Consider the following 56,924-nt stretch of genomic DNA (forward strand, 5'->3'; position numbering starts at 1 on the left):
CTGGCTCCGTATACCACACGCGGGAATACGCACAAGATCGCAGGGCTTGCGGAGCTTTCCCCCCATGTACGTGGGGAGGGCCGGCAGGGCGGGACCCGGGAGGTGTCCGGCCCCTAGACCGGGCGGCGGAGCACCGTCATGCTGCGGTCCACCAAGGTCAGGCGGTCGCCGGCCTGTACCTTCTGGTCGCCGTCCGGCGGGACACCGTTCGCGCGGGCGGTGTCCACCACGGCCTGCCACTGCCGGCCGTGGTTGACCGGCACCACGAAGTCCAGCGGTTCGGGTGAGGCGTTGAACATCAGCAGGAACGAGTCGTCGCCGATCCGCTCCCCGCGCACCCCGGGCTCGGAGATCGCGTTGCCGTTCAGGAACACCGTCAGCGCGGAGGCGGGCGCCGTGTCCCAGTCCCGCTGGGTCATCTCCTTGCCCTCGGGGGTGAACCAGGCGATGTCCGACAGGTCGTCGTGCGTGCCCTCCACGGGCCGGCCGTGGAAGAAGCGGCGCCTGCGGAAGACCGGATGGTCCTTGCGCAGCCACACCATCGCGCGCACGAACTCCATCAACTCGTGCTCGGGCGAGCCCTCCTCCGCGTCCGGGTCCGGCCATTTCACCCAGGCCAGCTCGTTGTCCTGGCAGTAGGCGTTGTTGTTGCCGCGCTGGGTGCGCGCGAACTCGTCGCCGTGGCTGATCATCGGCACGCCCTGGGAGAGCATCAGCGTGGCGAAGAAGTTCCGCATCTGCCGCTGCCGCAGCTGCAGCACACCGGGGTCCTCCGTCTCGCCCTCCGCCCCGCAGTTCCAGGACCGGTTGTGGCTCTCGCCGTCGCGGTTGTCCTCGCCGTTGGCCTGGTTGTGCTTGTCGTTGTACGAGACGAGGTCGTGCAGGGTGAAGCCGTCGTGGCAGGTGACGAAGTTGATCGAGGCGAGCGGACGGCGGCCGTCGTCCTGGTAGAGGTCGGAGGAGCCGGTCAGCCGGGACGCGAACTCGGCGAGCGCCCGCTGCTCGCCGCGCCACAGGTCCCGTACGGTGTCGCGGTACTTGCCGTTCCACTCGGTCCACAGCGGCGGGAAGTTGCCCACCTGGTAGCCGCCCTCGCCGACGTCCCAGGGCTCGGCGATCAGCTTCACCTGGGAGACCACCGGGTCCTGCTGCACCAGGTCGAAGAACGACGACAGCCGGTCCACCTCGTGGAACTGGCGGGCCAGCGTGGCCGCGAGGTCGAAGCGGAAGCCGTCGACGTGCATGTCCGTGACCCAGTACCGCAGCGAGTCCATGATCAGCTGCAGGACGTGCGGGGACCGCATGAGCAGGGAGTTCCCGGTGCCCGTGGTGTCCATGTAGTACCGCGGGTCGTCGGTGAGGCGGTAGTACTGCGGGTTGTCGATGCCCTTGAAGGACAGCGTCGGGCCGAGGTGGTTGCCCTCGGCGGTGTGGTTGTAGACGACGTCGAGGATGACCTCGATGCCGGCCTCGTGCAGGGCCCGCACCGCCGACTTGAACTCCAGGACCTGCTGCCCGCGGTCGCCCCAGGAGGCGTACGCGTTGTGCGGGGCGAAGAAGCCGATCGTGTTGTAGCCCCAGTAGTTGTTCAGGCCCATGTCGACCAGCCGGTGGTCGTTCACGAACTGGTGCACCGGCATCAGCTCCAGCGTGGTCACGCCGAGCTCCACCAGATGCTCGATGATCACCGGGTGCGCGAGCGCCGCGTAGGTGCCGCGCAGCTCCTCGGGCAGGCCCGGGTGCTGCATCGTGAGGCCCTTCACATGGGCCTCGTAGATCACCGTCTCGTGGTACCCGCGGCGCGGCCGCCGGTCGTCGCCCCAGTCGAAGTACGGGTTGACCACGACCGACGTCTGCGTGTGCGGGGCCGAGTCCAGGTCGTTGCGCTCGTCCGGGGCGTCGAAGTGGTAGCCGTAGACCTCCTCGCCCCAGCGGATGGAGCCGCTGATCGCGCGCGCGTACGGGTCGAGCAGCAGCTTCGCCGAATTGCAGCGCAGCCCGCGCTCGGGGGCGTACGGCCCGTGCACGCGGAAGCCGTACCGCTGTCCCGGCATGATGCCGGGCACGTACGCGTGCCGTACGAACGCGTCGCTCTCGCGCAGTTCCACCGCCGTCTCCGAGCCGTCGTCGTGCAGCAGACACAGCTCTACTCGGTCCGCGGCCTCCGTGAAGACCGCGAAATTGGTGCCGGCGCCGTCGTACGTGGCACCGAGCGGATACGCCTCGCCAGGCCAGACCTGCATGGATCGACTCTTTCAGGTGGAGCTCGCCGCCGGGGGCGCCTTCGCGTCGAGTGTCCCCGAAAGTGATGGAACCACCTATGACTTACGTCCCTCTTACCGCTCGACCAGGCATACGCGGTATGCCGAACCAGTGGGGCAAACAGGTACTCCCGTGACCAAGGGGGAGTAGGGGGAAGATGTGCGCAACATAGTGCACCGCCATCTGGGAAAGGTGGTGGCCGGTGCGGCCGTCGCGGTGGCAGGGACCGCCGTGATGGTCGGGATCACCCTGCCGGGGACGGCGGGGGCCGACGAGTCGGGAGGGAGCGGGGCGGGGACGGCGAGCGCCCGGCAGGCGGGGCAGGACGGGGCGGTCCAGCCCGGTGTCGTCCAGCAGGCGCCCGCCCAGGGCGACCGGGGCAGGGGCAGCGATCCGCTGACCGACGACGAGATCAAGCGGGCCGAGCAGATCGCCGCCAACCGCCAGCTGCTCAACTCCGCCCAGAACGTCGAGGGCGACCGGGGGCCGCAGCGCCTCACCGTCGACCTCGTCGACCCGGAGGACGACGGGACGGACGGCGCGAACGCACCGCGCCGGGCCGACGTGACGTTCTACGACTACAAGAACGACACCCTCGTCACGAAGACGGTCGACCTGGACACCGGGAAGGTCGAGCAGACGGGCACGCAGCACGGCGTCCAGCCGCCGCTCGCCCGGGCCGAGAACGCCGAGGCGGCCAGGCTGCTGATCGCCGACCCGCTCGGCGCCGGCCTGAAGGCCGACTACAAGGACGCGACCGGCAAGGAACTCACCTCGCCGGACCAGCTGCTGCTCAACGGCGCCGTCTACCGGGCCACCCCGGGTGCCCAGCCCGCCGTGCTCGACAAGTGCGGCGAGCACCGGTGCGTGCGGCTGTTTCCGAAGGTCGTCAACGGCCCGTGGATCGACGCCAGGTCGCTGATCGTCGACCTCAGTGCCGGCAAGGTCGCCCAGCTCGACCGCCACTGACGTCCGTCCAGACATCCAACTTGCTCCTCCTGTAAGGGAGTCACCTCTTCATGCACGTCAACAGAATGAGCCGTGCACGCGCCCGCACGGCCGTCGGTCTGTCCGTGGCCGCGCTCGCCGCCGGGGCGATGACCGGCGCGGGACCCGCCTCGGCCCAGCCGAGGGCCGCCGCCCCGGCCGCCGGCTGCAGCGCCGCCTACAAGATCGAGCAGAAGCTCTCCAGCGGCACGACCTGGACCATGTGCTGGCGCTACGACAGCAAGGCCGGACTCGTCCTCGACGACGTCTCCTACCAGCCCAAGGGCGAGACCAAGCCGATCAAGGTGCTCAACAGCGCCCGGCTCGCGCAGATCGACGTCCCCTACGACGACGGCAGCGTCGAGTACGACGACCTCACCGGCTTCGGCTTCGCCCAGGGCCTGGTGAACCTGGCGCCCGGCGAGTGCCCCGGCGGCACCATCAAGTCAGTCAAGGTGCCGGACTCCTGGGACCCGCAGCACCCGAACGTCAACGGCCTGTGCACCACGACCCGTTCGCGCGGCCACGCCTACCGCATGCAGGGCGACAGCGCGAACAAGGTCTACCAGCAGCAGGGCAAGGACCTGCTCGTCTACACGGTCAACCAGGTCGGCTGGTACGAGTACATGACCGAGTGGCGCTTCCAGGACGACGGCACGATCAACATGAACGTCGGCGCCACCGGCAGCCTCTCCTACGAGGACTACGACGCCGGCGACGGCCGCGGCTGGCCCATCGGCAAGGGCGCCACCGCCTCGGCCACCAGCCACACCCACAACGTCTTCTGGCGGCTGGACTTCGGCCTCGACGGCTCCTCCAAGACCAAGGTCGAGCAGTACGACTCGAAGGGCAGCGCGCCCGCCCGCGGCCAGGAGGCCCCGAGCGCCAAGACCACCCGCACCAAGATCACCAAGGAACTCGCCGGCGACTACAAGACCTACCGCTGGTGGCGGATGGTCAGCGCGACCGGCAAGAACAAGGACGGGCACGCGCGCTCGTACGAGATCGTCCCCGGCCCGACCACGAAGTACCCGGGCCGCAGCTTCACCAAGCACGACCTGTACTTCACCGAGTACAACAAGTGCGAGCAGTTCGCCAGCAACAACACCGGCAACTGCGCCGCCGGGGCGGGCAAGTCCGTGGACAAGTGGGTGAACGGCCAGACGCTCACGCACCCGATCGTCTGGATGAACGTGGGCTTCCACCACATCGCCCGGGACGAGGACCAGCAGCCCATGCCGGTCCACTGGCAGGGTTTCTCGATCTCCCCGCGGGACGTCACGGCTATGAATCCGCTCACTCCCGACGCCCTCGCGTCGCAGAACGGCCACTGGGAGCCGCGTAGTTGAGAAACGACCCTGTCCATCCGGCTGCATCGCCTACCGGTCCCGGAGTACCCTTCCTTGATCGTTGGGACGGGGAGAGCTCGGGGGAGCGGAAGGCGGTGCGCGGGTGGGCTCGGGAGGGCTGGAGCTGCCCCCTGGTGACGAGGGTCACGAGGGGAACTCCACAGACGTCCCGCCCGGCACGGTGTCACTGGCCAGGCCCATGGCGACGAACTCCATCGGGCCGGAGCTGGACTGGGACGCCGACGCCTGGCGCGAGGTGCGTACGCGCGCCCAGCGAGCGGGACGGGCCTACATCTGGCTGAATCTCGTCGAGCAGCGGCTGCGCGCGGTCGTGGCCGCTGTTCTGCGGCCCATCTACGAACCCGTCCACGGCGACGAGTGGGTGGTCGCCGCGGCCGGCCCGGCGGGCCAGGAGTGGGTGCAGCGCGCGGTCGCCGTGCGCGAAGTCAGCCGCCGCAAGGGCTACTTGCTCGACCCGGCCGACGACAACGTCCTCAGCTTCCTGACGCTGCCGCAGCTGCGCGAGCTGATGGTGCAGCACTGGCCGTGCTTCGAGCCGTACGTCGACGACCGCCGCGAGGTCGAACTCGCCCTGGACGAGCTCGAGGTCACCCGCAACGTCGTCTCCCGCAACCGGGCCCTGTCCCAGGCCGTGCTGGGCCAGGCCGAGCGGGCCTCCGCGAAGCTCCTGGACATCCTGGGCGCGGCCGGGGACGTGCCCTCGGCCCGCCGGCTGCCGGTGGACGCGGTCGAGGACCTGGTCGGCGACCGGTACGCGGACGTGGTCGCCGTGCACCCCGACCGGGTGCGGCTGCTGCGCCAGTTCCCGGCCGAGGACATCTTCGGCGGCGCCCGCCGCCTCGACGCCGTCGGCATCGGCCTCAACCTGCTCGTGCAGAACTTCTCCGGGCGCCGGCTCGTGCGCCTGGCCGAGGCGGGCTGCCGGGTCCGGCTGCTGTTCCTCAACCCGGCCTCCAGCGCCGTGAAGCGGCGCGAGCGCGAACTGGGCATGAAGCGGGGCGAGTTGAGCCGCGCGGTCGAGATGAACATCCTGCACATGCGCCGGGTCAGGTCCCGGCTGCGCGACCCGGGCGCGTTCGAGATCCAGGTCTACGACGAGACGCCGCGCTTCACCGCCTATCTGGTCGACGGGGACGGCTCGGACGGCGTCGCCGTCGTGCAGTCCTATCTGCGGCGCTCGCGCGGCATGGAGGCGCCGGTGCTGGTGCTGCGCAACGGCAGCCGCGTGGTCAAGTCCGGCGATCTGGACAAGGGGGTCGACAGTGGACTCTTCCCCATCTACCGCGAGGAGTTCGAGGCGACTTGGGCGGATTCGCGCCCGGTGTCCTGAAGCGCCCCCGGCGGCCCGCGCGACCGGACGGTAAGCGGAATGCGGTCCTCGGATTGTCAGTGGCTCATGGGAAGGTGGAGACCACTGGGGGAAAGCACCACCAAGAAGGGGGGCCGCCCATGGGCTGGCACCAGGAGCTGCTGATCGGCTTCGACCTGGAGACGACCGGGACCGATCCGCGCGAGGCGCGCATCGTCACGGGGGCCGTGATCGAGGTCAGGGGAGGGCAGCCCCTCGGGCGCCGGGAGTGGCTGGCGGATCCGGGCGTCGTCATTCCGGCGGACGCGGTGGCGGTGCACGGGATCAGCAACGAACGCGCGGCGTCCGAGGGCCGCCCGGCCGACGAGGTGGCGGACGCCATCGCGGACGTCCTCGTGGGGTACTGGCAGTCGGGCGTCCCGGTCGTGGCCTACAACGCCGCCTTCGACCTGAGCCTGCTCTCCGCCGAACTGCGGCGGTACGGACTGCCGTCGCTGCGCGACCGCCTCGGCGGCATCGACCCCGCACCGGTCGTCGACCCGTACTGCATCGACCGCCGGGTGGACCGCTACCGCCGCGGCAAGCGCAACCTCGAAGCGGTCTGCAGGGAGTACGGGGTCCCGCTGGACGCCGCGCACGACGCCGCCGCCGACGCCCTCGCCGCGGCCGGACTGACCTGCGCGATAGCCGGCCGGCACGCCAAGATCGCGGCCCTCGGCCCGGCGGAACTGCACCGCCGCCAGATCGAGTGGTACGCCGAGTGGGCGGCCGACTTCCAGGACTTCCTGCGCCGCAAGGGCGACGCGACGGCGGTGGTCGACGGCACATGGCCGCTGCGGGAGCTGACGGACGAGCCGGTGGTGTGAGGGGTTCCTCCCCCGCACCCGAGGTGACCGCACGGGGCGAGGCCCCATCATGCCGGGGCCGGCGGCCGGGTCCCTACGCCGGGGCCGGGCCCGCCACGCGTTCCACCCCGGGGCGGGCCACCCGCTCGTAGTCGGCGCCCGCGAGCGACAGGGAGCGGTCGAGCCGGGCCGCGTTGAAGTACAGCCGCGGCTGCGCGACGACGTCCGGGTCGGCCACCAGCTCGAGTTCGGGATCGAAGCTGAACGGCAGCACCGTGCCGGGGACCGCCCGCGCGAGCCGCTCGGCCGTCTCCGCGTCGCTGAAGCCGACGTAGCGGGCCGCGAACAGCGTCTTCACCGCGTCCAGGTCCACCCGGCGGTCCCCGGGGACGACCGCGAGGACGTGCCGGGTCGTGTGGCGGTCGACCTTGACCCGGAGCACGATGCACTTCGCGGCCTCGGAGACCGGGTGCCCGCGCAGCGCGCTGACGGCCTCGGTGGTGCCCTCGGGCTCGTGGTGGATGAGCTTGTAGTCGACGGAGGAGGAGTCGAGCAGGGAGATCAGACGGTCGTAGGTGTCGTGGTCCGGCATCGGACGTCCCCTTCGTGGGCGTGGACTTCGGTCTCGCGTGCGGCCGCGGCGCGGTGGGCGCGCTCCACGGACTGGCCCCAGTAGGTGCCGGCGACCATCATGGCGGCGCCGAGCGCGGTGAGTGCGGTGAGGTGCTCACCGCCGAGGGCGACGCCCACCGCGACGGCCCACACGGGTTCGGTGCCCAGCAGCAGGCCGGCCCGGCTGGCGGAGGTGCGCTGCACGGCCCAGGTCTGCGCGAGGAACGCGAACACGCTGCAGAACAGGGCGAGATACACCAGCTGCGTCCAGGTCGCCGTGCCGGCCCGGGCGAGCGCCGGCAGCTCGTGCGCGGCTGCCGGCAGGAACAGCACGGTCCCGACGATGGTCTGCACGGCCGTCAGGTGCAGCGGGCGGATGTCCCGGCCGCCGCCGGTGAGCCGCCCGACCAGCGCGAGATGCGCGGCGCGGACCACCGCGGCGCCGAGCATCAGCAGATCGCCGAGGCTCGGGGCGTGGAAGCCGTTGCCGGCCATCAGCAGCCCGACGGCCAGGACGCACACGCCGGCGGCGGCGAAGAACAGCGGAGGCGGCCCGCCGTGCGCGCGGTCGAGGAGCGGGGTGAGCACGATGGTGAGGCTGATGATCAGTCCCGCGTTGGCGGCGCTGGTGTGGGCGACGCCGTACGTCTCCACGATCAGGACCGCCGCCTGCGTCAGCCCGAGCGGGACGCCCGCGCGCAGCTCGTCACGGCTCCACCGGCGCGGTCCGCGGCGGGCGGCCACGACGGTGAGACAGGCGAGCGCGGACAGCGCGTAGCGCACGAGGAGCACCAGCAGGACGGGGAGCGCGGCGGTGGCCGTCCGGGCGGAGAGATAGCTCGAACCCCAGACGACGGCGACAAGGAGGAGTACCGCATCGGTACGGCGGACGTCGGACACCGCCCCACCGTGCACCGCGGACGTCCGTGAAGCCCAGTACCAATTTCTAAAACGATCTTTTAGCAGCGCTACATCGAGTCCCTACACTGAGGACATGGACGAACGGCAGCTGCGGATTCTCCGGGAGCTCGGCGAGCTGGGCAGCGTCACCGCGGTCGCCGAGGCGCTGCTCGTGACCCCGTCGGCGATCTCCCAGCAGCTGCGGCTGCTCCAGCGGTCCATCCCGGTGCCGCTCACCGAGCGCCAGGGACGCCGTCTGGTGCTCACCGACGCCGGGCAGACGCTCGCGGGCTCGGCGATCGAGGTGGAGAGCGCGCTGGAGCGGGCCCGGCGCAGCGTGGGGGAGTTCCTGGACCGGCCGGACGGCGAGGTGTCGGTGGCGGCGTTCCACAGCGCGGCCGCGGCGTTCTTCCCCTTGCTGCTGCGCGCGCTCGCCGGGCCGGGCGCACCGGTGCCCCGGCTCGCGGACGAGGACGTGCCGCAGGAGGACTTCCCGCGCCTGACCCGGGAGTACGACCTCGTCCTCGCGCACCGTCTCGAACACGCCCCGCCGTGGCCGGACACGGTCACCGCGACGACGCTGCTGCGCGAGCCCCTGGACGTGGCCATGCCGGCCGGTCACCCGCTCGCCGCCAAGCGCCGCGTGACCCCGCGCGACGTGGCCGACGAGCCGTGGATCACCGTGCACGACGGCTTCCCGGTGATGGCGACGATCGAGGCCATCTCCGCCGCGGCGGGCAAGCGCCTCCATCTGGCGCACCGCATCAACGAGTTCGCGGTCGTGGCCGAGGCCGTGGCGGCGGGCGGCGGCCTCGCCCTGATGCCCCGCTGGACGATGCGCCCGCACCCCGCCCTGGTCCTCAGACCCCTCGGCGGCGTCCGCGCACGGCGCCACATCGACGCCCTGCACCGCCCGGAACGCACGGCCCGCACAGCGATCCGCACAGTCCTCAAGGAACTGCACGAGGCGGCCCGAACCATCCAGGCCGGGTGACCGCAGCCCCGCCAGGGGCGCGGGCAACGGCGCGACCAGCCACCACCAACCCGCACCCGCCAACGAAACGGCCAACGCGTCCCGGGACAGCCCGCATCAGAACGACATCCACCGCACCGTCTCGTCCCCGTCCCGCAACGACGCCACCCGTCGCTCGAACTCGGCCAGCGCCTTCGGATTGCTCGGCGCATGCTGCGCCACCCACGCACAACTGGCCGTCTCCCGGGCCCCCCGCAGCACGGAACACCCCTCCCACTCCCGCACGTCCCAGCCGTACGCGGACACGAACCCGTCGTAGGCCGCCGCAGGCAACCCGTAGCGGTCCCTCGACAGCGCCATGACCACCAGATCGTGCTCCCGCAGATCGGACGAGAACGTCTCCAGATCGACCAGCACCGGCCCGTCCGGCCCCACGTACACGTTCCGGGGCAGGGCGTCCCCGTGAATCGGCCCGGGCGTCAGCCGAGGCGTCAACGCGGCAGCGGCCGCGGCGAACCCGTCGCGCCGCGCGCGCAGATACGCCGCGTCCTGCGCAGCGATCGCGTCCCCCGCGAGCCGCAGCCAGCGCTCCACCCCGCCCAGCAGCTCTCGCGGCGGCAGCGCGAAGGAGGGCGAGGGCAACGCGTGCACCACCCGCAGGAGTTCGGCCAGATCCCGCGGTTCGGCGTCCCGCACGGGATCCGGCAGCCGGTGCCACACCGTCACGGGGTGCCCCTCGACCAGCCGCGGCTTCGGCTCGGCCGCCCGCACCGCCGGCACGCCCGCCTCGGCGAGCCACAGCGCGATGTCCAGCTCGCGGCGCGCCCGCTCCAGCAGCTCCGCGTCACGGCCCACCTTGACCACCAGGTCACCGGCGGCGAACACGGCGTTCTCGCCCAGGGCGAGCAGCCGCGCGTCCCGCGCCGGGCCCGGCAGCACCCCCGCGGAGGCCAGTACGTCCCGCGCCCGTGCCTCGTCCATCGTCCGCCTCCGTGTCGTCGTACCCCTGCGTCGTACCCCTGCCGCGAACAGCGTCGGAATCACGCCATACGTCGATCAGTCTCGCATCCGTACAGGTCGCACCGGGTGCGCGGGCCGTTTGCGGGGCACATTGCCCTCACGGCCATGACCGGGCGCGGCCCCGCCGCACCACCCGGCCGCGTCCCGTAAAGAGGTTCCGCACAAAGATCCCGCACAAAGGTCCCGCACAGAGGTCCCGGACAGAGGTCCCCTACAGAGATCCCGGACAGAGAGGGAGATGCCGTGGCGGCAGTGGCCCAGGCGGTGAGACCGGTGCGGCGCGCCACGGATCGCGGCGCCTGGTTCCTCGTCCTCCCCGCGCTGATCCCCATCCTCGTACTGAGCGTCGGACCGCTCCTGTACGGCGTCCTGCTGGCCTTCACCGACGCCCAGTCGGGCCGCACCCAGGCCACCCGGTGGATCAGCGGCCTCAACTTCCAGGACCTGCTGCACGACACCCTGTTCTGGGAGTCGTTCCGCATCGGGCTGGTGTGGGCGGTCGGCGTGACCGTGCCGCAGTTCCTGCTGGCGCTGGGTCTCGCGCTGCTGCTCAACGAGGACCTGCGGCTGAGATGGCTGGCCCGCGCCCTGGCGATCATCCCGTGGGCGATGCCCGAGGTGGTCGTAGGAGTCATGTGGCGACTGGTCTACAACCCGGACGCGGGCGTCCTCAACGAGACCCTGCACGACCTCGGCCTCGGCGGGGGCCACGACTGGCTCGCCGGGCTCGCGACCGCGCTGCCCGCGGTGATCGTGGTCGGCGTCTGGGCCGGCATGCCGCAGACCACGGTCGCGCTGCTCGCCGGTCTGCAGAACACCCCGCGCGAGCTGCACGAGGCGGCCGCCGTCGACGGAGCGGGCGCCTGGCGCCGCTTCCGCACGGTCACCTGGCCCGCCCTGCGCCCGGTCGCCCTCGCCATCACCGCCCTCAACCTCATCTGGAACTTCAACTCCTTCGCCCTGGTCTACGTGCTCACCAGCGGCGGCCCCGGCGGCCGCACCCGGCTGCCCATGCTCTTCGCCTACGAAGAGGCCTTCCGCTACGGCCAGTTCGGGTACGCGGCGGCGATGGGATGCGTGATGGTGGCCGTCGTCGCGGTGCTGCTCGCCCTCTTCCTCGTCGGCCGGCTGAGCGGAGGTGACGACGCATGAGGACCGGGACCCGCACCCGGGCCGGCCAGTACGCGGCGCTGCTCGCATACCTCGTCTTCCTCGCCTTCCCCCTGCTGTGGCTGCTGTCCACCGCCTTCAAGTCGCCCCGGGAGCTGGGCAGTCTGCATCCCACCTGGATCCCGCGGAACCCCACGCTCGACAACTTCCGGCAGGCCTTCGACGAGCAGCCCCTGTTGCACGCCGCGCTCAACTCCCTGCTCGCCGCGGCCGGGGCGGCCGTCGTCGCCGTGGTGATCGCGACCCCGCTCGCCTACGTCATGGCCCGCCGCCGCACCGCGCTGACCCGGGCGGCGACCGGCTGGGTGGTGGTCAGCCAGGCGTTCCCGCTGGTCCTGGTGATCATCCCGCTGTTCCTGGTGCTGAAGAACCTGCGCCTGATCGACTCGCTGGCCGGGCTGACGCTGGTGTACGTGGTGTGGGCGCTGCCGTTCGCGCTGTGGATGCTGGCCGGATACGTCCGCGCCGTGCCCACCGAGGTCGAGGAGGCGGCGGCCGTCGACGGCGCCGGGCGGGCGCGGACCCTGGTGTCGGTGGTGGCGCCGCTGCTCGCGCCCGGGATCGCGGCGACGGCGCTGTTCGCCTTCGTCACCGCGTGGAACGAGTTCTTCTTCGCGCTGGTCCTGCTGAAGACCCCGGAGAAGCAGACCCTGCCGGTCGTCCTCACCCACTTCATCGGCGCGGAGGGTGTCGCGGACCTCGGCCCGCTGGCGGCGGCCGCGTTCCTCGCGACGCTGCCCTCCCTGGTCGTCTTCGCCCTCATCCAGCGGCGGATCACCGGCGGCATGCTCACCGGGGCGGTGAAGAACTGATGCGTACCAGAACCGTCTGCCAGTTCGCCCTCGCGCTCACCCTGCTGCTGGCCGGCTGCACGGGCGGCGGCAGCGGTCCGGCGGACGGCCGCATCACACTGCGCTTCCAGTCCCTGGCCTGGCAGCAGGAGTCGGTGAAGGCCAACAAGGAGCTGGTGAAGGAGTGGAACGCGAGCCATCCCAATGTCAAGGTCGAGTACGTGCAGGGGAGTTGGGACAGCGTCCACGACCAGCTGCTGACCTCCTTCGAGGGCGGTGAGGCCCCCGACATCATCCACGACGCCTCGGACGACCTCGCGGACTTCGCCTACGGCGGCTATCTGGCCGACCTGCGGGACCTGTTGCCCGCCCGGCTCAAGTCCGAAATTCCGCAGCGGAGTTGGCAGACGACGACCTTCGGCGACGGCGTCTACGGCGTGCCCTTCCTCCAGGAGCCGCGCGTCCTCGTCGCCAACTCCACCTGGCTGAAGAAGGCGGGCGTACGCATCCCCACCCCCGAACGGCCCTGGTCCTGGGCGGAGTTCAGGCAGGTGACGAAAGAGCTGAGCGGCGGCGGGAAGTACGGCGTGGCCTGGCCGCTCAAGGAGCCCGTCTCCGCCACGCTCAACCTCTCCCTGTCGGCGGGCGGCGAGCTGTTCCACCGGGGCGCGGACGGCAAGGTGACCATCCGCTTCGGGGAAGCCGACCAGGTGGTGCCGCGCACGGTCGGTGCCCAGGCGAACACCGATCACAGCGCCTCGCCCACGACCCTGGGCAGCGGCGGCTCGGACACGCTGCCCGGCTTCTTCGCCGGGAAGTACGCGATGGTCCCGCTCGGCTTCTCCTACCGTCAGCAGATCGCGCAGCAGGCCCCCAAGGGCTTCCGGTGGCAGGTGCTGCCCGCCCCGGCCGGAGCCGACGGGCTCACCCAGGGCGTCAGCCCGCAGACCCTGTCCGTCGCCGAGGACAGCCCGCACAAGAAGGAGGCCGCCGCGTTCGTCGACTTCCTGCTCCGGCCGAAGAACATGGTCCGCCTCGCACTGGGGGACTGGATGCTGCCGACCGGCATCCAGGCCCTGAAGGACCCCGCGCTGCACCGCGCCGAGGACGGCTGGGCGACCGGCACCGCCCTCGCCGCCCACCTCCGCTCCGCGCCCGCGCAGTCCGTCCGCGGCTACCCCGAGTGGAAGGACAAGGTGGCGACACCCGCCTTCCAGGAGTACTACAGCGGCGCCATCGGGCTCGCCGAGCTGCGCAGACGGCTGGAGAAGGACGGGAACCTGGTGCTGGCGCGGTACCAGCGCTGAGCGGCCCGCGCCCGGCGTGACGGAGAGCCCGCTGCCCGGCCGCGCGGGGTGTCCGCTGCCCGCGGGGCGAGGAGTCCGATGCCCGGCGGGGCGGGAAGCCTGCTGCCCGGCCGGGTGGAAAACCCGCTGCCCGGCCGCGCGGAAAACCCGTTGCCCCGTGAGAGGCCGTCCGCCTAGCGTCGCGTCCGTGGCAGCCTGCAACGCGATCACTCACTCCGGTCTCGGCCGGGGCACCGCGCACTCCGTCCGGATGCGCCGTGGCCTCGGTTCCCTGACCGGTACGGAGAGCCGCACCCGCTGATTCCTCGCGACGCGTGACCCGTTGGCGGCACGCGACCCGCGCGCTGCGCATTCCCGCCTCCTGTCTTCCGGTCAGGGCCTCGGCTGCCCTCTCCCTTTCCACGGAAGACAAGGACGCAGGCCATGGCCCGCACCCATCCCCCCTCCCGCGCGCTCTCGCAGAACTTCCTCGCCGACCGCGCCACCGCCGAACACCTCGCCCGCCTCGCCGTCCCGCGCGAACACGAGGCACCTCTCCTGCTCGAAGTCGGCGCCGGCAAAGGCGCGTTGACCGAGTGGCTCGCACCGCGCTGCCGGGAGCTGCGCGCGTACGAGATCGACCGCAGACTGATCCCCGTCCTGCGCGACCGCTTCGCGAAGACGCCGCAGGTCACCGTCGTCGGCGGGGACTTCCTCGCCGCGAAGCCCCCGCGCACGCCCTTCTCCGTCGCCGGGAACGTGCCCTTCTCCCGCACCTCGGCCATCGTCGACTGGTGCCTGCGGGCGCCCGCCCTCACGGAGGCCACCCTCCTCACCCAGCTCGAGTACGCCCGTAAGCGCACCGGCGACTACGGGAGCTGGACCCTCGTCACCGTCCGCAGCTGGCCGCGCCACGAGTGGCGGCTGGTCGGCCGGGTCGGGCGCGGCCGGTTCCGGCCCGCGCCGCGCGTCGACGCCGGGATCGTCCGCATCGAGCGCCGCCGTACCCCGCTGCTCGCGCCGGCCGCTCACGAGCGCTGGCGGCACCTCGTCGAGCTCGGCTTCTCCGGCGTCGGCGGCTCTCTGCACGCCTCGCTCCGGCGCGCGCATCCCGGGCGCCGCGTGGACGCGGCGTTCCGCGCGGCGGGGCTGGACCCCGGGGTCCTGGTGGGCGAGGTGGCACCGGAGCGCTGGCTGGCGCTGCACGAGGCGCTGGACGCATGAGGTCGCCGACGCACACGAGGTCACCGGCGCACGCGAGGCCGGCTGCGGATCCGAGGTCTCCGACGCCTCCGAGGTCACCGGCCCACCCGGGGCCCCCGTATTCCGGTTGCACGAGACGTATCGTCTCGCCTACCGTCGCCCATATGACCAGCCGAACCCCCGTGACCCGTCCCGCCCACATCGCGATGTTCTCCGTCGCCGCCCACGGCCATGTGAACCCCAGCCTGGAGGTGATCCGTGAGCTCGTCGCCCGCGGCCACCGGGTGACGTACGCGATCCCCCCCGTGTTCGCGGAGAAGGTCGCCGAGAGCGGCGCCGAGCCGAAGCTGTGGAACTCCACCCTGCCCGGGCCCGACGCCGACCCGGAGGCCTGGGGCAGCGTCCTGCTGGACCACGTCGAGCTGTTCCTGGCCGACGCGATCCAGGCGCTGCCGCAGCTCGCCGCCGCGTACGAGGGGGACGAGCCCGACCTCGTCCTGCACGACATCACGTCGTACCCGGCCCGGGTCCTCGCCCACCGCTGGGGAGTGCCCGCCGTCTCGCTGTCGCCGAACCTCGTCGCCTGGGAGGGCTACGAGGAGGAGGTCGCCGAGCCGATGTGGGCGGAGCCGAAGCGGACCGCGCGCGGACAGGCGTACTACGCCCGCTTCCAGGCCTGGCTGGAGGAGAACGGGATCGGCCTGCACCCCGATCCCTTCGTGGGCCGGCCGGACCGCTCGCTCGTCCTGATCCCCAGGGCGATGCAGCCGAACGCCGACCGGGTCGACGAGAGCGTTTACACCTTCGTCGGCGCCTGCCAGGGCGACCGCTCCAGCGAGGGCGGCTGGCAGCGCCCGGCGGGCGCCGAGAAGGTCGTGCTCGTCTCCCTCGGGTCGGCCTTCACCAGGCAGCCGGAGTTCTACCGCGCGTGTGTGCGGGCCTTCGGGGAGCTGCCGGGCTGGCACCTCGTGCTCCAGATCGGCAGGCATGTCGACCCGGCGGAGCTCGGCGCCGTGCCGGACAACGTCGAAGTGCGCTCCTGGGTCCCGCAGTTGGCGATTCTCCGGCAGGCCGACCTGTTCGTCACGCACGCGGGTGCCGGCGGCAGCCAGGAGGGGCTGGGCACGGCCACCCCGATGATCGCCGTACCGCAGGCCGTGGACCAGTTCGGCAACGCCGACATGCTGCGGGGCCTCGGTGTCGCGCGCCGCCTCGACAGTGAGGAGGTGAGCGCCGAGGCGCTGCGCGAGGCGGCCCTCGCGCTCGTCGGCGACCCCGAAGTGGCCCGCAGACTCAAGGACATCCAGGCCGAGATGGCCCGGGAAGGAGGCACGCAGCGGGCCGCAGACCTCGTCGAGGCCGAACTGCCCGCGCGCCGGGCATGAGTGAGGGCCCGTTGGCTCCCCGATGACCAACGGGCCCTCGTTCAGGAGGGGTTCACACCCTCGGCGGGAGGGGTTCGCACCCCCGGCCGGACGGGCTCACACCCTGAGCGGCTCACCCTCGTCGTCCCGTGCCGCGGGCGCCACCACGGCGTCCGCGGCCTCGTCGTGCGTCAGGTCCGGCAGCCGGTGCATCCACTTCGGCAGGTACCAGTTGCGCTCGCCGAGCAGCGCCATCACCGCCGGGAGCAGCACGCCCCGGATGATCGTCGCGTCGATGAGCACCGCGGCCGCCAGGCCGACGCCCATCTGCTTCATGGACTGCATCGACAGCGTGCCGAAGATCGCGAACACGGCGACCATGATGACCGCGGCGCTGGTGACGACACCGGCCGTGGTGACCACACCGTGCTGGATCGCGTCCCGCGTCGTCCGGCCACGCATCCGCGCCTCACGGATCCGCGAGACCACGAACACGTGGTAGTCCATGCTCAGGCCGAACAGGATCACGAACAGGAACAGCGGCAGCCAGGTGATGATCGCGCCGACGCCCTCCGCGCCCACCAGGGACGCGCCCCAGCCGTGCTGGAAGACGGCGACGAGGATGCCGTAGGCGGCGCCCACCGACAGCAGGTTGAGCACGATCGAGGTGATCGCCACCGTCAGCGAGCGGAACGACAGCAGCATGAGCGCGAAGGCGAAGACCACGACGAACGCGAAGACCGGGACGACGGCGCCGCCGAGCTGGTCGTTGAAGTCGTGCGAGCCGGCCACCTGCCCGGTGATCGGCGCCTGCACACCGTCCACCTTGCCCAGCGTCGCGGGCCGCACCTCGTCGCGCAGCTTCTCCAGGCTGGCGCCCGCCTTGTCCAGGTCGGAACCGCCGACCAGCGGCACGTAGACGTAGGCGATGTTCTGCGCGTCGTGCAGCTTGATCTCGACCGGACCGCGCGAGGCGCCCGAACTGATCGCCCGCTCCTTGAAGTCGGCGAGGGCGGACCGCACCTCGGGGGCGTTGATGTCCTTCGCCTTGACGACCACCTCGGCCGGCTCGGAACCGCCCGGGAAGGCGTCGTTGACGCGGTTGTACGTCTGCACGATCGGCAGCGAGTCGCCGAACTCCTGGTCCAGCGTGAGGTTCTGGGTCTTCATGCCGACCGCGGGCGCCGCGATCGCGAGCAGCGCGCCGGCCGCGACCAGCACCGCCACCAGGGGCCTGGCGAGCACGCCGCGCAGCACGGCGGTCCAGAACCGGCTCTCCCCGCCCGTGCGGGCGGCCCGGCGCTCCATGGCCTTGGCCAGGAACGGGACCCTGCCCTTCTCGACCCGCTCGCCCAGCAGCGACAGCAGCGCGGGCAGCACCGTCACGGAGCCGACCATGGCGACCGCGACGACCATCAGCGAGGCGAGGCCCATGCCCTCGAACGTGGCGAGCCCGGTGAACAGCATGCCCGCCATCGCCACGCAGACCGTGATGCCCGAGACGATGATCGCGCGGCCACTGGTGGCGGCGGCTATCTGCAGCGCCGTCTGCGCGTCCCGTCCGGCGGCCCGCTCCTCGCGCTCGCGGCGCAGGTAGAACAGGCAGTAGTCGACGCCCACGGCCAGACCGACCAGCAGCATCACGGAGTTGGCGGTGTCGGTCATCGGCTGGAGGTGGCTGGCGATGCCCATCAGGCCCATCGTCGCCATGATCGCGGTGATCGCCAGGGCGACCGGCAGGAGTGCGGCGACCAGCGCGCCGAACGCGATGAGCAGGATGCCGAGGGCCACCGGCACCGCGGAGAGCTCGGCCTTCTTGAAGTCGTCCCCGAACGCGTCGTCGAACGTCTTCTGCATGCTCGCGCTGCCGATCTCCTCGATCCGCAGCGTCCGGTGGTCGTTCTGCACCCCGTCGACGGCCTTCAGCACGGGCGCCACGCGGTCGCCCGCGGTCTCGGCGTCGCCGCGCATGTCGAACTGCACCAGCGCGCTGCGCCCGTCCTTGGAGATCGTCTGCGTGATGTACGGCGACTTCACGTCGGTGACCTTGCCGGTCGCGTCGACGGCTTTCACGACCGCGCCGACGGCCGCCTTGAACTCGGCGTCCGTGGCCTTGAGTCCGCCGCCCTTCGCCTGGATCAGGACCGTCTCACCGGCCGGCTCCTTGATCCCGGCATCGTCGATGATCTGGGCGGCGGTGTGCGTCTCGCCCTTGAGCTGGTCGCTGTCCTTGAGGTCGACGCGGCCGGCGGCCGAGCCGAGCCCCATCGCCAGCACCACGAACAGCACCCAGATGCCGACGGCAGCCCATCGGTGCCGGGCGCTCCAGCCGCCGGCCCGGGCGGCCAGGCCCCGCACCCGCGAATCTCCGTTCCCCATGATGGGCTTGCCCCCTTGTGCACGGTGGCAGCCCCCTGCCGCCACCTTTCGCTTCGAAGGTATGGCGGGCATAAGCGCATCTCGTCGTGCTGCCCGGTGAAGTGCCGTGGCCGGAACTCATCCGCTCGGACCCGGTGGCCTCACCGCTGGGGAGGACCGCGGCCCCTTACATCTATCCGGGCTACCCGAGGGTAATGATCAGGGTGGCCGGGCCGTGTCCGGTCCGTCGGCATCGCTCCTCTTTGTGATTACAAAACCTTGTTGAACAAGTCACAGCTGCGTGTAGGTGTTGCTCCGGACCCGGTCGGTCGGCCAGAGTTTCGCGCAGTCCGCCTGTGCGGACACGGCCGTCGTGCCCGCCCCCACGGGGCACGACGGCCGTCCTAGGGTGGTGCCCATGACGACGTATGCGGCGCTGCTGCGCGGGATCAACGTGGGTGGCAGGAAGAAGCTGCCGATGGCCGAGCTGCGGCAGCTGATGGACGGTCTCGGGTACGACGGCGTACGGACCCACCTCCAGAGCGGGCAGGCGGTCTTCACCTCCGGGCACGGCGACGAGGAGTCCCTCGCGGCCGAGCTGGCGGACGCGATCGAGAAACGCTTCGGCTTCGTGGTGGACGTCATCGTCCGCGACCACGCCTACCTCGCGGCGGTCGCCGCGGCGTGCCCCTTCCCGGCCGCCGAGCTGGAGGCCAAGCAGCTGCACGTCACCTACTTCTCCGCACCCGTCGACGCGGCGCGCTTCGCGGAGATCGACCGGGAGGCGTACCTCCCCGAGGAGTTCCGGCTCGGCGAACGGGAGTTGTACCTCTACGCCCCCGACGGACTCGGCCGCTCCAAGCTCGCGGAGCACCTGGCGAAGCCCCGTATCAACAAGGGCGTGATCGCGACCAGCCGTAACTGGAACACCGTGGTGAAGCTGGTCGAACTCACCGCGGAGTGATCGGTGGAGTGCCTGGGGCGGGGCCGGTCGCGGGCACGTGTGTGCGAGGCTCGTCCCATGCGCTACATCATCATCGGGGCAGGCGCCGTCGGCGGCGCGATCGGCGGACGGCTGGCGGGCGCGGGACACGAGGTCGTGCTGGTCGCACGCGGCGCACACCTGGCCGCACTGCGGGACGGCGGACTGCGGCTGACGGTGCCGGACGGCGAGTACACCCACCGGCTGCGGGCCGTCGAAGGACCGGACGAGCTGGGCGAGTTGAGGGCCGACGACGTGCTCGTCCTCGCCGTGAAGACCCAGGACACCGTGGCCGCGCTGCGGGTCTGGGGCCCGACACCGGTCGCGGGCGGCGGCAGCGCGGCGCAGCGGCTGCCGCTGTTCTGCGCGCAGAACGGCGTGGAGGGCCAGCGCCTAGCGCTGCGGGTCTTCCGGCACGTGTACGGCGTCTGCGTCTGGCTGCCGGCCACCTTCGTGGAACCGGGCGCCGTCTCCGCCGCCGGCGCCCCGCTCACCGGCATCCTGCACCTGGGCCGCCACCCGCACGGCACCGACGAGACGGCCCGCCGGGTCGCCGCCGACCTGGAGAAGGCGCACTTCGAGGCGCCGGTGGCCGCCGACGTGGCGCGCTGGCAGTACGCCAAGCTGCTGTCCAACCTGGGCAACGCCCTGGAGGCGGTCGCCGGGCCGATCTCCGGCACCGGCGCCGGGGCCCTGTACGCGCGCGTGCGGGCCGAGGGGGAGAGCGTGCTCGACGCCGCCGGCATCGCGTACGCCGGCGCCGAGGAGCAGCAGGCGGTCCGCGGCCACAAGGTCGACCTGGTGCCGCTCGACGGCGCCCCGCGCGGCGGCGGCTCCTCCTGGCAGTCGCTCAGCCGCGGCACCGGCACCATCGAGGCCGACTACCTCAACGGCGAGATCGCCCTGCTGGGCCGGCTGCACGGCGTGCCGACTCCGCTCAACGACCTGCTCCAGCACCTCGCCAACACCTTCGCGCGCGAACGCCGGGAGCCCGGCTCGATGCCCGTCGAGCAGCTCACCCGGCTGGCCGACGAGGCGGCGTCAGCTTCCGCGGACACCGGGGCTGTCGCGTTTGTTCAAGAGTCCTGAGCGGGGTCTTCCTAACGTGGGCGCATGACGTACGACGACCCGAAGCAACTGCACCCGTACATGAGCGAATGTGCCGCCGAGGCGGCCCGCGTGGCGCGCGGCGTCCCGGCGGACCGGCTCGGCGAGCCCACCCACTGCACCGACTGGGACGTCCGCGCCCTGGTCAACCACTGGGTCCTCTACACCTCCTACGGCCTGGAGCACCGCGCCCTGCGCAAGCAGCTGCCCGAGGAGCTGACCGCCCGGGACTTCACCGCCGACCCCGACTGGGCCGCGGCCTACGCCGCCCAGCTGGACCGCGCGGTGGCGGCCTGGGCCGACCCGGCCGTGTGGGAGGGCGAGGTCGACCTGGGCATGGCGAAGGTGTCCGCCCTGGACATCGCCTCGATGGTCATCAAGGAGACGGCCGTGCACGGCTGGGACGTCGCCACCGCCACCGGCCAGCGGTTCCAGGTCTCGGACGACGCAGCCCGCTTCGTCCTCGACGTGGTCGAGAAGCACGGCGACCTCTACCGGCAGTACGACGGCTTCGCCGACCCGGTGCCCGTGCCGGACGATGCTCCCCCGTTCGACCGCGCGCTCGCGGCCAGCGGGCGGGACCCGAAATTGGGTCACTGAAACAGTCACCGAATGGGTCGATGCAGTGCGCCATTGTGCGACTAGCGTCGACGCCATGACGAGCACCGCACCCGCCCGTGTCGAGGCACCCACCCGCGTCGACTTCTGGTTCGACCCCGCCTGTCCCTTCGCCTGGATCACCTCCCGCTGGCTGCTGGAGGTCGAGCGCGTACGCCCGCTCGACCTCCGCTTCCACGCGATGAGCCTCCACCTGCACAACATCGGCAACGAACTCCCCGGCTGGTACCGGGAGTTGGTCGACAAATCGATCGGCCCGGTGCGGGTCGCCGTGGCCGCCGCCGAACGGCACGGCGAGAAGGTCCTGCGCGAGCTGTACACCGCGTTCGGCACCCGCATCCACGAGCGCAAGGCCGACGACTTCGACGCCGTGGTCACCGCCTCCCTCGCCGAACTGGGCCTCCCGGCCGACCTCGCGGCCGCGGCCCACGACCCGTCCTACGACGAGGCCGTGCGGCGCAGCCACGAGGCGGGCGCGGAGCCCGAGTCGGGCGGCTACGTGGGCACCCCCACCCTTCACGTCGACGGAACCGTTTGGTTCGGCCCGGTGCTGCGGGCCGTTCCGCGCGGCGCCCGCGCGGCCGAACTCTTCGACAGCTTCCTGGTGCTGGCCGCCTGCCCGGACCTCTTCGAGCTCAAGCGCACCCGCACGGGATCACTCACTTTTGATTGATCGGACGAATGGCCTCGCGCCTAAGAGGTTCACGCCATTTTTCGTCGCATTCATTGACCCGTGTATCGAAGTGCTCCTACCTTTCCCGGCGTTGGGTCCAGGCTGATCCCACGGGAGGGGTACATGCCCACGCACCGAAGAGCCGCGCTCGTCACCCTCGCCACCGCCGTCCTCGCTCTCGGCGTCCCGGCCCTCGCGGCCCCGGCCGAGGCCGCGTCCTCCGACGTCTACGTCTCACCCACGGGCGACGACCACGCCGACGGCGGCGCACGGCATCCCGTCCGCACCCTGCAACGCGCCCGCGACCTGGCCCGGGCCCGGGCGGGCGACCTCGCGTCCGACCTCACCGTCCACCTCGCCCCGGGCACCTACCGCCAGTCCGGGCCGCTCGCGCTCGACGCCCGCGACTCCGGCACCAACGGTCACCGGGTGATCTGGCAGGGCACCGGCACCACGGTCGTCAGCGGCGGCCGCAAGGTCGTCGGCTGGCGGCAGGTGCCGGGCCGCAGCGGCCTGTGGTCCGCACCCGCGCCCCAAGGCCTCACCGACACACGGCAGTTGTACGTCGACGGCGTGCGCGCCCAGCGGGCCCGCGGGGAGGTGCCCGTCCGGCTGACCCAGACGGCCACCGGCTACACCGCCTCCTCGGACGCGATCGCGCGCTGGAAGCACCCCTCCGACGCCGAGTTCGTCTACACCAGCGGCGAGGCGCTGTGGAACGTCGAGCGCAACGGCCTCGGCCAGTGGACGGAGCCGCGCTGCCGCATCGCCTCCGCCGAGGGCACCACGATCACGATGGCCCAGCCCTGCTGGGACAACTCCAACAAGCGGGTCGAGTTCCCCGACATCCCCGGCCGCACGGTCGGCATGGTCGGCCCCGGGCACCTCACCAACGACGGCAAGGCGTCGTACGTCGAGAACGCCTACGAACTCCTCGACCAGCCCGGCGAGTGGTACCTCGACCGGAGCGCGCACCGGGTGTACTACCTGCCCCGCCCGGGCGAGAACCTCGCCCGGGCCGACGTCGAGGCCGCGGCGGCCGAGCAGCTGGTCGACGGCCGGGGCACGGCGGACGCGCCGGTGCACGACATCGCCTTCCGCGGCATCCGGTTCAGCTACGCGACCTGGCTGACGCCGAACGGGCCGGAGGGCTTCTCCGAGATCCAGGCCGGCTACACCGTCACCGGCGGCCGCGGCTGGGCCACACAGGGCCTGTGCCAGTACGTCGAGGGCGGCACCTGCCCGTTCGCGTCCTGGACGAAGATGCCCGGCAACCTGGCCTTCACCCACGCCCGGCGCATCGAGTTCGCCGACGACGTCTTCGCCCATCTCGGCGCGTCCGGACTGGAGTTGGGTGCCGGAACCGAGGACGCCTCCGTCCGCGGCAGCATCTTCACCGACATCTCCGGCAACGGGCTGGAGATCGGGGGAGTGGACGGCCAAGCTCCCGCCTCAGGAGTGCAGGTGACGGACAATCACCTCTACGCCCTGCCCCGCGAGTACCACGGCGGCGTGGCGATCCTCAACGGCTACACCCGGAACGACACCATCGCCCACAACCAGATCGACCACGTCGGCTACTCCGCGATCTCGATGGGCTGGGGCGGCTGGCCCGACAAGATCGGCGACCCGGCGACGCCGAACCCGAGCCACGGCAACACCGTCCGCGACAACCTGATCTCCGACTACATGCAGATGCTCGACGACGGTGGCGGCATCTACACCCAGGGCCTGACCGGCACCTCCCTGGCCGACGGCGAGAAGGTCACCGGCAACGTCGTCCACGACCAGTGGGGCCTCGGCAAGAGCGTCTACACCGACAACGGCTGCACCTACGAGACCGTCGAGGGGAACGTCCTCTACCACGCGTCCTACGCCAACGTCGCCTCCCGGCACACCGACTACCGCGACGGCCTCGGCAACAACGACCCGACCCTCGTCAAGGACAACTGGTGGGAGGAGGGCACCGCCGACGGCGACAACAAGGGGCTGGTGACGACCGGCAACAGGATCATGGCGTCCCCGTCCGACGTACCGCCCGAGATCCTCGCCGGCGCCGGACTTGAGCCCGCGTACCGCTCGCTGCTCGACCGCCGCATCGGCGCGCGGTCCGTCCCCGAGGCACCGTCGCGCGTCGGCACCAGCACCGCGGGCCCGGACGCCCTGTACGTCACCTTCAACCCGACGTTCGCCGACGGAGGTTCGCCGGTGCGGTCGTACACGGCGAGGGCGTACGACTCGACGGGCAGGCAGGCCGGGCAGCAGACCGTCGCGGCCACCGACTTCAGGCGTACGGCGCTGGTGCGGATCGGCGGACTGCCGGCGGCCGGCGGCCCGTTCACCGTGACGGTCACCGCGAACAACGACGTAGGCGGCAGCGCTCCGTCCCTCGCCTCGCTCCCGCTGTCGCCCACGACGGCCACCGTGCTGCCGGGCGCACCCACAAGTCCCAAGCTGCGCACGGCGTCCATGGCGGCCACCCTCGCCTGGACCCCGCCCACCGCGACGGGCGACGCGAAGGTCGTAGGCTACCGCGTGACGGTCTCCGACGGCCGCGCGCCCGTCGACGTCACCGGCCGGGACGTCCTGGTCACCCAGCCCTCGGCGAAGGGCATGTTCCGGGTGCTCGCCGGCCTGAAGGCGGCGACCACGTACACGGTGACGGTGGCCGCGGTGACCGCCGCCGGCACCGGTCCTGCGGCGACGGTCACGGCAACGACCAGGCCGTAGGCATCGACAGGGGGCGCGGGGAGGTGCGCGACCGGCCACGACGCGGCCGTACGCGGTCGACCGCCGGTGCGAGCGAGGTGCCGCGTGCGGCGTCGTACCGCTCCAGCAGCACCCGCGCCACCTCGGGTGCCGGACCCAGCACGTCGGCCAGCACGTCCGCGTCCGCCTCGGCCGCGCCCCGCGCGATCCGGTCCGGCAGGAAGCCGGGGGCGAGCACGTACGGGGCGACGGCGACCCGCTTGCAGCCGAGGGCGCGCAGCTCGCGCACCGCGTCCTCGGTGCGCGGAAGGGATGCGGAGGCGAACGCAGGCCGCACGGCGCACCAACCGGTGTGCCGCCACTCCCGCGCGATTTCTGCGATCACTGCGATCGCCTCCGGGTCGGAGGACCCCGCCGAGGCCAGGACGACCCCGGTCGAGGACTTGTCGGCGGGGGTCAGCCCCGCCTCGTACAGACGTCGTTCGAGTGCGGAGAGGAGGAGCGGCGACGGGCCGAGCACCTCCGCCTGGCGGATGCGCAGCCGCGGCGGCGCCTCCCGCAGGACCGCGGGGATGTCCGCCTTCGCGTGGAAGGCGCGCGTCAGGAGCAGGGGGAGGGCCACGACGTCACGGACGCCCTCCGCCGCCAGCGACTCCAGCACCCCGCTCACGGACGGGGTGTCGAAGTCCAGGAAGCCGGTCTCCACGCGCAGCCCCGGTCGCAGCGACCGCACCCGGCGCACCAGGGCGTGCACGGTCGCGGCGTGCCGCGGGTCGCGGCTGCCGTGGGCGATGACGACAAGCACCGGCTTCGCAGGACGCATGGACATCAGCTCTTCACCAGCAGTCCGCGGCTGCGCAGCACCCACCGCTCCAGCGGGCTGAAGATCAGCAGGTCGATGGCGATGCCGACGAACAGGATCAGCAGGATGGCCTCGAACACCATGGCCATGTCGCTCGCGGTGCGGGCGTTCTCCAGCAACTGGCCGAGGCCCACGCCCAGATCGGGGAAGCTCGCGATGATCTCCGCCGCCATCAGCGAGCGCCACGAGAAGGCCCAGCCCTGCTTCATGCCGGCGACGTAGCCCGGCAGCGCGGCGGGCAGGGTGACGTGCCAGGTGCCCCGCAGCCCGGTCGCGCCCATCGTGTGGCCCGCGCGCAGGAACAGCGGCGGCACCTGGTCGACGCCGGACACCAGGCCGTTGGCGATGGAGGGGACCGCGCCGAGCAGGATCACGGCGTACATCATCGAGTTGTTCAGGCCCAGCCAGATCACGGCGGGCGGCACCCAGGCCACCGACGGCAGCGACTGGAGACCGGAGAGGATCGGGCCGATGGCCGCGCGCACGAACCGCACCCGGGCCACCAGCAGCCCCAGCGGGGTGCCGATGAGCAGCGCGAAGCAGAAGCCCAGCAGCCCGCGCGAGACGCTGGTCCAGATGTAGCCGAGCAGTGTGCCCTGGAGCCACGACTCGTGGACGGCCTGCCACACGGCGCCCGGTGACGGCAGCTTCGTCGGGTCGTCCACGATCCTGAAGGTGATCAGTCCCTGCCAGACCGCCAGGACCACGACGACCGCGGTGAGCGGCGGGAGGACCTTGGTGACGAGGGTCTGCCGCAGGGACGCCCGGCCGGCGGACGTGGTCTCCAGCGCGTCGAGACCCGCCTCGACGCTTCCGGCGTCCTGCGCCGGAGCCGTGTCAGTGCCGGCCATGGCGGCGGATCTCCCCTCGCAGTTCTTCGGTGATCTCGACGGACAGTTCGGCCACCGCGGCGTCCTCGATGCGGCGCGGCTGCGGGATGTCGACCGTCCATTCCCGGGCGATCCGGCCGGGGCGGGAGGACAGCAGGACGACGCGCTGGGCGAGCCGTACCGCCTCGCGCACGTTGTGCGTCACGAACAGCACGGAGACGCCGGTCTCGGCCCAGATGCGGGTCAGTTCGTCGTGCAGGACGTCGCGGGTGATGGCGTCCAGGGCCGCGAACGGCTCGTCCATCAGCAGCAGCCGGCTGTCCTGGGCGAGCGCGCGGGCGAGCGCGACGCGCTGGCGCATGCCGCCCGACAGCTCGTGCACGCGTTTGCCGTACGCGCCCTGCAGCCGGACCAGTTCGAGCAGCTCCTCGGCCCTGTCCCGCCGCTCCGGCTTGGCCACCCCGCGCAGTTTCAGGGCGAGTTCGATGTTCTTGCCCGCGGTCAGCCACGGGAACAGGGCGTGCTCCTGGAACATCAGGGCGGGCCGGCCGTCGGTGCCGATGGTGCCGGCCGACGGCCGGTCCAGCCCCGCCACCAGGTTGAGCAGAGTGGATTTGCCGCAGCCCGAGGCCCCCAGCAGGGTGACGAACTCGCCCGGTGCGACATCGATGCTGACGTCGTCCAGCACGAGCTGCTGCCCGCCCGGAGTCGCGAAGGACTTCGAGACGTGCGCGATGCGTGCCGCGTACTCGACCGACTCGGCGGCCTGGGCGGGAAGAGTGGTCGTGGCCATGGTCGTCACCTCCTGGGAACTCGTCGGTGTGCGTACGTCGGCGCACACATCGCGGCACTTCGTCCTGCCCTCAGCAGTCGGTGGACGTCATGTCAGAAGTCCCACCCGTCGTCCTCGGCCTCGTCCTTGACGGGCTCGGGGGACGCGAACGACTCGCCGACCATGCCCGCGGTGAGCGTGGTGCCGTCGCTGGGGTCGATCAGGATGAACGAGCCCGTGCGGCGGGAGTCGGCGTAGGAGTCGACCGGCAGCGGCTCGGCGGTGCGGATCTTCACCCGGCCGATGTCGTTGGCGACGAGCTGCCCCGGGTGCGGGTGCAGCGACAGATCCGACAGCGTGAGCCGGGACGGGATGTCCTTGACGATCGCCTTGACCGTGCGGGTGCCGTGCTTGAGCAGCACGCGGTGACCGACGGTCAGGGCGGCGTCGGCCACGTGGCAGACGGTCGCCTCGATGTCCTGCGTGGTCGCCGGGGCGTCCTTGCTGGGCACGATCAGGTCGCCGCGCGAGATGTCGATGTCGTCCTCCAGCAGGAGGGTCACCGACTGGGTGGTCCAGGCGACGTCGACCGGCTCGCCGAGCAGGTCGATGGCGGAGATCCGCGACGCGCGGCCGGACGGCAGCACCGTGACGGCCTCGCCGACGTGGAACGAACCGGCGGCGATCTGGCCCGCGTAGCCCCGGTAGTCCGGGTGCTCGGCGGTCTGCGGCCGGATCACGTACTGCACGGGCAGCCGCGCGTGGCAGTGGCTCAGGTCGTGACTGACCGGGACCGTCTCCAGATGCTCCAGGACCGTCGGGCCGCCGTACCAGTCCATGGTGGCGGAGGGCTCCACCACGTTGTCGCCGGCGAGCGCGGAGATCGGGATGGCGGTGACCTCCGGGACGCCCAGCTCGGTCGCGTACGCCGTGAACTCCTCGGCGATCGCGGCGAAGACGGGCTCCTTGTAGTCGACGAGGTCCATCTTGTTGACGGCGAGGACGACGTGGGGGACGCGGAGGAGGGCGGCGATGGCGGCGTGGCGGCGGGTCTGTTCGACGACGCCGTTGCGGGCGTCGACGAGGATGACGGTGAGTTCGGCGGTGGAGGCGCCGGTGACCATGTTGCGGGTGTACTGCACGTGGCCGGGGGTGTCGGCGAGGATGAAGCGTCGCTTGGGGGTGGCGAAGTAGCGGTAGGCGACGTCGATGGTGATGCCCTGTTCGCGTTCGGCGCGCAGGCCGTCGGTGAGCAGGGCGAGGTCGGGGGTGTCCTGGCCGCGGTTGCGGGAGGCGTGCTCGACGGCTTCCAGCTGGTCGGTGAGGACCGACTTGGAGTCGTGCAGCAGCCGGCCCACCAGGGTCGACTTGCCGTCGTCGACGGAGCCGGCCGTGGCGAACCGCAGCAGGGTGGTGGCCGAGAGCTCCTCGGTCGTGATCGTGCTCATGCTTAGAAGTACCCCTCGCGCTTGCGGTCTTCCATCGCGGCCTCGGAGAGCTTGTCGTCGGCGCGCGTGGCGCCGCGCTCGGTCAGCCGTGAGGCGGCGATCTCGGTGATGACCTGCTCCAGGGTCACCGCGTCGGAGTCGACGGCGCCGGTGCAGGACATGTCGCCGACGGTGCGGTAGCGCACCTGCCGCTTCTCCACGCTCTCGCCGTCCTTGGGGCCGCCCCACTCGCCGGCGGTCAGCCACATGCCGCTGCGCTTGAACACCTCGCGCTCGTGCGCGAAGTAGATCTCCGGGAGCTCGATGCCCTCGCGGGCGATGTACTGCCAGACGTCCAGTTCGGTCCAGTTGGACAGCGGGAAGACGCGGACGTGCTCGCCGGGGGCGTGCCGGCCGTTGTAGAGGTTCCACAGCTCGGGGCGCTGGCGGCGCGGGTCCCACTGCGAGAACTCGTCGCGCAGGCTGAACACGCGTTCCTTGGCGCGGGCCTTCTCCTCGTCGCGCCGTCCGCCGCCGAAGACGGCGTCGAACCTCTCCGCCTGGATCTTCTCGGTCAGCGGCAGGGTCTGCAGCGGGTTGCGGGTCCCGTCCGGGCGCTCCTTGAGCACACCGCGGTCGATGTAGTCCTGGACGGAGGCGACGTGCAGCCGCAGTCCGTGCTGGGCGACGACGCGGTCGCGGTACTCCAGCACCTCGGGGAAGTTGTGCCCGGTGTCCACGTGCAGCAGCGAGAAGGGGACCGGTGCGGGGGCGAAGGCCTTGAGCGCCAGGTGCAGCATGAGGATGGAGTCCTTGCCGCCGGAGAAGAGGATCACCGGCCGCTCGAACTCACCCGCCACCTCACGGAAGATGTGCACCGCCTCGGACTCGAGGGCGTCCAGGTGCGAGAGGGCGTACGGGGCGCCCGTACCCTCCTCGACCTCGGTGACGGTCGTCGTCATGCCAGTCCCCTTTCGGTGAGCAGCGCGTGGACCGCGGCCGCGGACTCCTGGACGGTCTGGTGCTGCGACTCGATACGCAGGTCGGGCGACTCGGGCGTCTCGTAGGGGTCGTCCACCCCGGTGAGCCCGGTCAGTTCGCCCGCGGCCTGCTTGGCGTACAGACCCTTCACATCACGTACGGAGCACACGTCGACCGGGGTCGCCACGTGCACCTCGAGGTACGCCGCCCCGCCGTCCTGGTGGCGCTTGCGCACCGCCTCGCGGCTGTCGGCGTAGGGCGCGATCACCGGGACGAGCGCCTTGACGCCGTTGCGGGCGAGCAGTTCGGCGAGGAAGCCGATGCGCTGCACGTTGGTGTGCCGGTCCTCGCGGCTGAAGCCGAGGCCCGCCGAGATGAACTCGCGGATCTCGTCGCCGTCGAGCACCTCGACACGGTGGCCCTCCTCGCGCAGCCGGCCCGCCAGCTCGTACGCGATGGTGGTCTTGCCGGCGCTCGGCAGACCCGTGAGCCAGACGGTGGCTCCGGTCGTCACGTCCGTCTCCTGATTCGTCGATGTCACAGTCATGGTCAGCCGTGCAGCCCGCACTCGGTCTTGGAGCGGCCGGCCCAGCGGCCGGCCCGTGCGTCCTCGCCCTCCAGCACCCGGCGGGTGCAGGGGGCGCAGCCGACGGACGCGTAGCCGTCCATCAGCAACGGGTTGGTCAGGACGCCGTGTTCGGCCACGTACGCGTCCACGTCGTCCTGGCTCCAGCGGGCGATCGGCGAGATCTTGACCTTCTGCCGCTTCTCGTCCCAGCCGACGACCGGGGTGTTCGCCCGGGTCGGGGACTCGTCGCGGCGCAGACCGGTCGCCCAGGCCACGTAGCTCTTCAGGCCCTGCTCCAGCGGCTGGACCTTGCGCAGCTTGCAGCACAGGTCGGGGTCGCGGTCGTGCAGCTTCGGGCCGTACTCCGCGTCCTGCTCGGCGACCGTCTGACGGGGGGTCAGGGTGATGACGTTGACGTCCATCACGGCCTCGACCGCGTCACGGGTGCCGATGGTCTCCGGGAAGTGGTAGCCGGTGTCCAGGAACACGACGTCCACGCCGGGCATGGCCCGGGAGGCGAGGTGGGCGACCACCGCGTCCTCCATCGACGAGGTCACGCAGAAGCGCTTGCCGAACGTGTCGGCCGCCCACCGGAGGATCTCCAGCGCGGAGGCGTCCTCCAGGTCGCGGCCCGCCCGCTCGGCGAGCGCCTTCAGGTCCTCGGTCGTCTGCTCTTCCGTCACCGCGGTCATGTCTCGTCTCCCCCTGCTTCGGAGTGCTGCAGACCCCGGGCGAGCAGCCCGAGGAACTTCAGCTGGAAAGCCCGGTTGCACGCCGCGCATTCCCATGCGCCATGGCCCTGCTCGCCGGGACGGAGGTCCTCGTCGCCGCAGTAGGGGCAGTAGAAGGGGGCGGCGCGCTCGCTCACGACAGGGCCTCCTCGGACGCCCGCGAGGCCCAGGCGGCGAACCGCTCGCCGTCCTCGCGCTCGGCCTGGAACCGCTTGAGGACACGCTCGATGTAGTCGGGCAGCTCGTCCGACGTCACCTTCAGGCCGCGGACCTTGCGGCCGAACCCGGCCTCCAGGCCCAGCGCGCCGCCGAGGTGCACCTGGTAGCCCTCGACCTGCTCGCCCTTGTCGTCGAGGACCAGCTGGCCCTTGAGACCGATGTCCGCGACCTGGATACGGGCGCAGGCGTTCGGGCAGCCGTTGAGATTGATGGTGAGCGGCTCGTCGAAGTCCGGGAGGCGGCGCTCCAGTTCGTCGATCAGCTGCGAGCCGCGCTGCTTGGTCTCGACGATGGCCAGCTTGCAGAACTCGATGCCGGTGCAGGCCATGGTGCCGCGCCGGAAGGTGGACGGCCGGGCGGTGAGGTCCAGCGCCTCCAGCTCGTCCACGAGCGAGTCGACCTGGCCCTCCTCGACGTCGAGGATGATCATCTTCTGCTCGACGGTGGTGCGCACCCGGCCCGAGCCGTGCGCCTCCGCGAGGTCGGCGACCTTCGTCAGGGTGGCGCCGTCGACGCGTCCCACGCGCGGGGCGAAGCCGACGTAGAAGCGGCCGTCGCGCTGGCGGTGCACGCCGATGTGGTCGCGCCACTGCTGGACCGGCTGCTCGGGGGCCGGGCCGTCGACGAGCTTGCGCCCGCCCAGGTACTCGTCCTCCAGCACCTGGCGGAACTTCTCCGCGCCCCAGTCGGCGACGAGGAACTTCAGCCGGGCGCGGTTGCGCAGCCGGCGGTAGCCGTAGTCGCGGAAGATCGAGATGACGCCCTCGTAGACGTCGGGGACCTCGTCGATCGGCACCCAGGCGCCGAGCCGCACGCCCAGCTTGGGGTTGGTGGACAGGCCGCCGCCGACCCAGACGTCGAAGCCCGGGCCGTGTTCGGGGTGGCGTACGCCGACGAAGGCGACGTCGTTGATCTCGTGCACCACGTCCAGCACCGGCGAGCCCGAGATGGCCGTCTTGAACTTGCGGGGGAGGTTCGAGTACGCCTTGTTGTTCAGGACCCGGCGCTTCATCTCCTCCAGCGCCGGCGTGCCGTCGATGATCTCGTCCTCGGCGATGCCCGCCACCGGGGAGCCGATCATCACACGCGGGGTGTCGCCGCAGGCGGTGACCGTCGACAGGCCCACGCCCTCCAGCCGCTCCCAGATCGTCGGGACGTCCTCGATGCGGATCCAGTGGTACTGGACGTTCTGCCGGTCGGTGATGTCCGCGGTGCCGCGCGCGAACTCCTGCGAGATCTCGCCGATGACGCGCAGCTGCCGCGTGGTCAGCGCACCGCCGTCGATGCGCACGCGCAGCATGAAGTACTTGTCGTCCAGCTCCTCCGGCTCCAGGATCGCGGTCTTGCCGCCGTCGATCCCGGGCTTGCGCTGGGTGTAGAGCCCCCACCAGCGCATGCGTCCGCGCAGGTCGCCGGGGTCGATCGAGTCGAAGCCGCGCTTGGAGTAGATCGTCTCAATGCGTGTCCGCACATTGAGACCGTCGTCGTCCTTCTTGGTCTGCTCGTTGCCGTTGAGCGGGGTGAAGTGTCCCGCGGCCCACTGGCCCTCGCCACGGTGACGGCTCACCTTGCGGCGGGGAGTCGCGGCGGCAGGCTTCGGCGGGGTGGCGGCCATGGTTGATACGTCCTTCGGGACAGGCGGGAATGCGGCTCTGACCTGCGCGTGCAGGCGCATGGGCAACCATGCGCGTCCTTGCGCAGGCGAAAGAGGGGGAAAGTCAGGAGATGCCGGGCGTGCTGTGCTGTCAGCTCGCCGGACAGATGGCGCTGGACATGCGGCCGAGGTCGACGTGCCGCCGACTCACCAAGGCAATTCCAGTTCCAGGCATGACGGAAGCGTGGCACGGCAATCTGGACACAGTCCAGCTTCGTCCACGATGCGGACATCCTTGTCCCGGAATGTGGGACAGGGGTGTCCTCGATCACATTGGCTGCGGCCGGTCTTGTCCGCGCAGGTCAGACCGGGTAGGCGCCGGCCCACGGGCCGGGTGCGGGCACCTCGCGCTGCTCCTCGACCTTGGTGTCGAACAGCGCGAAGCCCCGGCGCCGGTAGTTGTCCATGGCGTGCTCGCCGTCCAGGCTGCAGGTGTGCACCCAGACCCGCTTGGTCTGCGGCCGCCCGGGCCAGCGCTCGGCGAGGTCCCAGGCGCGGGCGGTGCCGTAGGAGAGCAGATGCCCGCCGATGCGGCGGCCCCGGAAGGCGGGGATCAGCCCGAAGTAGGCGATCTCCACGACCCCGTCGTCCTGCGCGTCGAGCTCGATGTAGCCCGCCGGCGTGCCCCGGTCGTAGGCCACCCAGGTCTCCGTGCCCGGCCGGTCCAGCTGCTCCTGCCACCGGGCGTACGTCCAGCCCAGCCGGTCGATCCAGCGGATGTCGCCGCCGACGGACGCGTACAGGAAGCGGCTGAACTCGGGGGAGGGGACCTCGGAGCGGACGATCCGCACGTCCCCCTCCGGCGCGGCGGCCGGCAGGAGGTCGGCCGGGGCGGTCTGCTCCAGGGACCAGGTGGTCACGGGGATGTTGGTCATGCCCGCCAGGGAATCATCTACCCGAGAGATCTGTCGATCGAGGCCAGCGGCAGCGCGTAGAGCATCCGGCCCGACTGCGACCAGACGTCCCCGGTGTCCTGTGCGTACGACAGCGACCCGGCCCGGCCGGTCCAGCAGTGGTTCGACTCGTCCGCACCGCACACGGTGGCCCGCGCCTTGCGCGTGTTCTGCCGCCACAGGGTGCCGCGGCCGTCCGGGCTGTCCGCCGAGCCCGCCAGGTACCAGTCCGAGTGCAGGGACAGCACACCGCCGACACCGGTCGTCCGCGTCTCGTACGCCTGGACCGGCTCCGCGCGTCCCGCGGCGTCGGTGGCCAGCAGGCCCGCGCGTGCCGGGTCGCCGCTGAAGGCGTAGCGCCACAGCCGGGTGGTGCGGTCGCCGTCCGCCGGCACCCGCTCGCTCGCGACCAGGCTGTCGGGCGCGGTGCTGCGGTCCAGCGAGATCGCCGCCGGGCCCGCGGTCCGCCCGGCGAGCCGGTACGAACCCACCGCCGGCAGCACGTACTTCGCGCCGTGCGCCGACCAGCCGCCGCGCACCCGGCCGACCGCGCCGCTGTCGACGGTGGCCCGCTGGATGCGGTGCAGGTCGTACACGTACAGGCCGTCGGCCACGGTGACCAGCAGCTTGCCCTGGTACCAGACCATGCCGGAGACGCGGGAGGCGAGCCCGCGGTAGTCGCGGCCGCCGTCGACCGGAACGGCGAGCGTGGCCCAGGTGTAGGTCAGCCGGCCCGGGTCGGTGGCGTCGACGAAGGCGACCCGGGCGTGGCCCGTCCGGCCGCTGCCGTGGCTCCAGCCGGAGAGGATCACCCGGTGCTCGCCCCAGTGGCCGTCGTCGTCCGCGTCCCCGGAGGTGGTGACCGCGCCGGCCCGCCAGCCGCGTGTGTCGGCGGCGTCCCAGCAGTAGGCGCGGGCGGCCGCCGGCGTGACGGGCAGCGCCGCGCGCGCGGCGGGCGGGCAGTCGGCCGTGTCGAGCAGGGAGTGGTCGGCGTCGCCGAGGACGGTGGTGACGCCGACGGGCCGGCCCATCGCGGAGGCGAGCCGGTCGAGCGTGCTGCGCGGCACCGCGCGCTCCTGGAGCCGCAGCCCGGCGGACGTCCGGTCGGAGGAGGAGAGTGCCTTCAGTGCCCCGGTCCTGTCACTCACCGTGGCCTGTGAGGCACTGATCATCGTGGCGGCGGCGGTGAGGGCGAGGGCGGTTCCGGCCAGCAGGGCGCGCAGCGCTCTTCCCCGCTTCTGCCTGCGATGTCGGCCACGTTGCTTCATACGTCCTCCCGAGGCGGGCCAACTGCGGCCATTGGTCTGTGTGTTGACCAAAGGAGCAGGTGGGGCGGCCCGTAGAGGGATGCTACGGCAGTCCGGTGCGGCGGGGGACGAAGAACCTGCAAATATGCGGAAGATGACCCCGCCGGGGTCACACAGGGGCGCATCCTGGTGACGCAGCGTGCGCGGTCGGCGCCGCGGCCGGCGTCCGCGCTCAGGGGGTCCCGGCCGACTCCCGCAGATGCCGCACCGTCGGCGCCGTGGACTGCGGCAGCAGGTCACGCGGGTCGGCCGGCAGGAGCAGCTCCACCTCCGCGCTCTCGGCGAAGCGGTAGGGCCGGTGCTCCAGCAACCCGCCCAGATAGCGCCGCACTCGGGACATCTCGGCGCGCACCGTCACCCGCCGCGCCGGGTCCCCGAACACCTCTTCGGCCAGGAAGGCCGCACTGCACCCGTCGCGGTTCAGCGCGAGCAGATACAGCAACTCGGCGTGCCGGGGACTCAGTTCGTGGGTCCAGGAACCCGCGCTTCCGGACACCGTCACCGGGCGGCGGCGCGGCTGCGACAGGTCCAGCACGATCCGGGTGGCGCCGTCCGGCAGTGGCTCGTCCGAGGCCCTGACCAGCCACCCCTCGGCCAGCGGCTCCACCGTGCACAGCCCGAGCGGGGGCAGCCACCGGCGACCCGCCGACAGGGACTTGGGCAGGGTGATCCGGCCGGTGTACGGCATCCCGGTCACCGCCGCGGTCCAGCCGTCCCGGTCCACCGCCAGCGCCCGGCCGCCCACCCGCGCCAGCATCGGCGCGGCCACCGCGCGCAGCCGCTCCAGCGAGGCCAGGTGCAGCTCGCGCAGCCGCGCCTCGGCGAGCTTGGCCACCGAGTCGACCCAGGCGAGGGTCGCCGGATGCATCGTCTCCAGCGGCCCGCTGACGTCCACCACGCCCAGCAGCCGGCCGTCGCGCGGGTCCGTGATCGGCGCGCCCGTGCAGGTCCAGGTGGTCATGGAGCGGACGAAGTGCTCGGAGGCGAAGACCTGCACGGGCCGGCGCACCACCGCGGGGGTGCCGATCCCGTTCGTGCCGACGACGTCCTCCCGCCAGTCCGCGCCGAGTTCGAAGCCCAGCCCGTCCGCCTTGCGCAGCACGGCCGAACTGCCCTCCCGCCACAGCACCCGGCCGTCCTCGTCGGTGACGACCATGATGTGGTGGGCGACGTCCGCGACCGACAGCAGCCCCTCGCGCAGCACGGGCAGGACGTGCCGCAGCACCGTCGTCTCCCGGCGCCGCCGCACCTCGTCGGTGGAGAGCAGCCCGGCGCGGTGGTCGCGTTCGGGATCGATGCCGCCGCGCAGCATCCGCCCCCAGGACTGCTCGATCACCGGGCGCGGGGCGACCGGAGTGCGCTGCCCCGAGAGCCTGGCGGAGCGGAGCTCGCTCAGTACCCGCGCCGCCCGTGCCGTGTCGACCATGGCGAGCTGCGTCACGTCCGTCGGCGGATGCGCCACTGGTCCTCCCGCAAGAAGTGCCCGGGACAACCGAACCCCCGCGCCGTTTCGGCGACGGATTCCCCAGTCGTCCGCACTGTCGGTCTCATAGTGCCGTCCGGTGCTGACGGACGGAGACAGTCCAGCCACACACAGCAGCAAGTTGCAACCCCTTGCAACCCTGGTGAACCGCTCCCAGGTTGTTTGAATATTGAGCGACGCCGTCCCGAGCGGCGTTCATGGCCTTGATGGGGCCAGCTCGAGCGGGGGTGGTGCCGTGTCGGCGCAGCACCACCCCCGCGTCCCGCGGCGACCCCTCAGGACAGCGGGCGGGCACGCTCCACGACCGACGCCAGGTCCAGGGTGGCGGGCAGGGTGCCGAAGGCCGAGCCGGCGTCGCCGCCCAGTCGGGCGGCGCAGAAGGCGTCGGCCACCTGAGGCGGCGCGAACCTGACGAGCAGCGAGCCCTGGAGCACCAGCGCGATCCGCTCCGTCAGCCGCCGGGCACGCCCCTCGACGCCCTCCAGGTCCGCCAGGTCCGTCAGCAGGTTCTTGATCGCGGCGTCCAGCCGGTGGTCGGCGCCGCGCGCCCTGCCGACCTCCTGGAGATAGGCGTTGAGGGCCTGCGGCTCGCGCTGCAGCGCGCGCAGCACGTCCAGCGCCTGGACGTTGCCCGCGCCCTCCCAGACCGAGTTCAGCGGCGACTCGCGCACCAGCCGGGGCAGCCCCGACTCCTCGACGTAGCCGTTGCCGCCCAGGCACTCGGCGGCCTCGACCGCCACCGGGGCGCACCGCTTGGTCACCCAGTACTTGGTGGCCGGTACGGCGATCCGCAGCAGCGCCCGCTCCTGCTCGCCGCCGTCGTCGTAGGCGGCGGCCAGGCGCAGCGCGAGGGTGGTGGCCGCCTCGGACTCCAGCGCGAGGTCGGCCAGGACGTTGCGCATCAGCGGCTGGTCGACCAGCTTCGCGCCGAACGCCGCCCGGTGGGTGCAGTGGTGCACGGCCTGCGCGACCGCCTGCCGCATCAGGCCGGCCGAGCCCAGCACGCAGTCCAGTCGGGTGGCCGCCACCATGCCGATGATGGTGCGCACCCCGCGCCCCTCCTCGCCGACCCGGCGCGCCCAGGTGCCGTCGAACTCGACCTCTGCGGAGGCGTTGGAGCGGTTGCCGAGCTTGTCCTTGAGCCGCTGGAGCAGGAAGACGTTGTGCGAGCCGTCGTCCAGAACGCGCGGTACGAGGAAGCAGGTGAGCCCGCCGGGAGCCTGCGCGAGCACCAGGAACCCGTCCGACATGGGGGCCGAGCAGAACCACTTGTGACCGGTCAGCTCGTACGTCCCGTCCTCGTCGAGCGGCCGTGCGGCCGTCGTATTGGCGCGTACGTCGCTGCCGCCCTGCTTCTCGGTCATGCCCATCCCGAACAGGGCCCCGGCCTTGAGGCGGGCGGGCCGCAGTTCGCGGTCGTAGACCACGGAGGTCAGCCGCGGCTCCCACTCGGCGGCGAGCGCCGGGTCCGTGCGCAGGGCGGGCACGGCGGCGTGGGTCATCGACAGGGGGCAGAGGTTGCCGGCCTCGACCTGCGTCCAGACCACGAACGCGGCGGCCCGGCGCACATGGCCGCCGGGCCGGTTCCACGCCGAGGTCAGGCCCGCGGAGACGCCCTTGCCGAGCAGCCGGTGCCAGGCGGGATGGAAGTCGACCTCGTCGACGCGGTGGCCCCGGCGGTCGTGCGTGCGCAGCCGGGGCGGGTTCTCGTTGGCCTGGGTGCCCCATTCCTGCAGCTGCCGGGAGCCCGAGGCCCGCCCCAGGGCGGCCAGTTCCTCGCGTCCCTCGTCGAGCGGCTCGGGGTCCAGGTGCCGCTCGACCGCTTCGGTCAGGGCACGGTCGGCGCTGTAGACGTCGTAGCCGACCAGGGGCGGGGGCTGGTTGGTCACGGTGTGGGTGCGGCGTGCCATGCGGCGAAAGTACCCCGGCCTCCGCCTCCGGCACACCGGGGACACGGGGTGCCGCGTCCGCGGTGCCGTCCGGGGGCCGCCGCCCCCGGACCCCCACCGTACGGATCAGGCCAGCCTGGCCATGGCCGGTTCCGGTTCGATCGCGTCCGCCGGCCAGCCCTCCCGGTACACCGTGTCCAGATAGCGCTCGCCGAGGTCCGGGGCGATCGCCACCGACGTCAGGCCCTGCCGGCCGTGCTCGGCCAGCCACTGGCCGGCGCCGCTGATCACCGTGCCGGTCGAACCGCCGAACATGAAGCCCCGCGCGGCCAGCCGGCGGCAGGCCAGGATGGCGTCGCTCTCCTCGACGCGGACCAGGTCGTCCACGTACGACTCGTCGAGCAGCCGCGGCGGCACGCTGGTGCCGAGGCCGGGGATCATCCGGCGGCCCGGAGCCCCGCCGAAGCTCACCGAGCCGACGCTGTCGATCGCGACGATGCGCACCCGGCGCCGCCACTGCCAGAACCAGCGGGCGCAGCCCATCAGGGTCCCGGTCGTGCCCGCCCCGACGAACAGCACGTCCAGGTCGGGGAAGCGCCGGGCGATGGCCGGAGCGGTGGTGCGGTAGTGCGCCCTCCAGTTGCCCTGGTTGGTGTACTGGTTGAGCCAGATGTACCGCTCGTCGGAGGCGCACAGGGCGTCGACGTACGCCATCCGCGCCCCGAGGAAGCCGCCGCGCACGTCCGGTTCCTCGATGACGTGGACCTGGGTGCCGAGCGACTCCATCAGCCGGATCGTCGGCTTGTTGCAGCGCGCGTCGGTCACGCACAGAAACCGGTAGCCCCGGCTCGCCGCGATCACGCTGAGCGCCACGCCGAGGTTGCCGGACGAGGACTCCACCAGGACCGAGCCCGGCCGCAGCCGCCCCTCGCGCTCGGCGGCGTTCACCATCTCCGTCGCCGCCTTGAGCTTGATGGATCCGGCGAAGTTGAAGCCCTCGCACTTCAGGTACAGAGGCAGCCCCAGTGCGGCCCGCAGGTCGACGTAGAGCTCCTCCTCGTTGAACTGAACAGGATCAGAAATGACGGGCATGATGCCCCCCTCCTCATGCGCCACGGGCCGGTCAGCCATGCCGGCGCAGCTCGTGGAAGAACCCGTCGACGACGTGCAGCCCGCCCCCGCGGGCCACTTCGTCGTGGACGAACTTGCCGACCGCGAGGTCGAGCACCCCCAGACCGAACGGGGAGAACACCACCGTCCGGTCACCCGGGACGGACGCCCGCCCGGTCAGTACGTCGTTCAGCGTGCCGTCGAGGAACTCCCGCCCGCCCGTGAGCTGTTCGGCCAGGTGCGGCGAGGTCTCCGCCTTCAGGCAGTGCTCGACGTCGTCGACGTAGTTGGCCGACGCGAGCAGGATCCTCGGGTCCAGGTCGCGCAGGGACACGTGCAGCACCAGCGGGTGGTGCGCGAACCACGCCGGATCGTGGATGTACGGCGCGGCCGCGACCGTGGCGAACACCAGCAGGTCGCTGGAGCGGACCAGGCTCTCGGCGTCGTCGTGCACCCTGAACCGCCCCTTGGCGCCCGTGCGTTCCAGGTAGCCGGTGAATCCCGCCGCGCTGTCGGGCGACAGGTCGTACACCCCCGTCTCCTCGAACTCCCAGCCGGTGGCGGCCAGATGGGTGTGGATGTAGCGGGCGATCAGGCCGGTCCCGACGAAGCCGACGCGGGCCGGCCGGGTGCGGGTGCGGCTGAGCCGGTCGGCGGCCAGCGCCGCCGAGGAGGCGGTGCGCGTGGCGCTGATGACCGAGCTCTCCAGACAGGCGAACGGGTAGCCCGTGTCGGGGTCGTTGAGGATCAGCACGGCCGATGCCCGCGGCAGCCCGGACCTCGTGTTCTCCGGGAAGCTGGAGATCCACTTCAGCCCGTCCACCCGCAGCGGGCCGCCGAGCGAGGCCGGCAGTGCGATGATCCGCGACGAGGGACGGTCCGGGAAACGCAGGAAGTACGACGGTGGATTCACCGAGTCGCCCGCCCCGTGCAGCCGGTACACGGCCTCCACGAGCTCGCCGATCTCCGGTTCCCGGCCCTGCAGCACCCGCTGCACCTGCTCCCCGGAGATCACCGCGAACGGCGGTGCGCCCAGGGCGCTGCGGGCGGCACTGTCGGTGGTGGTCATGCGGTCGTCCTCACGTCGATGGTCGGAGCGCAGTCGGTCAGCCGCACCGGGTCGCCGAGCGCGGCCAGCACCTCGCGCGGCCCGTCGAAGGGCTCCCTGCTGTGCGAGGTGCGGATGTTGTCGACGAGCAGCAGGTCGCCGGAGTGCCACGGCTCGCGCAGGGTGTGGGCCTCGTAGACCTCGTTGATCTGGCGGACGATGTCCTCGTCGAGCGGATCGCCGCCCCCGAAACGGGTGTTGAAGGGCAGCCCGTCCGGTCCGTAGACGTCCACCAGGTACTCGCGCACCTCGGGGTCCATCGTCCACTCGTTGAGGAAGGCGATCTGGTTGAACCAGCAGCGGCGGCCGGTCACCGGGTGGTGCACCACGGCGCTGCGGTGCTGGCGGGTGCGCAGCGAGCCGTCGTCCTGCCAGGCGAACTCGATGGCGTTGGCCCGGCAGTAGCGCTCGATCTCGGCCCGGTCCTCGGTGCCGAACGCCTCGGCGGCCGACGCCCCGATCTCGTCGTTGTAGGTCCGGGTCAGCAGCCAGCCCTCCCGCTCGAACCGCTCGACCAGCCCGGCGGGCAGCGCCTCCAGCACCGTGGGCCCGTCGGCGACCGCGGTGGCCCCGCCCGCCTCCGGCGCCACCAGGCAGGCGAAGAGCAGCAGGCCCGGGAAGTCGAGGGCGTAGCTCAGCTCGTGGTGCATGCACATCTGCTGGTTGGGCGGCCACTTGGAGGAGGAGTACACGCCGTCGGAGTAGGAGCGGCGCGGCGCGAAGGGCTCCCGGTCGGCCATCAGCCGGCCGTCGGACAGGTGCCGGAACACCTCCTCCGTGACGCCGGGCCCGTCCAGGCCCAGCCCGCGGACGAGGAGGCTGCCGTGTTCGGCGACCGCGGCGCGCAGCGCGCCGCGGTGCTCGGCGGCCCAGGCGGCCACGTCGCCGTCGGGCTCGATCAGCAGCAGCGGCGGCCGGCCGGGGGCCGGCTCGATGTCGGGGAGGTAGGTCGGGGACGCGTGCGACATTGCACAGGTTCCTTTCAGTGGCGCTGATCCAGCAGCCCCGCCAGATCGGCGAGTACCGGGTGGCGGGTGACGTCCTTGAGGGTGATCGCGCGGTTCAGGGCGATCGCGAGCTTCACGGCGGACAGCGAGGTGCCGCCGCGGTCGAAGAAGTGGTCGAGGCGGCCGATCCGGGCGGCGTCGACGCCCAGCACCTCGGCCCAGGCAGCGGCCAGCCGCCGCTCGGCGGGGCTCACCGGAGCGTCGCAGCCGTCGGTCTCGAGCTCCTCGGCGAGCGCGGTCAGCGTCTTGCGGTCGATCTTGCCGTTGGCGGTCAGCGGCAGCCGCCGGCGCCGGTGCACGACCGCCGGGACCATGTACGCGGGCAGCGACGCGGCCAGCTTGTTGCGCACCTCGTCGGCGCCCACCGGCTCCTCACCGGTGCAGAACGCGGCCAGCTGCGCGCCCCGTACGACGACCACGGCGCCGTCCCGGACTCCGGGCACCCGCAGCAGCGCGTTCTCGATCTCGCCGATCTCGACACGGAAGCCGCGGATCTTCACCTGGCTGTCGCGGCGGCCGAGGAACTCCAGCTTCCCGTCGGGCAGCCAGCGCCCGTGGTCGCCGCTGCGGTACAGCCGCTCGCCGGGCCGGTGGGGGTCCTCGCCGAAGGCCGCGCGAGTGCGCTCGGGGTCGTTGATGTACCCGCGGCCGACGCAGACGCCGGAGAAGACGATCTCGCCGGGCGCGCCCAGCGGCACGGGCGCCAGGTCCTCGTCGACGACGTACACGCGTACGTTGGCGATCGGCGGCCCGAGCGGCACCCGCTCCTGGTCCGGCACCCGGTCCATGACCTCGTGGTTGGTGTCGTCCGACGTCTCGGTCAGGCCGTAGGCGTTGACCAGCCGGATGCCGGGCATGGCGTCGAACCAGCGCTGCACCAGCTCCTTCTTGACCGCCTCGCCGGTGACCGACACGCAGCGCAGGTCGGGCAGTTCGCGCGGCCGCTGCTCCAACTCGGCCAGCACGGCCTCCAGATACGACGGCACGATCTGCAGCACGTTCACCCGGCCCCGCACGACCGTGTCCACGAACCGCGGCACGTCGAGGATCGTCTCCTGGCCGATCAGGAGCGTCCGGCCGCCGACCAGGAGTGCCGAGACCAGCTGCCACAGGGAGATGTCGAAGCACTGCGGTGCGGTCTGCGCGACCGTCCGCCCGGCGCCGACCCCCAGGTCGTCGATCTTGGCGAGGACGTGGTTGAGGAAGCCGGCGTGCTCACACATCGCGCCCTTGGGTTCGCCGGTCGAGCCGGACGTGAAGTAGATGTAGGCGAGTTGACCGGCGGCGACGGGCACGTCCGGGTTGCCGTCGCCGTGCCCCTCGGTGTATGCGGTGTCCACGAACAGCCGGCGGACGGCCGGGTCGACGTGGCCGGCGCCGCCCTCCTCGGTGAGCACGAGCCCGCAGCCCGCCCGCCGGAGCGTGGTGGCGATGCGGTCCGCCGGGAAGTGCGGCTCCACGGGCAGATAGACGCCGCCCGCCTTCAGGACGCCGAGCACGGCGGCCGGCCAGTCCAGGTTGCGTTCCATCACGACCGCGACCACGTCCTCGGGCCGCAGGCCGCGGGCGAGCAGCGCCCGGGCGATGCGGTTGGCCCGGGAGTTGAGCTCCCGGTACGTCCACCGCCGCCCGTCCTGCTCGGCGGCCACCGCGTCCGGGTGGAGCAGCACCCGCTGTTCGAACAGCTGGTGCACCCGCCGGTCCGGCAGCTCCCGCACGGGGCCCGCCAACTCCGCCAGCTGGAAGCGGAGTTCCTCCTCGGAGAGCAGGCTGCGCCGGCCGGGGTCGGCGAGTGCGGCGAGGTGGTAGCCGGCGATGCGGGCCGCGGCCGCGGCGTCGAGCACGTCGGTGCGGTAGCGCAGGCGCAGCGTCCGGCCGCTGACGCGGACGTGCAGGGCGCCGTCGTCGGGTCCGGCCGCCACCTCGTCCCCGCCGGAGAGCGCGGTGAGCACCCTGGTGTGTGCGGCCGCCAGCGCGGCCGGTGTGCCGGACACGCCGTCCGGCAGCGGGACTTCGTACTCCGCGACGCCCACGACCGGGTCGAGCGTCCAGCGCGGAATGCTTTCCATCGGTGGTTCCCCCCTGTGTTTCCGTGCTGTTCCTGTCACCCGTGCCGCGGCGCGACCGCCGGGTTGCCGCCCCAGTACGCCCTCGGCGGCATCTCCTCGCCCTTCATCAGGAAGGAGTCGGGTGCGAGCACCGCGCCGTCGCCCATCGAGACGCCGTAGTGCACGAGTGATCCGGTGCCGAGCGTGCAGCCGGCGCCGATGGTGATGTGGTCGGACTTGAAGGTGCCGTCCTCCTGCGAGTGGGCCTGCACCTTGGTGTGGGCGGCGAGCGTGCAGTCGTCGCCGATCGCGGACAGTGTGCGGTCGGTGATGTAGCAGCCGTCGTCGAAGACCCGGCGCCCCATCCGCACGCCCAGCAGCCGCCAGACGAAGGCCTTGAACGGCGTCCCGTTGAACACCACGAGGTGGTGGTCGGGCACCTTCCACAGCCGCTCCACCCACCAGAAGTGCGGGTCGTAGATGGACCGCAGCTGCGGCTGCAGCGGCCGGAAGCGGGTGATCAGCCGCTCCACCAGCACGTAGTAGCCGGTGCTGACCGCGAGACCCACGACCAGGGACGCGCCGATCAGCGCACCGCCGGCGACGCCGCTCGCGGCGTACAGGTCGAAGGCGGCGAAGCCGAGCAGGCTCAGGGCGAACCAGTGCAGCCAGCGCACGAACAGGAACAGGCCCATCGAGCGCAGGTTGTAGCGGTTCTTGGCGGCCAGCCGGCGGTGCAGTTCGTCGCCCTCGCGCAGATGGTCGAAGCGGCTGTCGCGCTCCACCGAGCGCGGGATCTCGAAGGGCGGCGAGCCCAGCAGGCCCACGCCCTCGCGGACCTCGCCGTCCAGCGGGACCATCACCTTCGTCGCCAGCAGGACGTTCTCGCCGGTGCGGCCGCCGCTGGGATAGGCGATGTTGTTGCCGAGGAAGCTGTGCGCGCCGATCGCCGCGCGCGAGACGCGGAAGGACGTGCCGGAGAAGTCGGCGTTCACGATCGACAGCCCGTCGGCGACCATCGTGCCGCTGCCCACCGACACCAGGTAGGGCGTCTCGTGCTGGACCTCGGTGCCGAAGTTGGAGCCGGTCTGCTCCACGTGCGAGAGGTCGTAGCCGATGGAGCGCAGGTAGTGGACGATGTACGAGCTGTCGCCGCACAGCCACTTGAAGAACTTGATGTTGGTCATGCGGGCGACCGCGCGCTGCAGCGAGTAGTGGAAGCCGTGGAGCGGGTAGACCCGGTCCTCGCGCAGCATCGCGCCCAGCAGGCGCGGCAGCAGGGACACGGCGGCGAGGCCGAGGACCACGAAGCCCGCGTAGGCGGCCAGCGAGAAGCCGAGCACCTCGCCGTAGAAGGCGGCCGAGCCCAGGTCCTGGGAGGTCGGGTCGAGCAGCATGTGGAGGGCCGGAACCACCGTCAGCAGCAGGTAGGTCCCGCCCACCGCGACGGGGACGAGGACGACCAGCGTCTGCAGCAGACCGCCGAGGCCGTACACGGCGCGGCGCAGGGTGGAGACGCGGGCCGGGGGCACGCGGACGTAGTCGACGTCGGTGGGCTGGGCCGGGGAGCCGTGCCGGCGCTCGCCCGCCGGGACCGTCACACCGCCGTACAGGGCGGAGGAGTGGCCGAGCTGGGAGCCGTCCGCCATCGTCGTGCCGATGTCCACGACCGACTTCTCGCCGATGTACACGTCCCGCCCGAGCGTCACCCGGCCGGTGCGGATGCGGCCCGCGTGCGCCTGGTAGCACAGGACGAAGGAGTCCTTGCGGATCACCGAACCGGCGCCGACCGTCAGCAGGTCGGTGCAGACCGGCACCGTGTGGGTCAGGATGGTGACGCCCTTGCCGATCTTCGCGCCGAGCGCCCGCAGGTAGAGCACGTACAGCGGGCTGCCGGTGAACAGGATCAGCGGGTTGGCGTGCAGCAGCGCCTTGACGGTCCAGAAGCGGAAGTAGGCGAGGCTCCAGACGGGGAACTCCGTCTCCTTCCACCGGCCTACCAGCAGCCACTTGGCGGCGATCGGGAGCAGACAGGCCCCCGCGAACACCGAGGCGCCGAAGACGAGCGAGCGCACGTAGATGTCCACGACCCCGTCCACGGCGGAGATCCACTCGTAGCCCTGGCCCATGACGATCCCGGCGAGCAGGCAGTAGGCGGCGAAGACCAGGAACTGCAGGGTGCCGCACAGCAGATGGAGCGAGGTGCTGCCGGGCCGGTGGGCGGGCGCCTCCGGGACCGGGGCGGGCGCGGGGGCGGCCGCAACCGTGTCGAGGGCGGCGGCCAGGCGGCGGATCGTCGGATGGCCGTAGACGTCCTTCATCGACACGGAGGGCAGATCGGGGCGCTTGCGGACCCGGGCGCAGAAGTGGGCCATGGTCAGCGAGTTGGCGCCGAGATCGTCGAAGAAGTGGCTGTCGACCGGTATGTGCTCCTTGCGTACGACGCCGGCCAGAACCTCGGCGAGTACAGATTCGGTGGCGGTGTCTATTTTTTCCAGCACGTCCGCTCCTTACTGGTTTTGCAGTCTTTACGCGCTTTGCCGGTTACCCGGTTCCGTCGGTGACAGGCTTGTTGCACGCCGCCGGTGGGCGGTCGGGAGCGGGGCGCGGACGCCGCGATCGAGGACCGGCGGTCGGCCGTCCTCGAACATCCATGCGGTCATCGGCGAGCCGTCCGCCCGGGCGGCGCGCGGCACGGCCCGGCCCGCGAGGCTGCGGCGGGCCCGTGACGGTGTACGCGTCGAAGGGTGCGGAGCAGGCATGAGAATTCCCCCGATACAAATACGGTGGAACTCCGCCCGCTGTTCACGGGAAGCCGGAATTCCATACCATTGGGATTCGAGTTCAAAATGATGCGGAAGAGTACGGAGTGGCCGCGTGAAAATGGCGCAGGGCAGCACGGCGCGATCCGCACGGGTCCCATGCGGATCACGGGTAACGCGGCTGGATCGGGCCTTGGTCCTGGGCCCTCGATGTCCCCCGTGTCGTGTACGCCTGAGTCGTTCTCAGCAGCGCAACGAATGCAATGGAAATTCTTTCGGAGAGTTCATGAACGCTTCAAGGGCGTTTCAGCCATTGGCGCGTTCCGGTCGCTCCGGAGAGCTCGGAACCCGGCACGGTTTTTCGGTGTTCCGGTGTGTGACCGGGGATATTGCCGCGGTGGCGCCGCGGGGGCCGGGCATGGTGAGGCCGAGAAGATGGAACAAACCGGCCAACGAGGACATGACAGAAGAATGGGACGGAACCGCCCGCCCGGTTTCCGGTCCGTTGCCGCCCCGTTTCCCTCCGCGCGCCCCGACGGGCGGCGGGCCAGGGGGTGAGTGCAGGGGGCAACGGCGGATACCTTTAGGGCGTGCAGCCAGCAAGTGAATCCCCTCAGGGCCCTTCAGGGCGTCTCCATCGGGCGCGTGCCCTCTACCGGAACGTCTCGAAGCGAAGGACCGCCTGGCTGCTGCTCAAGGACACCGTCAACTCCTGCATGGAGTACCGCATCCTCGGCCTCGCGGCCGAGGCCGCCTTCTTCACCCTGCTGTCCGTGCCGCCGCTGCTGCTCAGCATGATCGGCCTGCTCGGCTACGTCGACGACTGGACCGGCGCCGACACCATCGCCAGCCTGGAGAACAACCTCCTGGAGGCGTCCCGGACCGTCCTGTCCGGCCGGGGCGTCTCGGAGATCGCCCAGCCGATCCTGCACGACGTGATGAAGGGCGGCAGACCCGACGTCATCTCCATCGGCTTCCTCTTCGCCCTGTGGTCCGGCTCCCGCGCCGTGAACGTCTTCATCGACACCATCACGGTGATGTACGGCCTCGACGGCGTGCGCGGCATCGTCAAGACCCGCCTGCTGTCCTTCGCGCTCTTCATCGTCGCCCTGCTGATCGGCTCGGTCGCGCTGCCGCTGATGGTGGCCGGCCCGGACGCGGTGGTGAACGTCGTGCCGTGGTCGACGACCGTCGTCCAGGTGCTGTACTGGCCCGTCGTCATCGTCCTGTCGATCGTCTTCCTGACCACGCTGTACCACGTCTCGGTGCCCGTCCGCTCCCCGTGGATCGAGGACGTGCCGGGCGCGCTGGTCGCCCTGGCCATGTGGGTGCTCGGCAGCTTCCTGCTGCGCATCTACCTCACCAGCACGGTCGAGGGCCCGACCATCTACGGCTCGCTGGCCGCGCCCGTCGCCGTGCTGCTGTGGATCGGTGTGTCCGCCTTCGCCGTCCTCGTCGGGGCCGCGGTCAACGCCGCGATCGACCGGGTCTGGCCGGCCGCCGCGACCGCCGCGGCCCGCGCCGCCAACGAGCGGGTGCGCGAGGCGCAGCTGGCCGAGCACGTGGCCCGCGCCGCCGCGGGCGTGGAACCCGATCCCGACGACCCGGACATGCCCTCCGAGTTCCCCGAGCGCTGGTCGCGCTTCCTGCCGCCGGAGGACGTGACGTCCCGCCTGCGCACCCATGTGAAGAGCACCCACCCGCCCCACCACCACAAGCCGGACACGCCCTAGGGCTTGTCGGGCGCCCCCGTCGAGCCTGCCGCGAAGGCCCCGAATGCCCGGCTCACGCCGTCCACGTGCCCGCCGCCGCGGCCTCCCGTACGAAGTCGGAGAAGTCGCGCGGTGCGCGGCCCAGTACCTCGCGGACTCCGTCGGTGAGGCGGGCGTTGCGGCCGTCGAGCAGCCCCTCGAAGACCTCGACCAGGAACTCCGCCTCCTCGGGCGGCACCCCGAACCCGGTCAGCGCCTCGCCGTAGGCGCGCGCCGGGACCGGTGTGTAGGTCAGCCTGGTGCGGGTCGCCGCGGAGATCTCCGCGACCGCCTCCCGGAAGGACAGCAGGCGCGGCCCGGTGATCTCCACCGTGCGCCCCACGTACCGGTCCCCGGAGACCAGCGCGGCCGCGACCACGTCGGCGATGTCCCGTACGTCGACGAACGGCTCCCGCACCTCGCCCGCCGGGAACACCAGCTCACCGCGGCGCAGCCCGTCGAGCAGCGGCCCCTCGCTGAAGTTCTGCGCGAACCAGGCGGCCCGTACCACGGTCCAGTCCGCGCCCGACGTCCTCAGCGCCTCCTCGGCCGCCCCCGCCTGCTCCTCGCCGCGCGCCGAGAGCAGCACCAGCCGCCGCACCCCGAGACCGGCCGCCTGCCGGGCCAGGGCCCCGACGCCCTCCGCCGCCGCGGCGGCGCCCACGTCGGACGGATACACGAGATACGCCGCGTCGGCGCCCCGCAGGGACCGCGTCCAGGTCGCCGGGTCCTCCCAGTCGAACCCCTGGGCCCGCGAGGCGGGCCGCACGGTGAGGCCGGCGGCCCGCGCGGCCCTCGCCACCCTGCTCCCGGTACGCCCCGAGGCACCGGTCACCACAACCGTCATGTCCTGTGTGTGCGTTGCGTCGTCTGCCATGCCTCAAGTCAACGGAGCGTGCGCCCCGGCACCCCATGGCTGAACGGCTCATTCCCATGCGCGGCCGTCTACGCTGACCGCATGGACGCTCTCGCAGGCCTCCTCGAAGGCCCCCGCGCGCGGGGCGCCTTCATGATCCGCGCCTGCTTCGATCCGCCGTGGTCCGTGCGCATCGAGGACCGGGCACCCCTCACCGTCATGCTGATGGTCCGCGGCGAGGCATGGGTCGTGCCGGACACCGCCGAACGCGTGCTGCTGCGGCCCGGCGACCTCGCCATCGCCCGCGGCCCGGACCCCTACACCTGCGCCGACGACCCGGACACACCGCCGCAGGCGCTGATCCTGCCGGGCGCCGAGTGCAGCTACCCCGACGGGCGGTCGCTGAACGGCTCCATGGACCTGGGCGTGCGCACCTGGGGCGACCGGCTCGACGGCTCCGCGGTGATGCTGATCGGCACCTACCTGTGGCAGGGCGAGGTCGGCGGGCGCCTGCTGGACGCCCTGCCGCCGCTGCTGACCCTCACCTCCGAGGTGTGGGACTGCTCGCTCACGCCGTTCCTCATGGAGGAGATCGTGCGCGACGAACCGGGCCAGGAGGTGGTCCTCGACCGGCTGCTCGACCTGCTGGTCATCGCCGCGCTCCGGGCCTGGTTCTCCCGCCCGGAGGCCGCCGCCCCGGCCTGGTACCAGGCGCTCGCGGACCCCGTCGTGGGCCGCGTGCTGCGCCTGCTCCAGGACGACCCCGCCCACCCCTGGACGGTGGCCTCCCTGGCCACCAAGGCCGGGGTGTCCCGCGCCGCCCTCGCCCGCCGCTTCACCGAGCTCGTCGGCGAGCCCCCGATGACGTACCTGACCGGCTGGCGGCTCGCCCTGGCCGCGGACGCGCTCCGCGACACCGGCGACACCCTGGAGGCGATCGCCCGGCGGGTCGGTTACGGCAGCGCCTTCGCCCTGTCCAGCGCGTTCAAGCGGGTCTACGGCGTGAGCCCGCAGGAGCACCGGGGCCGGGTGGGGGAGACCGCGCCGTAGGCTGACAGACGTGTACGAGGAGAGGCCGTCCCGGCTGCCCGGAGCGGTCGTCTGGCGCAACACCCCGGCCGAGGCCGGCGTGGGGCGGGTGCTGCCCGACGGCTGCATGGACCTGCTCTGGCACGAGGACCGGCTGCTGGTCGCGGGCCCCGACACCCGCGCCTACGTCACCGACGGCGCCCCCGGCGTGTGGACCGGCGTGCGCTTCGGCCCCGGAACCGCCCCCGCCCTCCTGGGCGTGCCCGCGCACGAACTGCGCGACCGGCGCGTGGCACTCGCCGACCTGTGGCCGGCCGCGGAGGTCCGCCGCCTCACCGCCCGTATGCACGCGGCCGCCGCAGCGGCGAGCGGGCTCGACGAACTGGCCCTGCGGCTGGCGGCCGGCGCCCCGCCCCCCGACCCGCTCCTGGGGCACCTGGTGACCGCCCTCGACGCGGGCCGCCCGGTCGCGGACACCGCCGCGGAACTCGGCCTCGGGGCACGCCAGTTGCACCGCCGCTCGCTGGCCGCCTTCGGCTACGGCCCCAAGACGCTGGCCCGCGTGCTGCGGCTGCAGCGGGCGCTGCGGCTGGCCCGGCGGGGCGTCCCGTTCGCGGAGACGGCGGCCCGGACCGGCTTCGCCGACCAGGCCCATCTGTCCCGGGACGTCAAGGAGTTGGCGGGCGTACCGCTGCGCCGGCTACTGGGGTAGCGGCGCGAACAGGTCGACGCCGTTGCCGTCCGGGTCGTGCACGACCGCGTACCGCTGGCCCCAGAAGGCGTCCCAGGGCTTCAGCTCCCCGTGCTGTCCCGCTCCGGCCAGTTCCTCGTACGTGGCGTCCACCTCCGCCGGGCTGTCGCACCGGAAGGCCAGCGCGGTCCGGTATCCGCCGGTGGGCGGCCGCCACGCGGCGTGGAAGGAGCGGACCGTGTCCTCGGTGTCGAGCAACAGGCGCATCCCGCCCGGCAGTTCGGCCTCGGAGTGCGGCTCGTTCTCGGCGCCCTCGGGGAACGGCAGGCCGAGCCGGCGGTAGAAGGTGACGGAGGCCGCCATGTCCGAGACGACCAGCCCGACGGCATCGATTCGTGGAGTCATGCGGCCACCCTAGGCAGCGCCACGGCGGCCGGTCTTGAAGGAAACGGACATCGTCCGCCCGGTTCACCCGAAGGTCACCGGCCCCCGGGGCGTCTCCACCGTGAACGACAGCCCGACCGGCCCCTCGGCCACCAGCAGTTCGGCCCCGACGGCCGCCAGCAGGGGCCGCAGCTCGTCCGGGTCCGGGGCGGTGGCGGACAGCCGCACCAGGGGAGTGACGGGCAGGCCGGTGGCGGTCGGGTGGACCGACATCCCCCAGTCGATGAGGAACGGCACCAGGCCCGAGGGGTGCTGGGTGTCGCCGTCGGTCAGCCGCCACTCCAGCAGGGTGCCGTCGGGCCGGCGGCGGCTCATCGGGCGCACGTCGCCCGGGTCGTAGCCCCGGGAGCGCGCCGTGGCCACCGCCGCGTCGAGGTCGGGCGGGCTGATGGCCCAGGTCACCGTCCGCGCGCGGTCCACCTCGTCGACGTCGAACGGGCGCGGCCCGTCCGGCTCCGACTGCTCCGGGTCCGGCCCGATGATCTCCAGATAACTCGAACCGCCCAGCGACACCAGGAAGTTGCGCGTGCCCCGCCCGACATGCGCACCGCCGGGCGCGGGGGCCACACCGGTGCGGCGCGTGAAGTCGGCGACGGTCGCCGCCAGATCGGGGGTTGCGAGGACGAGGTGGTCGAGGTGTGAGGGGATCGCGTTCATCGGAGTCGAGGCTACGCAGCCCCGCCCCCGCGATGGAACACCTGTGCGGCGGCGGTGCGTCGCATACGGCAGGATGGGGGCGTGATCCGTTGCCTGCGCGCCTTGCCGCTCCTTCTGTTGCTGCCGGTGCTGCTGGCCAGTGGCTGCGGTACCGAGAGGGCCGGCGGGGACAACGGAGCCGGCGGCGGCTCGGCCGCAGCCGCCGATCCGGCCCAACTCGAGTCCCGCGCAAGGGCGCTGGGCATCGCCCCGGAACTCGTCTACGTCACCGAGTCGCCCGGATACACCCTCGCGCAGCAGTCCGTGGGCGTGTCCGGGGACGACGGCTTCTCGGCCGTGTACTGGTCGCGGAAGACCAACACGCAGATCGAGATCCGGGTGGACCGCGGCACGCTGACCGCCGCCACCTGCCCGCGGCAACCCGTCGGCGGCGCCCCGCAGGGACGGACCAGGTGCACGCGCGAGGGCGACGCCTGGTACCGCAGCGCCGGGCGGCAGCACGGATACGCGCGGCCCGGGAAGGGTTACGTCATCTGGCTCACCGGCGCCGGCGTCCCCCGCGCCACCCTCCACAAGGCGCTCCTCGCTGTGCACCACCCCAACGCCACCGAACTCGCCGACCTCCTCCCCCCGGCCCCCACCTCCACCCCCACCACCCCGATACGCCGCGGCGACCTCCCCCCGAACGGCGACGGAGCCCCGAACAACGCCGCACCGAGCGAGGGCGGTTGACGGAGCCGGCAGCGTTTCAAGGGCGCGGGGAACGGCACGACCAGCCACAACGCACCGGCAGTCGACGCACCACCGCCCGCCCCCCACCCCGCCCCGGCCAACGCTCAGCGCACGCGCCCCGTACTCGCACGTTCCACCAGCCGCGTGGACAGCTCCGTCCGCGTGCTCTCCGGCCGGTCCCCCTCCATCATCCGGACCAGCTGGTGCAGCGCCGTCGCCGCCATCTCCGACAGGGGCTGGCGGATCGTGGTCAGCGTGGGGGAGAGCCAGCGGGACTCCGGCAGATCGTCGAAGCCGACCACGCTGACGTCGTGCGGGACCCTGAGGCCGCGTTCGGCCAGGGCCTGGTAGACGCCCAGGGCCATATGGTCCGAGCAGACGAAGACCGCCGTCGGCGGCTCGCGCAGGTCCAGCAGGTCGAGCATGCGCCGGTGCGCGACACTCTCGTCGAAGCCGGCGTGGCGGACGTACTCCGGGCGGTGGCGGACGCCCGCCGACGCGAGCGCCGACCGGTAGCCGGCCACCCGCGCGCTGCTGCACATCTTGCGCTGGTGGCCGGCGATGACGGCGACGCGTTCGTGGCCGAGGGAGAGCAGGTGCTCGGTCGCCGTGACCCCGCCCTGCCAGTTGGCGGCGCCGACCGACACCACACCCTGCGGCGGTTCGAGGACCGGGTCGATCAGCACGTACGGGATGCGGTGCTGGTCCAGCCAGGCGTACTGCGAGGCCGTCAACTCGGCCAAATTGAACAGCACTCCGGACGATCCGCGCGCGATCAGCTTGTCCAGCCAGCCGCGTTCCGGCCGGGCGCCCCGGGTGCGGGTGAGCCCCGCCGAGACGACCACCTCCAGGCCCGCGCCGTGCGCCGCCGCCTCGACGCCCTGGAGCACCGCCCCCGACCACGAGCTCTCCAGGGAGTGCACGACCAGGTCGACCAGTCCCGGCACCTTCGCCGCGTCGAAGCGCGGCCTGCGGACGTAGCCGAGCCGGTCCAGTGCCTCGGTGACGCGGCGGCGGGTCTCCGGCGCCACGTCCTGCCGGCCGTTGACCACCTTGGAGGCGGTCGGCACCGACACCCCGGCCTCGCGGGCGACGACGGCCAGTGTCGGCCCGGCCGCCATGCCCGCGCTTCCCGTGCGGACCATCGGGACCACCTCTCCGGCCCGCCCGAGGGCCATGAAAAGTTTCGACCGGCGCGGAAGCAGTAAGCGCTTCCTACCCTAGGGAGACCGGCGCACGACGGGAAGAGCCCGGACTTCTCAGGTCGGCGGCCCCGACCTTTCGAAACTTCGAACGGACCGACGCGGCGGACGGCACGCCGGGACGGCGTACGCACAGTAGCCAAGGGCCCCCCGAAGCGGAACGCACAGTAGCCGCGTCCCCCGGTCGGCGGCCGAAACGCGCTCTGCACCGGAATACCGCGCCGTCCTGTGGTGCTCTGTTGTGCACGGTGCGGCAGCGCGTGAGGAAGCTGGTGGTCGTATGACGGCGGCAGTCCCTGCAGACCCCGTGGTGAACACGCCGTACGGAGCCGTCCGGGGCCGCTACGAGCACGGGATCGCCGTGTTCCGCGGTGTCCCGTACGCCGCTCCGCCCTTCGGACCCCGGCGGTTCAGGCCGCCCGAGCCGCCCGAGCCCTGGGACGGTGTGCGCGACGCGGGGTCCTTCGGGCCGACGGCGCCCAAGCCGCCGTACTCCGAGTCCTTCGCCACATACCTGTCGGACCCGGTCGTGCCCGGTGACGACTGCCTCAACCTCAACGTGTGGACGCCGGAGCCGGGCCCCGGCGCCCGGCTCCCGGTTCTGGTGTGGCTGCACGGCGGCGCCCTGACCAGGGGCTCCTCCGCCGTTCCGGTGTACGACGGGCGGGCCTTCGCCCGGGACGGCGTGGTCCTGGTCTCGGTGAACTACCGGCTGGGCGTGGAGGGCTACGGCCTCTTCCCGGACGCGCCCGCCAACCCCGGTCTGCGCGACCAGCTGGCCGCCCTGGAGTGGGTGCACGCGTCGATCGCGGCCTTCGGCGGCGACCCGGACCGGATCACCCTCGCCGGCCAGTCGGCGGGGGCGATCAGCACGGGGGCCCTGCTGGCGGCCCCGCAGGCGCAGGGGCTGATACGCCGGGCGGTCCTGCAGAGCGGGCCGCCCGAGGCGTTCGAACGGGACAAGGTGCGCCGGATGGTGCGCCGGATGGCGACCCGGCTGAAGATCCCCGCGACCGCCGCGGCCTTCGCCGAGGTCGACCGCGACCTGCTGCTGCGCACCCAGGGCGAGGTGGGCAAGCTCAGCAGCCCCGTGCTGGGCGGCCCCTCCTTCGGCATCGTCGTCGACGGCGACCTCGTGCCCCGCGACCCCCTGGAGGCCCTCGTCGAGGGCGACGCGGCCCGCGGCGTCGACCTGATGATGGGCTGGACCAGCGAGGAGTACCGCCTCTGGCTGGTCCCCGGCGGCCTGCTGGAACGCGTCGACCGGCTGGGCGCCGTGGCCCTCGCGGGCGCGATGGCCCGCTGCCACTGCGGCACGGAGGTGCCGCGCGGCTACCGCACCCTGCACCCGGACGCCGGCACCGCCGAGATCGTCGGGCAGATGGTCACCGACCATCTGCTGCGCGTTCCGCTGCACCGGCTGGCCGACGCCCGCACCGGCTCCTCGTACGTCTACGAGTTCGCCTGGCCCTCCAACCTCCCCGGCCTGGGCGCCTGCCACGCCCTGGAACTCGGCTTCGTCTTCGACACCGGGGACCTGCCGGAGTCGCGCAAGCTGGCCGGCGAGGGCGGTCCGGACGAACTCGCCCGGGCGATGCACGCCGCGTGGGTCCGGTTCGCCGCGGAGGGGAACCCCGGCTGGCAGTCCTGGGACGCGACGCATCCCGTCCGGGTCTTCGACGCGGGCCTGCCGCGCGTCGCGCACGGACCGCGGGACGCCGAGTTCGCCCTGTGGAGCGCCGACCCCCAGCCCGCGCCGGAGACCGTGCGCGTGCCGGTGCCCCCGCTCGCCGCGTCCCTGCGCGGCACGGAGCTGCGGTCGGTCGTACGACGACTGCGGCTGCCCGGCTCGGTCCGCCGGCAGTGACCACGGCACCCCGGGACGCCTGAGACACCCGAGACGCCCAAGGCACTCGGGGCCGGCCGGTCAGGCCGTGTCCGGCACCTGCGGATGCTCGCCCGGAGGCGTCCGGACCCCGCTCAGCCCCGTAGCGCCCTCGCGATGCCCGCGACCGCCTCCGGTCCCACCCGGCAGCACCCGCCGATCAGCCGGGCGCCGGACTCCCGCCAGCCCGTGACCTCGTCCGGGGCGAAGGACACCCGCCCGTCCCAGGCGCGGGCCGCGGCGTCCCAGGACTCGCCGCTGTTGGGATAGACCACGACGGGCCTGCCCGTCACGCGTACGGCGGTCTCGACCGCGCCGGTGACGTCCTCGGGGGCGCAGCAGTTGACGCCGACCGCGATGATCTCGTCGGCCTCGGCGGCGAGCGCGAAGGCCTCCTCCAGCGGCTGCCCGGCACGAGTGCGGTCACCTGCGACGGAGTACGACAGCCAGGCCGGCACGCCGAGCCCCCGCACCGCCCGCAGCAGCGCCGCCGCCTCGTCGGCGTCCGGCACCGTCTCCAGCGCCAGCACATCGGGACGGGCCGCGGCGAGCACCTCCAGGCGCGGCCGGTGGAACCGCTCCAGCTCGTCGATGCCCAGGCCGTACCGCCCCCGGTACTCGGACCCGTCCGCGAGCATCGCCCCGTACGGCCCGGCGGACGCCGCCACCCACAGCGGCCGCCCGATCCCCCCGGCCCGGGCCCGCCGCGCCGCCTCGCGCCCCAACTCCACGCTGAGGGTGAGGAGTTCGACGGCCCTGTCCTGGCCGATGCCCCGCTTGGCGAAGCCCTCGAAGGTGGCCTGGTAGCTCGAGGTGATCGCCACGTCGGCGCCCGCCTCGTAGTAGGCGAGGTGCGCCTCGACGATCGCCTCCGGCCGATCCGCGAGCAGCCGCGCCGACCACAGCTCGTCGCTCAGGTCGTGCCCGGCGGACTCCAGCTGGTTGGCCAGACCGCCGTCCAGGACGACGGTCCCGGCCGCCAGGGCCGCGGCAAGGCTGTCCGTGCTGGTCATGCCATCGACGGTAGCCGAACCGTGGAGCACACGCGGAGCCGGGCAGAAAGCGCTATCTCCTTGTCCCGCCGGACCCGTTGACCTCGTCGCGCCGCACCTCTACCTTTTCGGCGTTCGTAATGACAGATGTTGTTCGTGATCCCGAACGTCGATGAGTCTGCCCATCCCCCACCCCGCGAGAGGCAGCCGTATGAGCCGCGACGACGACCTCCCCGAGCCCCCCAGCCGCCGCCTGATGCTGAGGGGCGCCGCCCTCGCCGCGGGCACCCTCGCGGCCACCCCGGCGGCCGCGGCGAAGCCCGTCCAAGTCGCCCGTCCCCGTCTTCACCAGCAGCGACACCACCCGGCAGTACGGCCCCGGCCACAACTGCTTCACGGTCGCCGAGGACGGCCGCAGCGACGTCCTCGTCCACCACGCCCGCCCGTACAAGGAGATCACCGGCGACCCCCTGGACGACCCCAACCGCCGCACCC

Annotated in this window: 48 protein-coding genes and 2 pseudogenes (1 of these 50 cut by a window edge); 21 read left to right on the top strand and 29 right to left on the bottom strand. The window is 72.3% G+C overall.

Annotation, left to right across the window (positions count from 1 at the left end; genetic code table 11):
- Positions 1–113 precede the first annotated feature (113 nt).
- Positions 114–2,243 carry a glycogen debranching protein GlgX gene (gene glgX, locus ACFU97_RS17225; RefSeq protein ID WP_384256810.1) on the bottom strand — a complete coding sequence of 710 codons (2,130 nt, stop codon included), beginning with the start codon at positions 2,241–2,243 and terminating at the stop codon, positions 114–116.
- Between the two features lie 178 nt (positions 2,244–2,421).
- Between glgX and ACFU97_RS17230 the strand changes: the two genes are divergently transcribed.
- The 4 genes from ACFU97_RS17230 (at position 2,422) to ACFU97_RS17245 (ending at position 6,794) form a co-directional block, all read left to right on the top strand.
- Complete coding sequence (locus tag ACFU97_RS17230; RefSeq protein ID WP_384256812.1) at positions 2,422–3,231, top strand: Tat pathway signal sequence domain protein; 810 nt, start codon at positions 2,422–2,424, stop codon at positions 3,229–3,231.
- Positions 3,232–3,281: 50 nt separating this feature from the next.
- A complete protein-coding gene (locus ACFU97_RS17235) occupies positions 3,282–4,598 on the top strand; it encodes a copper amine oxidase (protein ID WP_384256813.1) in 1,317 nt (438 codons plus the stop codon).
- 103 nt (positions 4,599–4,701) lie between these two features.
- The gene (locus ACFU97_RS17240; protein WP_384256815.1) at positions 4,702–5,949 is read left to right on the top strand and encodes an SAV2148 family HEPN domain-containing protein; all 1,248 of its coding nucleotides are present in this window, start codon (positions 4,702–4,704) and stop codon (positions 5,947–5,949) included.
- 119 nt (positions 5,950–6,068) lie between these two features.
- The gene (locus tag ACFU97_RS17245) at positions 6,069–6,794 is read left to right on the top strand and encodes a 3'-5' exonuclease (protein ID WP_384256818.1); all 726 of its coding nucleotides are present in this window, start codon (positions 6,069–6,071) and stop codon (positions 6,792–6,794) included.
- Positions 6,795–6,867: 73 nt separating this feature from the next.
- On the opposite strand, the gene ACFU97_RS17250 is transcribed toward ACFU97_RS17245, so the two are convergent.
- Both ACFU97_RS17250 and ACFU97_RS17255 read right to left on the bottom strand, forming a co-directional pair.
- Complete coding sequence (locus tag ACFU97_RS17250; RefSeq protein WP_384256820.1) at positions 6,868–7,365, bottom strand: YbaK/EbsC family protein; 498 nt, start codon at positions 7,363–7,365, stop codon at positions 6,868–6,870.
- Entirely contained in the window at positions 7,335–8,285 is a 951-nt protein-coding gene (locus ACFU97_RS17255; protein ID WP_384256823.1) for a DMT family transporter, read from the bottom strand. The genes ACFU97_RS17250 and ACFU97_RS17255 overlap by 31 nt, the downstream gene beginning before the upstream one ends.
- A gap of 94 nt (positions 8,286–8,379) precedes the next feature.
- Here ACFU97_RS17255 and ACFU97_RS17260 point away from each other — a divergent pair, with 94 nt between their 5' ends.
- Complete coding sequence (locus tag ACFU97_RS17260; protein WP_384256825.1) at positions 8,380–9,279, top strand: LysR family transcriptional regulator; 900 nt, start codon at positions 8,380–8,382, stop codon at positions 9,277–9,279.
- A 96-nt stretch (positions 9,280–9,375) separates the two neighbouring features.
- Here the strand turns inward: ACFU97_RS17260 and ACFU97_RS17265 are convergent, their stop codons facing one another.
- Complete coding sequence (locus tag ACFU97_RS17265; protein WP_384256827.1) at positions 9,376–10,239, bottom strand: phosphotransferase enzyme family protein; 864 nt, start codon at positions 10,237–10,239, stop codon at positions 9,376–9,378.
- A 282-nt stretch (positions 10,240–10,521) separates the two neighbouring features.
- Between ACFU97_RS17265 and ACFU97_RS17270 the strand changes: the two genes are divergently transcribed.
- The 5 genes and pseudogenes from ACFU97_RS17270 (at position 10,522) to mgt (ending at position 16,113) form a co-directional block, all read left to right on the top strand.
- Positions 10,522–11,430, top strand: coding sequence for a carbohydrate ABC transporter permease (locus tag ACFU97_RS17270; protein ID WP_384256830.1), 909 nt, complete (start codon positions 10,522–10,524; stop codon positions 11,428–11,430).
- Positions 11,427–12,260 (top strand): carbohydrate ABC transporter permease, encoded by an 834-nt coding sequence (locus ACFU97_RS17275; protein ID WP_384256832.1) that lies wholly within the window; start codon positions 11,427–11,429, stop codon positions 12,258–12,260. Before ACFU97_RS17270 ends, ACFU97_RS17275 begins: the two co-directional genes overlap by 4 nt.
- Positions 12,260–13,546: an ABC transporter substrate-binding protein gene (locus ACFU97_RS17280; RefSeq protein ID WP_384256834.1), complete on the top strand. Its 1,287-nt coding sequence runs from the start codon at positions 12,260–12,262 to the stop codon at positions 13,544–13,546. The genes ACFU97_RS17275 and ACFU97_RS17280 overlap by 1 nt, the downstream gene beginning before the upstream one ends.
- A 423-nt stretch (positions 13,547–13,969) precedes the next feature.
- The gene (erm, locus tag ACFU97_RS17285; RefSeq protein ID WP_384256836.1) at positions 13,970–14,749 is read left to right on the top strand and encodes an ErmE/ErmH/ErmO/ErmR family 23S rRNA (adenine(2058)-N(6))-methyltransferase; all 780 of its coding nucleotides are present in this window, start codon (positions 13,970–13,972) and stop codon (positions 14,747–14,749) included.
- A gap of 106 nt (positions 14,750–14,855) precedes the next feature.
- Positions 14,856–16,113: pseudogene (gene mgt, locus ACFU97_RS17290) on the top strand (macrolide-inactivating glycosyltransferase).
- A gap of 96 nt (positions 16,114–16,209) precedes the next feature.
- Here mgt and ACFU97_RS17295 read toward each other — a convergent pair.
- The gene (locus ACFU97_RS17295; protein WP_384256838.1) at positions 16,210–18,471 is read right to left on the bottom strand and encodes an MMPL family transporter; all 2,262 of its coding nucleotides are present in this window, start codon (positions 18,469–18,471) and stop codon (positions 16,210–16,212) included.
- Positions 18,472–18,868: 397 nt separating this feature from the next.
- Here ACFU97_RS17295 and ACFU97_RS17300 point away from each other — a divergent pair, with 397 nt between their 5' ends.
- From ACFU97_RS17300 to ACFU97_RS17320, 5 genes are all read left to right on the top strand, one after another.
- Positions 18,869–19,414 carry a DUF1697 domain-containing protein gene (locus ACFU97_RS17300; RefSeq protein ID WP_384256841.1) on the top strand — a complete coding sequence of 182 codons (546 nt, stop codon included), beginning with the start codon at positions 18,869–18,871 and terminating at the stop codon, positions 19,412–19,414.
- A gap of 57 nt (positions 19,415–19,471) precedes the next feature.
- On the top strand, positions 19,472–20,521 hold the full coding sequence (locus tag ACFU97_RS17305; protein ID WP_384256843.1) for a ketopantoate reductase family protein: 1,050 nt from the start codon (positions 19,472–19,474) through the stop codon (positions 20,519–20,521).
- A gap of 24 nt (positions 20,522–20,545) precedes the next feature.
- Positions 20,546–21,139 (top strand): TIGR03086 family metal-binding protein, encoded by a 594-nt coding sequence (locus tag ACFU97_RS17310; RefSeq protein WP_384256844.1) that lies wholly within the window; start codon positions 20,546–20,548, stop codon positions 21,137–21,139.
- Positions 21,140–21,194: 55 nt separating this feature from the next.
- The gene (locus ACFU97_RS17315) at positions 21,195–21,830 is read left to right on the top strand and encodes a DsbA family protein (protein ID WP_384256846.1); all 636 of its coding nucleotides are present in this window, start codon (positions 21,195–21,197) and stop codon (positions 21,828–21,830) included.
- A gap of 123 nt (positions 21,831–21,953) precedes the next feature.
- Positions 21,954–24,560, top strand: a complete 2,607-nt coding sequence (locus ACFU97_RS17320) for a fibronectin type III domain-containing protein (RefSeq protein ID WP_384256848.1) — start codon at positions 21,954–21,956, stop codon at positions 24,558–24,560.
- Here the strand turns inward: ACFU97_RS17320 and ACFU97_RS17325 are convergent.
- The 19 genes from ACFU97_RS17325 to ACFU97_RS17415 form a co-directional block, all read right to left on the bottom strand.
- Entirely contained in the window at positions 24,538–25,362 is an 825-nt protein-coding gene (locus ACFU97_RS17325; RefSeq protein WP_384256850.1) for a sirohydrochlorin chelatase, read from the bottom strand. The genes ACFU97_RS17320 and ACFU97_RS17325 overlap by 23 nt on opposite strands.
- Positions 25,363–25,367: 5 nt before the next feature.
- Positions 25,368–26,252 (bottom strand): ABC transporter permease, encoded by an 885-nt coding sequence (locus tag ACFU97_RS17330; RefSeq protein ID WP_384256852.1) that lies wholly within the window; start codon positions 26,250–26,252, stop codon positions 25,368–25,370.
- Positions 26,239–27,024: an ABC transporter ATP-binding protein gene (locus ACFU97_RS17335; RefSeq protein ID WP_384256854.1), complete on the bottom strand. Its 786-nt coding sequence runs from the start codon at positions 27,022–27,024 to the stop codon at positions 26,239–26,241. Before ACFU97_RS17335 ends, ACFU97_RS17330 begins: the two co-directional genes overlap by 14 nt.
- Positions 27,025–27,116: 92 nt before the next feature.
- Positions 27,117–28,451 carry a sulfate adenylyltransferase subunit 1 gene (locus ACFU97_RS17340; RefSeq protein WP_384256857.1) on the bottom strand — a complete coding sequence of 445 codons (1,335 nt, stop codon included), beginning with the start codon at positions 28,449–28,451 and terminating at the stop codon, positions 27,117–27,119.
- A gap of 2 nt (positions 28,452–28,453) precedes the next feature.
- On the bottom strand, positions 28,454–29,392 hold the full coding sequence (gene cysD / locus ACFU97_RS17345; RefSeq protein WP_384256859.1) for a sulfate adenylyltransferase subunit CysD: 939 nt from the start codon (positions 29,390–29,392) through the stop codon (positions 28,454–28,456).
- Positions 29,389–29,958, bottom strand: coding sequence for an adenylyl-sulfate kinase (gene cysC / locus ACFU97_RS17350; RefSeq protein WP_384256861.1), 570 nt, complete (start codon positions 29,956–29,958; stop codon positions 29,389–29,391). The genes cysD and cysC overlap by 4 nt, the downstream gene beginning before the upstream one ends.
- Positions 29,959–29,960: 2 nt before the next feature.
- Positions 29,961–30,671 carry a phosphoadenylyl-sulfate reductase gene (locus ACFU97_RS17355; protein ID WP_384256863.1) on the bottom strand — a complete coding sequence of 237 codons (711 nt, stop codon included), beginning with the start codon at positions 30,669–30,671 and terminating at the stop codon, positions 29,961–29,963.
- Complete coding sequence (locus ACFU97_RS17360) at positions 30,668–30,847, bottom strand: hypothetical protein (protein WP_384256866.1); 180 nt, start codon at positions 30,845–30,847, stop codon at positions 30,668–30,670. Before ACFU97_RS17360 ends, ACFU97_RS17355 begins: the two co-directional genes overlap by 4 nt.
- On the bottom strand, positions 30,844–32,544 hold the full coding sequence (locus ACFU97_RS17365) for a nitrite/sulfite reductase (RefSeq protein WP_384256868.1): 1,701 nt from the start codon (positions 32,542–32,544) through the stop codon (positions 30,844–30,846). The genes ACFU97_RS17360 and ACFU97_RS17365 overlap by 4 nt, the downstream gene beginning before the upstream one ends.
- Before the next feature lie 130 nt (positions 32,545–32,674).
- Positions 32,675–32,758, bottom strand: a complete 84-nt coding sequence (locus ACFU97_RS17370) for a putative leader peptide (RefSeq protein WP_310739661.1) — start codon at positions 32,756–32,758, stop codon at positions 32,675–32,677.
- 127 nt (positions 32,759–32,885) lie between these two features.
- The gene (locus ACFU97_RS17375; protein ID WP_384256870.1) at positions 32,886–33,458 is read right to left on the bottom strand and encodes a GNAT family N-acetyltransferase; all 573 of its coding nucleotides are present in this window, start codon (positions 33,456–33,458) and stop codon (positions 32,886–32,888) included.
- A gap of 17 nt (positions 33,459–33,475) precedes the next feature.
- Positions 33,476–34,744, bottom strand: a complete 1,269-nt coding sequence (locus ACFU97_RS17380) for a hypothetical protein (protein WP_384256873.1) — start codon at positions 34,742–34,744, stop codon at positions 33,476–33,478.
- Between the two features lie 211 nt (positions 34,745–34,955).
- A complete protein-coding gene (locus ACFU97_RS17385; RefSeq protein ID WP_384256875.1) occupies positions 34,956–36,245 on the bottom strand; it encodes a GAF domain-containing protein in 1,290 nt (429 codons plus the stop codon).
- 296 nt (positions 36,246–36,541) lie between these two features.
- Complete coding sequence (locus ACFU97_RS17390; RefSeq protein WP_384256877.1) at positions 36,542–38,176, bottom strand: acyl-CoA dehydrogenase family protein; 1,635 nt, start codon at positions 38,174–38,176, stop codon at positions 36,542–36,544.
- 105 nt (positions 38,177–38,281) lie between these two features.
- Complete coding sequence (gene sbnA, locus ACFU97_RS17395; RefSeq protein WP_384256879.1) at positions 38,282–39,247, bottom strand: 2,3-diaminopropionate biosynthesis protein SbnA; 966 nt, start codon at positions 39,245–39,247, stop codon at positions 38,282–38,284.
- A gap of 31 nt (positions 39,248–39,278) precedes the next feature.
- Positions 39,279–40,334, bottom strand: a complete 1,056-nt coding sequence (gene sbnB, locus ACFU97_RS17400; protein WP_384256882.1) for a 2,3-diaminopropionate biosynthesis protein SbnB — start codon at positions 40,332–40,334, stop codon at positions 39,279–39,281.
- Positions 40,331–41,341, bottom strand: a complete 1,011-nt coding sequence (locus ACFU97_RS17405) for a TauD/TfdA family dioxygenase (RefSeq protein WP_384256884.1) — start codon at positions 41,339–41,341, stop codon at positions 40,331–40,333. The genes sbnB and ACFU97_RS17405 overlap by 4 nt, the downstream gene beginning before the upstream one ends.
- 14 nt (positions 41,342–41,355) lie before the next feature.
- A complete protein-coding gene (locus ACFU97_RS17410) occupies positions 41,356–43,449 on the bottom strand; it encodes an amino acid adenylation domain-containing protein (RefSeq protein ID WP_384256887.1) in 2,094 nt (697 codons plus the stop codon).
- Between the two features lie 35 nt (positions 43,450–43,484).
- Entirely contained in the window at positions 43,485–45,929 is a 2,445-nt protein-coding gene (locus tag ACFU97_RS17415) for a Pls/PosA family non-ribosomal peptide synthetase (RefSeq protein WP_384256889.1), read from the bottom strand.
- A gap of 851 nt (positions 45,930–46,780) precedes the next feature.
- Here ACFU97_RS17415 and ACFU97_RS17420 point away from each other — a divergent pair.
- Complete coding sequence (locus tag ACFU97_RS17420; RefSeq protein WP_384256893.1) at positions 46,781–47,923, top strand: YihY/virulence factor BrkB family protein; 1,143 nt, start codon at positions 46,781–46,783, stop codon at positions 47,921–47,923.
- A 52-nt stretch (positions 47,924–47,975) separates the two neighbouring features.
- Here ACFU97_RS17420 and ACFU97_RS17425 read toward each other — a convergent pair whose 3' ends face one another.
- On the bottom strand, positions 47,976–48,818 hold the full coding sequence (locus ACFU97_RS17425) for an NAD(P)H-binding protein (RefSeq protein WP_384256895.1): 843 nt from the start codon (positions 48,816–48,818) through the stop codon (positions 47,976–47,978).
- An 81-nt stretch (positions 48,819–48,899) separates the two neighbouring features.
- On the opposite strand from ACFU97_RS17425, the gene ACFU97_RS17430 reads away from it, so the two are divergent.
- Positions 48,900–49,847, top strand: coding sequence for a cupin domain-containing protein (locus tag ACFU97_RS17430; RefSeq protein ID WP_384256897.1), 948 nt, complete (start codon positions 48,900–48,902; stop codon positions 49,845–49,847).
- A 10-nt stretch (positions 49,848–49,857) separates the two neighbouring features.
- Positions 49,858–50,538: a helix-turn-helix domain-containing protein gene (locus ACFU97_RS17435; RefSeq protein WP_384256899.1), complete on the top strand. Its 681-nt coding sequence runs from the start codon at positions 49,858–49,860 to the stop codon at positions 50,536–50,538.
- Here ACFU97_RS17435 and ACFU97_RS17440 read toward each other — a convergent pair.
- The gene (locus ACFU97_RS17440; RefSeq protein WP_384256902.1) at positions 50,527–50,922 is read right to left on the bottom strand and encodes a VOC family protein; all 396 of its coding nucleotides are present in this window, start codon (positions 50,920–50,922) and stop codon (positions 50,527–50,529) included. The genes ACFU97_RS17435 and ACFU97_RS17440 overlap by 12 nt on opposite strands.
- Positions 50,923–50,985: 63 nt before the next feature.
- The gene (locus ACFU97_RS17445; RefSeq protein WP_384256904.1) at positions 50,986–51,618 is read right to left on the bottom strand and encodes a VOC family protein; all 633 of its coding nucleotides are present in this window, start codon (positions 51,616–51,618) and stop codon (positions 50,986–50,988) included.
- Positions 51,619–51,720: 102 nt separating this feature from the next.
- Between ACFU97_RS17445 and ACFU97_RS17450 the strand changes: the two genes are divergently transcribed.
- Positions 51,721–52,350: a hypothetical protein gene (locus ACFU97_RS17450; protein ID WP_384256906.1), complete on the top strand. Its 630-nt coding sequence runs from the start codon at positions 51,721–51,723 to the stop codon at positions 52,348–52,350.
- 104 nt (positions 52,351–52,454) lie between these two features.
- On the opposite strand, the gene ACFU97_RS17455 is transcribed toward ACFU97_RS17450, so the two are convergent.
- Positions 52,455–53,495, bottom strand: a complete 1,041-nt coding sequence (locus tag ACFU97_RS17455; RefSeq protein ID WP_384256908.1) for a LacI family DNA-binding transcriptional regulator — start codon at positions 53,493–53,495, stop codon at positions 52,455–52,457.
- 337 nt (positions 53,496–53,832) lie between these two features.
- Here ACFU97_RS17455 and ACFU97_RS17460 point away from each other — a divergent pair, with 337 nt between their 5' ends.
- A complete protein-coding gene (locus ACFU97_RS17460) occupies positions 53,833–55,419 on the top strand; it encodes a carboxylesterase/lipase family protein (RefSeq protein WP_384256910.1) in 1,587 nt (528 codons plus the stop codon).
- Positions 55,420–55,532: 113 nt separating this feature from the next.
- Here the strand turns inward: ACFU97_RS17460 and mmuM are convergent, their stop codons facing one another.
- The gene (mmuM, locus tag ACFU97_RS17465) at positions 55,533–56,450 is read right to left on the bottom strand and encodes a homocysteine S-methyltransferase (protein WP_384256912.1); all 918 of its coding nucleotides are present in this window, start codon (positions 56,448–56,450) and stop codon (positions 55,533–55,535) included.
- A 302-nt stretch (positions 56,451–56,752) separates the two neighbouring features.
- Here mmuM and ACFU97_RS17470 point away from each other — a divergent pair.
- Positions 56,753–56,924: pseudogene (locus ACFU97_RS17470) on the top strand (family 43 glycosylhydrolase) (its annotated part continues 103 nt past the right edge of the window); the annotation flags it as partial.

The organism is Streptomyces sp. NPDC057616, assembly GCF_042800575.1.
Taxonomy (GTDB): domain Bacteria; phylum Actinomycetota; class Actinomycetes; order Streptomycetales; family Streptomycetaceae; genus Streptomyces.

Coding starts and splice junctions, on each gene's coding strand:
- glgX (WP_384256810.1), bottom strand. CDS start 2,243: ATGCAGGTCTGGCCTGGCGAGGCGTATCCGCTCGGTGCCACGTACGAC.
- ACFU97_RS17235 (WP_384256813.1), top strand. CDS start 3,282: ATGCACGTCAACAGAATGAGCCGTGCACGCGCCCGCACGGCCGTCGGT.
- ACFU97_RS17245 (WP_384256818.1), top strand. CDS start 6,069: ATGGGCTGGCACCAGGAGCTGCTGATCGGCTTCGACCTGGAGACGACC.
- ACFU97_RS17250 (WP_384256820.1), bottom strand. CDS start 7,365: ATGCCGGACCACGACACCTACGACCGTCTGATCTCCCTGCTCGACTCC.
- ACFU97_RS17260 (WP_384256825.1), top strand. CDS start 8,380: ATGGACGAACGGCAGCTGCGGATTCTCCGGGAGCTCGGCGAGCTGGGC.
- ACFU97_RS17265 (WP_384256827.1), bottom strand. CDS start 10,239: ATGGACGAGGCACGGGCGCGGGACGTACTGGCCTCCGCGGGGGTGCTG.
- ACFU97_RS17275 (WP_384256832.1), top strand. CDS start 11,427: ATGAGGACCGGGACCCGCACCCGGGCCGGCCAGTACGCGGCGCTGCTC.
- ACFU97_RS17280 (WP_384256834.1), top strand. CDS start 12,260: ATGCGTACCAGAACCGTCTGCCAGTTCGCCCTCGCGCTCACCCTGCTG.
- erm (WP_384256836.1), top strand. CDS start 13,970: ATGGCCCGCACCCATCCCCCCTCCCGCGCGCTCTCGCAGAACTTCCTC.
- ACFU97_RS17295 (WP_384256838.1), bottom strand. CDS start 18,471: ATGGGGAACGGAGATTCGCGGGTGCGGGGCCTGGCCGCCCGGGCCGGC.
- ACFU97_RS17300 (WP_384256841.1), top strand. CDS start 18,869: ATGACGACGTATGCGGCGCTGCTGCGCGGGATCAACGTGGGTGGCAGG.
- ACFU97_RS17305 (WP_384256843.1), top strand. CDS start 19,472: ATGCGCTACATCATCATCGGGGCAGGCGCCGTCGGCGGCGCGATCGGC.
- ACFU97_RS17310 (WP_384256844.1), top strand. CDS start 20,546: ATGACGTACGACGACCCGAAGCAACTGCACCCGTACATGAGCGAATGT.
- ACFU97_RS17315 (WP_384256846.1), top strand. CDS start 21,195: ATGACGAGCACCGCACCCGCCCGTGTCGAGGCACCCACCCGCGTCGAC.
- ACFU97_RS17320 (WP_384256848.1), top strand. CDS start 21,954: ATGCCCACGCACCGAAGAGCCGCGCTCGTCACCCTCGCCACCGCCGTC.
- ACFU97_RS17325 (WP_384256850.1), bottom strand. CDS start 25,362: ATGCGTCCTGCGAAGCCGGTGCTTGTCGTCATCGCCCACGGCAGCCGC.
- ACFU97_RS17330 (WP_384256852.1), bottom strand. CDS start 26,252: ATGGCCGGCACTGACACGGCTCCGGCGCAGGACGCCGGAAGCGTCGAG.
- ACFU97_RS17335 (WP_384256854.1), bottom strand. CDS start 27,024: ATGGCCACGACCACTCTTCCCGCCCAGGCCGCCGAGTCGGTCGAGTAC.
- ACFU97_RS17340 (WP_384256857.1), bottom strand. CDS start 28,451: ATGAGCACGATCACGACCGAGGAGCTCTCGGCCACCACCCTGCTGCGG.
- cysD (WP_384256859.1), bottom strand. CDS start 29,392: ATGACGACGACCGTCACCGAGGTCGAGGAGGGTACGGGCGCCCCGTAC.
- cysC (WP_384256861.1), bottom strand. CDS start 29,958: ATGACTGTGACATCGACGAATCAGGAGACGGACGTGACGACCGGAGCC.
- ACFU97_RS17355 (WP_384256863.1), bottom strand. CDS start 30,671: ATGACCGCGGTGACGGAAGAGCAGACGACCGAGGACCTGAAGGCGCTC.
- ACFU97_RS17365 (WP_384256868.1), bottom strand. CDS start 32,544: ATGGCCGCCACCCCGCCGAAGCCTGCCGCCGCGACTCCCCGCCGCAAG.
- ACFU97_RS17370 (WP_310739661.1), bottom strand. CDS start 32,758: ATGCCTGGAACTGGAATTGCCTTGGTGAGTCGGCGGCACGTCGACCTC.
- ACFU97_RS17375 (WP_384256870.1), bottom strand. CDS start 33,458: ATGACCAACATCCCCGTGACCACCTGGTCCCTGGAGCAGACCGCCCCG.
- ACFU97_RS17380 (WP_384256873.1), bottom strand. CDS start 34,744: ATGAAGCAACGTGGCCGACATCGCAGGCAGAAGCGGGGAAGAGCGCTG.
- ACFU97_RS17390 (WP_384256877.1), bottom strand. CDS start 38,176: ATGGCACGCCGCACCCACACCGTGACCAACCAGCCCCCGCCCCTGGTC.
- sbnA (WP_384256879.1), bottom strand. CDS start 39,247: ATGCCCGTCATTTCTGATCCTGTTCAGTTCAACGAGGAGGAGCTCTAC.
- sbnB (WP_384256882.1), bottom strand. CDS start 40,334: ATGACCACCACCGACAGTGCCGCCCGCAGCGCCCTGGGCGCACCGCCG.
- ACFU97_RS17405 (WP_384256884.1), bottom strand. CDS start 41,341: ATGTCGCACGCGTCCCCGACCTACCTCCCCGACATCGAGCCGGCCCCC.
- ACFU97_RS17410 (WP_384256887.1), bottom strand. CDS start 43,449: ATGGAAAGCATTCCGCGCTGGACGCTCGACCCGGTCGTGGGCGTCGCG.
- ACFU97_RS17425 (WP_384256895.1), bottom strand. CDS start 48,818: ATGGCAGACGACGCAACGCACACACAGGACATGACGGTTGTGGTGACC.
- ACFU97_RS17430 (WP_384256897.1), top strand. CDS start 48,900: ATGGACGCTCTCGCAGGCCTCCTCGAAGGCCCCCGCGCGCGGGGCGCC.
- ACFU97_RS17440 (WP_384256902.1), bottom strand. CDS start 50,922: ATGACTCCACGAATCGATGCCGTCGGGCTGGTCGTCTCGGACATGGCG.
- ACFU97_RS17445 (WP_384256904.1), bottom strand. CDS start 51,618: ATGAACGCGATCCCCTCACACCTCGACCACCTCGTCCTCGCAACCCCC.
- ACFU97_RS17455 (WP_384256908.1), bottom strand. CDS start 53,495: ATGGTCCGCACGGGAAGCGCGGGCATGGCGGCCGGGCCGACACTGGCC.
- ACFU97_RS17460 (WP_384256910.1), top strand. CDS start 53,833: ATGACGGCGGCAGTCCCTGCAGACCCCGTGGTGAACACGCCGTACGGA.
- mmuM (WP_384256912.1), bottom strand. CDS start 56,450: ATGACCAGCACGGACAGCCTTGCCGCGGCCCTGGCGGCCGGGACCGTC.